Origin of the sequence: Burkholderia sp. LK4 (assembly GCF_001043615.1) — a bacterium.
Classification (GTDB): Bacteria; Pseudomonadota; Gammaproteobacteria; order Burkholderiales; family Burkholderiaceae; genus Burkholderia; species Burkholderia cepacia.
Genome location: NZ_LDUL01000010.1, coordinates 285,143 through 340,425 on the forward strand (window position 1 = coordinate 285,143; position 55,283 = coordinate 340,425).

Genomic DNA, 55,283 nt, shown 5'->3' on the forward strand with positions numbered 1-55,283 from the left:
CCGGGGCGGCCGTGACGCGTCGGACATGCCTCCTACGAGTGTAGTGCGCGAAACCGCCCAACCGGCCCCGGCAACGGGTTCGCCCTCATATCGGAAACACGCGGGCGAGCGCGACCGGCTCCCACTGCTACTCGCCCCAATATCCGGGCCGCTCGTAAGTGTGCTTCAGGTAGTCGAGAAACAGCCGCACACGCAGCGGCAGGTGCCGGCGTTGCGGGAACACCGCGTGGATGCCGATCGGCGGGGCGGCAAATGCGTCGAGCACGCTGACGAGCCGGCCGGCCGCGATGTCCTCGCCGACCTCCCACCACGAGCGCCACGCCAGGCCATGTCCGGCGAGGCACCATTCGTGCAGCACCGCGCCGTCCGAGCATTCCATCGTGCCGTTCACGCGGATCGACACGACCTTGCCGTCCTCCTGGAACGCCCAGCCGCGCTGCTGGTTCGCGTTTGCCGCAAGCGCGAGGCAGTTGTGCCGCGCAAGTTCCGCGAGCGTCGCGGGCGTGCCGCGCCGTACGAGGTACGCGGGAGCCGCGACGCACACGCGGCGGTTCTCGCCGAGCTTCAGCGACACGAGCGACGAATCGGGCAGCTCGCCGAGGCGCACCGCGCAATCGAACCCCTCGTTGACGAGGTCGACCATGCGGTCGGACAGGTCGAGCGTGACCGAGACGTCGGGATGCCCGACGCTGAATTCGGGCACGAGCGGTGCGACGTGCCGCCGGCCGAAGCCGGCCGGCGCGGAAATACGCAGGTGGCCGCTCGCCTTGACGCCGCCGGCGGACACGCTCGCCTCCGCGTTCTGCATGTCGTTGATGATCCGCTGGCAATCCTCGAGAAACGCCGAGCCCTCGAACGTCAGCGTGAGCTTGCGCGTCGTGCGCACCAGCAGCTTGACGCCGAGCCGCTCCTCGAGCGCGTCGAGGCGTCGGCCGATGATCGCCGGGGCGACGCCTTCCGCATGCGCAGCCGCCGACAGGCTGCCCTTCGCCGCGACCGCAGCGAACGTTTCGATCTGCTTGAACCGGTCCATGACTCGCCGGGGCGGTGCCGCCGCCCTTCAAATAGCTTAAACGGCTCAAGATTAGGTATATGAAAGTAAAAGATCAAGTGATGAATAGCGTCTTTTTTAGCGCATACGATCACGAATAGAATTCACTCGACCTCTGAAACCGGAGCGCAAGGCTATGTCGGCCACAACGACACTCTCCTCTCCCGACGCAATCCTCTTCGACGCATTCGGCACGTTGTTCGACGTGCGTGCGGTGCTGGCCGCGGCAGAGCAGATGTTTCCGGGTCACGGGGAACGGTTGTCGCAGCTGTGGCGACGCAAGCAAATCGAATACTCGCAACTGCGCACGCTCGCCGATCCGGCCGGCGCCCGCTATCGCCCGTTCCGGGACATCACGCTCGATGCGCTGCGGTTCGCCGCGCGCCGGCTCGGGCTCGCGCTGAACAGCGCGGCCGAGAAGCGACTGATGGACGAATACGCGTGCCTGTCCACCTATCCCGATACGGTGCCCGCGCTGCGCAAGCTGCGCGCGCTCGACCCGCGTCCGCCGCTCGCGATCCTGTCGAACGGCACGCCGCAGATGCTCGACATCGCGATCAAGAGCGCCGGCATGTCCGGGCTGTTCGATCGCGTGCTGTCGGCCGACACCGTGCGCGCGTACAAGCCGAGTCCGGCGGCCTATGCGCTCGGCACCGCCGCGTTCGGACCGAACCGGCGCGGCATCGTGTTCGTGTCGTCGAACGCGTGGGACGTCGCCGGCGCCGTCTGGTTCGGCTACACCACGTTCTGGCTCAACCGCACGGGCGCGCCCGCCGAGGAACTCGGCGCGCCGCCGGACGGTACGGGCACCGGCATGGCCGACCTGCTCGCATTCCTCGCCACCCCGGCTCCGTCCGGCAGACCCGCAAACCGCACGCGCCCCGGCCCGGGTGCATGACGATTGCAGCTGCCGCCTCCCCCCTTTACCGAAACCGCAACTGACCGACCAAGGAGATGAGACTCATGAGCACCCCGATCACGCTGCCGCAAGGCATGGCGATCACCGGCGAAATCAAGCCGGGTTACGAAGCAATCCTGACGCCCGACGCGCTCGCACTCGTCGCGGCGCTGCACCGCACGTTCGAACCGCGCCGCCAGGCGCTGCTGCAGGCGCGCGTCGAGCGCACGAAACGCCTCGACGCGGGCGAGCGCCCCGACTTCCTGGCCGAAACGAAGGCGATCCGCGAAGGCGACTGGAAGGTCGCGCCGCTGCCGGCCGACCTGCAATGCCGCCGCGTCGAGATCACGGGCCCCGTCGAGCGCAAGATGATCATCAACGCGCTGAACTCGGGCGCCGATTCGTACATGACGGACTTCGAGGATTCGAACGCGCCGAGCTGGACGAACCAGATCGACGGCCAGATCAACCTGAAGGACGCGGTGCGCCGGACGATCTCGCTCGAGCAGAACGGCAAGTCCTACCAGTTGAACGACAAGGTCGCGACGCTGATCGTGCGTCCGCGCGGCTGGCACCTCGACGAGAAGCACGTGACGGTCGACGGCCAGCGCGTGTCCGGCGGCATCTTCGATTTCGCGCTGTTCCTGTTCCACAACGCGAAGGAACTGCTTGCGCGCGGCTCGGGCCCGTACTTCTACCTGCCGAAGATGGAAAGCCATCTCGAGGCACGGCTGTGGAACGACATCTTCGTCGCGGCGCAGGAAGCCGTCGGCGTGCCGCGCGGCACGATCCGCGCGACGGTGCTGATCGAGACGATCCTCGCCGCGTTCGAGATGGACGAGATCCTGTACGAACTGCGCGAACACAGCTCGGGCCTGAACGCGGGCCGCTGGGACTACATCTTCTCCGCGATCAAGAAGTTCAAGAACGACCGCGACTTCTGCCTGGCCGAGCGTTCGAAGATCACGATGACGGTGCCGTTCATGCGCGCGTACGCGCTGCTGCTGCTGAAGACCTGCCACAAGCGCAACGCGCCGGCGATCGGCGGGATGAGCGCGCTGATCCCGATCAAGAACGATCCGGAAGCGAACGACAAGGCCATGAGCGGCGTGCGTTCGGACAAGCAGCGCGACGCGACCGACGGCTACGACGGCGGCTGGGTCGCGCACCCGGGCCTCGTGCCGATCGCGATGGAAGAGTTCGTCAAGGTGCTCGGCGACAAGCCGAACCAGATCGCGAAGCAGCGCGACGACGTACAGGTCGAAGGCAGGAACCTGCTCGACTTCCAGCCTGAAGCGCCGATCACCGAAGCCGGCCTGCGCAACAACATCAACGTCGGCATCCATTACCTCGGCGCCTGGCTCGACGGCAACGGCTGCGTACCGATCCACAACCTGATGGAAGATGCAGCCACGGCCGAGATTTCCCGTTCGCAGGTGTGGCAATGGATCCGCTCGCCGAAGGGCGTGCTCGACGACGGCCGCAAGGTCACGGCCGAACTCGTGCGGGAATTCTCGAAGGCCGAACTCGACAACGTGAAGCGCTCGGTCGGCGGCAACACGCAGCCGTACGAGCGCGCCGCCGCGATCTTCGAGCAGATGTCGACGTCGGAAGGCTTCACCGAATTCCTGACGCTGCCGCTGTACGAGGAAATCTGACGAAGCCGCCCGTCCTGATCGGGGCCGCCCCAGCGTCGGCGCCGGTCGCATGCGAATGACGGCACAAACGAAAGCGCCCCTCGGGGCGCTTTTTCCTTTGCGGCTGAAGCGGCTGAAGCGCGGCCGGTCAGACGGCTTCCCGCTCGCGCCGGTGCTGAACCCAGTCGCCCGACGCAATGCGCGGACGTCCGGCGGTCGCGTGCGCGGCGACCGGATAGTAAAGGCACGCGTACTGCCGGCCGCCGAGTTCGACGGTCACGTCGTCCGGCTTGAACAGCGAGTCGACACCCGGATAGACGCGCTCGATCTCGTCGAGCACGGGAACAAGCAGGTCGTCGATTTCGTAGACGTCGCCCCAGACCAGCGACTTGCCGGCCGACCCGGCAACCATCCCCGGATACGTGCCGAAATCGTAAAGCTCTCCCGGCAGCGCGGCGGCGCCGAGCAGCGTCGGCGCGGCAATTCCGTGCCTGGCGGCCGCGTGGCCGATGTCGTTGGCCTCCCCGTTTCTCAAGGTGCCGTAGACGAATACGTAACGCATCGTGGTTCTCCTCTTTGATTCGTGTGTTGCCCTGTTCACGGGCGATCCGTGCGCAATTCATGCGCAATCCCCCGCGCATCGATAGACCACGATACCGGCCCGATGGTTCGAACGCGCAAGCGCCTCTCGTCGCGGGCGGCCCTGAAATCGCCGGGCCACACACAACATTCATTTGAGCGCGGCATGATCGCCCGACAAACCGTCACATGCGCTTTCGCGGCGCCTTCTACAATAACGGCATCGCCGCAGCGTTGCCCGAATCGTTCATGAATCCGCCCGCCCAAGCCGACGTACCGAACCTGTACGTCATCGACATTCCGCCCGAATTCGCGCCGACCGCCGTCCATCCGATGCGCGTGCGCGCACGGCAGCTCGACGCCGGACGCCGCATCCCGCTGCATACGCATGCATGGGCACAGCTCGCGTACGCATCGCGCGGCGTGCTGCGCGTCGCGACGACCGGCACGACATGGATGGTGCCGCCGTCCCGTGCGATCTGGGTACCGCCGCACGTGACGCACGAGGTCGTGATCGTCGAAGAGGCGTTCTTGCGCACGCTGTACATCGACGAGTCGATCGTGCCGGAAGGGCTTGACGCGTGCCGTGTCGTCGAAGTGACGGGGCTCCTGCGCGAACTGATCGTCGCGCTCGACGCGCGCGACCTGAGCACCGCGCGCGAGCGCCTGCTGTGCGGGCTCGTGCTCGACGAGCTGAGTCGCGCCGAACCGCTGCCGCTCGCGGTACCGATGCCCGACGAAAAACGGCTGCGCATGCTGTGCGAATCGGTACTCGCGCATCCGGCGCATGCGGAGTCGCTCGAGCACTGGGCAAGCGAGGTCGGCGCGAGCACGCGCACGATTTCGCGGCTCTTCAAGCAGGAACTGGGCGTGAGTTTTTCGCAGTGGCGTCAGCAGGCACTGCTGGCACGGGCCATTCCGCTGCTGAACCAGGGGCGCCCGCTGTCGCATATCGCGCGCGAGCTCGGCTACCAGAGCCAGAGCGCCTTTTCGGCGATGTTCCGGCGCGCATTCGGCGAAAGCCCGCGCGCATTCATGCTGCGCGGCTACGAACACCGCGGCCCGGAAGGCAGCCTCGCGGACGACGAAACCCCGGACGACGACGCTGTCGGCGCTGTCCGCTGAACGCGTCGTTCGGAGCCATCAGCGCGTCAGACCGGCCGCACCATGTGACGGATCGAGCCAAGTTGCGCGAGCCGCGACCCGGCAACCCGATAGCCCATGCGCAAATAAAGACGCGCGGCAGGATTGTCGACGAACACGCGCAATTGCAGTTCGTGCAGCCCGCGCGCACGCGCCCAGCGGTGCGACATGTCGAGCATGTAGGTGCCGGCGCCCTGCCCGCGATGACCGGCCGCGATCTGTACGTCGCGGATGTGCAGCGAATCGCCCTCCTCGGTCACGCGCAGCACGCCGATGCGCTCGCCGTCGGCCTCGAGGATGAAGTTCTCGGATTCGCGCCAGCTCGCGTAGAACAGGTCGCTGCGCCAGACGAGCCCATGGCGCTTGTAATAGCCGCCCATGTTGCCGTGCGTCAGCGCTTCGGCAAACGGAAAATCGCCGGCCTCCGCGGGCCGGAGCTGATACAGGAGTCGCAGGTCGGTCGGATCGAGCATCGCGCAGGGGTCAAGAACGCATCCCGCCACGATAGCGCAGTCGCGTGCGGATGCAATCGCGGATTTCTCGTAGCGGCTCGACGCGTGATGACCGGTGGTTACGTGCCGCCTGCAGACGCAACGGGAAACGCAAAATGAAAAAGCCCGCACAAGGCGGGCTTCTTCATTTTTTGGCGGAGCGGACGGGACTCGCCTACATCCTGCAGGCCGCGGATGCGCGTGCACGCGCATCCCTTCGCGTCCCGCCGGAAGCCGCGCAGGCGGCTTCCTCCGCTCCGCGGTCACGCGCCCGCCAGCGGGCGCAACCGACGATACAAATGAAAAAGCCCGCACAAGGCGGGCTTCTTCATTTTTTGGCGGAGCGGACGGGACTCGAACCCGCGACCCCCGGCGTGACAGGCCGGTATTCTAACCGACTGAACTACCGCTCCAGTCTTGCTGCTTGCCTGGCAGGCGTCGGTTGCTTCCTGCCGGCGCATCGTTTGTTCGAACGACGCCGAAATCTGGCGTCCCCTAGGGGATTCGAACCCCTGTACTCACCGTGAAAGGGTGATGTCCTAGGCCTCTAGACGAAGGGGACAACGTACTGCTTACATCCTTAATGCAAAAGCCCGTTCAAAAAACGTTCTTTGAACGGGCTTCGTTCTGGCGGAGCGGACGGGGCTCGAACCCGCGACCCCCGGCGTGACAGGCCGGTATTCTAACCAACTGAACTACCGCTCCAGCTTTTCTTACCCTCGCCCGCAGGATCTTGTCACGTCCTGCAAGCGATGCGGCACTTCTACGAAACGCCGCTGAATCCTGGCGTCCCCTAGGGGATTCGAACCCCTGTACTCACCGTGAAAGGGTGATGTCCTAGGCCTCTAGACGAAGGGGACAACGTACTGCTTACATCTTTAATACAAAAGCCCGCTCAAAAACGTCTTGAACGGGCTTCGTTCTGGCGGAGCGGACGGGACTCGAACCCGCGACCCCCGGCGTGACAGGCCGGTATTCTAACCGACTGAACTACCGCTCCAGCTTTCTTACCCAACCCGCAGGACGTCGGTTACGTTCCTGCGAGCCTTGCGACACTTCTACGAAACGCCGCTGAATCCTGGCGTCCCCTAGGGGATTCGAACCCCTGTACTCACCGTGAAAGGGTGATGTCCTAGGCCTCTAGACGAAGGGGACAAAATCTTTTCAGATCTGTCTGACTTTCGCTATTCACTTTTCAATCAACAGCGAAGGCCGAAATTCTAACTGCTTTGAATCATTTTGTGAAGCATTTATTACTACCCTACTTGCTTCGCAAATCAACTCAGCTTGTTCTGATGGTGGAGGTAAGCGGGATCGAACCGCTGACCTCTTGCATGCCATGCAAGCGCTCTCCCAGCTGAGCTATACCCCCTTGCAGAACAGAAATGAGATTATATGGAGCTACTTTGAACTTGTAAATACCCTTTTTGCGATTGGAGCGAAATTTTTTGCGAAGCCGCCGCGATGTCACGCACGGGCAGCTTCGCTCGCCCCCGAATCTCAGGCCAGCACGGCCTCGATGCGCGACACCACGACATCGCGACCGAACAGGACGAGCACCGCGTCGATCGACGGCGTGTGCGTCGTCCCCGCCACCAGCAGGCGCACCGGCATCGCGAGTTGCGGCATCTTCAGCTTGTGCGTGCCGAGCGTCGCCTTCAGCGCGGCGGATACGGCCTCCTTCGTCCAGTCGGCCGCCTTCAGCGCAGCGACGAGATCGGCCAGCGCCGGACGCACCGCATCGGTCACGTGCTGCGCAAGCGCATCGGCCTCCGGTGCCGGCACGCGGTAGAACATCGCAGCGCCTTCCGCGATCTCCTTGACCGTCGTCGCGCGATCCTTCATCAGCCCGACCACGGCATCGAGCGCCGGGCCCGTGGCGATCGCCGCATCGTCGACGCCGAGTGCGGCGAGGAACGGTTTGGCCAGCTCGGCGAGGCGCGCGTTGTCCGCTTCCTTGATGTAATGCGCGTTCAGCCAGCTCAGCTTGCTGTGGTCGTATTGCGCGGGCGACTTGCCGAGATGCTCGAGATCGAACCATTCGACGAACTGCTCACGCGAGAAGATCTCGGCATCGCCGTGCGACCAGCCGAGGCGCGCGAGATAGTTGACGACCGCTTCGGGCAGGAAACCCGCGTCGCGATACGCCATCACGCTCATCGCGCCATGCCGCTTGCTCATCTTCTCGCCCTGCTCGTTCAGCACGGTCGGCAGGTGCGCGTAGACCGGCGCCTCGCCGCCGAGCGCATTCAGGATGTTGATCTGGCGCGGCGTGTTGTTCACGTGGTCGTCGCCACGGATCACGTGCGTGATGCCCATGTCCATGTCGTCCACCACCACGCAGAAGTTGTAGATCGGCGTGCCGTCCGGGCGCGCGATCACGAGGTCGTCGAGTTCCTCGTTCGAAATCTCGACACGCCCCTTCACCGCGTCATCCCACACGACCGTGCCCGTCAGCGGATTGCGGAAACGCAGCACCGGCTTCACGCCGGCCGGCGGCTCCGGCAGCACCTTGCCGGGCTCCGGACGCCACGTGCCGTCGTAGCGCGGCTTCAGGCCGGCCTCGCGCTGGCGTTCGCGCAGCGCGTCGAGCTCCTCGGCCGACATGTAGCACGGGTAGGCAAGCCCCTTCTCCAGCATCTGCGCGAGCACCTCGCGATAGCGGTCCATCCGCTGCATCTGGTAGATCGGGCCTTCGTCGAAATCCAGGCCGAGCCATTGCATCCCTTCGAGGATCGCGTCGACCGCTTCCTGCGACGAGCGCTCGACGTCGGTGTCCTCGATGCGCAGCACGAACGTGCCCTTCATCTTGCGGGCGAACGCCCACGGATAGAGCGCGGAGCGGATGTTGCCGAGGTGGATGAAGCCGGTGGGACTCGGCGCGAAGCGGGTACGGACAGGACGGGTCATAAACGGTAACTCGAACGCCTGGGGCGCATGAATGATTCGACGCGGGATCGACGGCGGCAGCCCGGACAGCAACGGGGCCGGCCGCGCCCGGAACGGGAAAGAAGCCGGAATTATACTCGCGCCGGACATCGCGCCAAGCGCGCCGCTTGCTTTATGATGTGCGCGCCGCGGCCGCCAGCCGGCGCGGCGCCGGCCGCACGGAACCTGCCGCGCGGCCGCTCGGAACCTATCGCCGCCGCGGGCCGTGTGACCCGCCGCCAAGCCGCCGGAGAACCATTCGATGTCGTCCCCTCGCCTGTCGCGCCGCCACTTCACGATCGCCGCCGCGTCCGCCAGCCTCGCCGCCTGCACGTCGTTCGGCGACAAATCCCGTTCGGACAATACGTCCGGCGCCACGCAGCCGCGCGAGAAGCCGGTGAAGATCGGCATCGCGCTCGGCGGCGGCGCCGCGCGCGGCTTCTCGCACATCGGCGTGCTGAAGGCGCTCGAGGCGCGCGGCATCCCGGTCGAAATCGTCGCGGGCACGAGCGCGGGCTCGGTGGTCGGCGCACTGTATGCGTCGGGCATGAGCGCACTGCAGATCAACAAGATCGCGCTCGACATGGACCAGGCGGCGATCAGCGACTGGGCGCTGCCGTTCCGTTCGCGCGGGCTGCTGCAGGGCGTGGCGCTGCAGAACTTCCTGAACAAGACGCTCAACAACCGGCCGATCGAGAAGATGGCGAAGCCGCTCGGTATTGTCGCGACCGATCTGCAGAGCGGTCAGCCGATCCTGTTCCAGCAGGGCAACACGGGGCTCGCGGTGCGTGCGTCGTGCAGCGTGCCGTCGGTGTTCGAACCGGTGAAGATCGGCAACCGCGAATATGTCGACGGCGGCCTCGTGAGCCCCGTGCCGGCGTCGTACGCGCGCAAGATGGGCGCGAGCTTCGTGATCGCGGTCGACATCTCGGCCCGGCCGGACGGCGCGGCAACCAACAACCCGATCGAGATGCTGCTGCAGACCTTCACGATCATGGGCCAGACGATCAAGACCTACGAGCTCGAAAAGTACGCCGACGTCGTGATCCGCCCGAACCTCGCGGCCATGGGCGGCAGCGACTTCAACCAGCGCAACGCGGCCATTCTTGCAGGCGAGGAAGCCGTCGCGCGCATCATGCCGGAACTGCAGCGCAAGCTCGCGGCAGCGCGCGGCGTAGCCGCCGCGTAAGCACGCGACGCGCAGGCCGGCGCGCGCCGCCGGCCGGCAAACGACGGCGCGACCGTCATTCACCGTTTGCACCGCCCCAAAACAAAAAACCCTGCCGCCTTTCGGTGACAGGGTTTTTTTGATCCGGCCGGACCGGCCGTCGAACGTCAGTTGTTGCCGTTCGCCGAATCGTCGCCAATCGTCGCGCGCACGCGCTGACGCAGATCTTCCGGCTTCATCGGGAACTCCGACTCAAGCCGGCGCGCGCCGGTGAAACGCTTTTCCCAGTAGCCGCTATCGAGATCGTCGACGCGGATGGTGCTGCCCGTCGACGGCGAGTGCACGAACTTGTTGTCGCCGATGTAGATGCCGACGTGCGAGAACGTGCGGCGCATCGTGTTGAAGAACACGAGATCGCCCGGCTTGAGGTTGCTCATGCTCACCTTCTCGCCGACGCGGCTCATCTCTTCCGCTCGACGCGGCAGCGACATGCCGAGGGTGTCCTGGAACACGTAGCGCACGAAGCCGCTGCAGTCGAGGCCCGAATCAGGCGAGTTGCCGCCCCAGCGATAGCGCACGCCGATCATGTTCAGCGCGCCGACGACCACGTCGCCCGCCTTGCCGGCCATGCCGGCGAGGAACGACTTCGCGCCGCCGCTCGACGGCTGCGCGCTGGTCTGCTGGAGGGAGGAATTCGACGCGTTCTGCGTCGAATTGGTGACATTCTGGTTAAAACTGCTGACTTCGTCGGCGAACGCGCCGGGTGCTGCTGCGAACAGGGCGCCGATGAATAGCCCGGCGATGGTGCGCGCGCATGCCTGGGTCAGGGATCGATGCTGCATTGGTCGATGGAATGTGCTTAAAAATCAGCTGATTGGCGGAAAATTTCGGTCGATACTAGCCAGCGCGTAATCGTTTGTCAAAACAAATTAATAAATACAATCGAGATGGTCAGACCATTGGCGGCCTATCACGCTTTCCAGACCGCTTTCAACAGCTTTTGTGTGTAAGGATGTGACGGTCTGCTGAAGATGTCGGCCACCTCTCCCGACTCGACGACGGCCCCGCCCTGCATCACCGCGACGCGGTGCGCCATCGCCCCGATCACCTCCAGGTCATGGCTGATGAATACATAGCCGAGGTTGTATTTCTGTTGCAAATTCGCGAGCAGCTTGAGCACCTGCTGCTGGATCGACACGTCGAGCGCGGACGTCGGCTCGTCGAGGATCAGGATGCGCGGTTCCAGCACCAGCGCGCGCGCGATCGCGATCCGCTGGCGCTGCCCGCCCGAGAATTCATGCGGATAACGGTGCAGCACCGTGCGGTCGAGGCCGACTTCGCGCAGCACCGCGAGCGACTTCGCGCGACGCGCATCGGGCGTCATGTCCGGGCGATGCAGTTCGAGCCCCTCGCCGACGATCCGCTCGATCGTGTGACGCGGAGAAAGCGAACTGAACGGGTCCTGAAAGACCACCTGCATGTTCGAGCGCAGGGCGGTCTGTTCGCGGCCTCGATAGGTCGACAGCGCGCGCCCCTGGAATTCGATCGTGCCGCCGGCCGTCTTTTGCAGGCCGAGCAGCGCCATCGCGAGCGTCGACTTTCCCGATCCCGATTCACCGACGATGCCGAGCGTCTCGCCCTGCCGCACCGACACCGACACATCCGCGACGGCCGTCACGGGCACCGAGCCGAACCAGCCCGCGATGCCCGGCCGCTTGCGCGCGAACTGCACGCTCACGTGGCGGGCATCGAGCACGACGGGCGCGATCGGCATCACCGGCGCGACCGCGCGTTGCGGCCGGCTGTTCAGCAGCCGCTGCGTATACGGATGCTCGGGTTCCGCGAAGATCCGCTCGACCGGCCCGCTCTCGACGAGCCGGCCGTGCTCCATCACCGCGACGCGATCCGCGAAGTGCCGCACGAGATTCAGGTCGTGCGTGATCAGCAGGATCGCCATCCCGCGCTTTTCCGCTTCCTCGCGCTGCAGCTCCAGCAGCAGGTCGACGATCTGCGCGCGGATCGTCACGTCGAGCGCGGTGGTCGGCTCGTCGGCCAGCAGCAGGCGCGGCCGGCAGGCGAGCGCCATCGCGATCATCGCGCGCTGCCGCTGACCGCCCGACAACTGGTGCGGATAGCTGTCGACACGCTTCTCCGGCTCCGCGATGCCCGTGCGCGCAAGCAGAGCGATCGCACGCTTGCGCGCCTCGACCGCCGATACGCCGTCGTGCAGCACGATCGTCTCGCCGATCTGCACGCCGATCGTATACAGCGGGTTGAGCGCCGTCATCGGTTCCTGGAAGATCATTGCGATGTCCGAGCCGCGCAGCCCGCGCATCTCGCGCTCGCTCTTGCCAGCCAGGTCCTGCCCCGCGAAGCGGATCGCCCCGCTCACGTCGGCGTCGCGCAGCAGCCGCAGGATCGACAGCGCGGTCACGCTCTTGCCGGAACCCGATTCGCCGACCAGCGCGACGCGCTCGCCGCGACCGATCTCGAGCGTCACGTCGTCCACCGCGACCGTGTCGCCGAAGCGCACATGCAGATGCTCGAGCGCCAGCAGCGGCTCATGCTGCGTCGATACGACCGCCTCGCTCATCGCTGGCCTCCCGCCGCGCGCACCGAATCGGCGATCCGCGTATCGAGTGCGTTGCGCAGCGCGTCGCCCATGAAGGTCAGCAACAGCAGCGTCGTGACCAGCACGCCGAAGGTCGACAACGAGATCCACCATGCGTCGAGGTTGCCCTTGCCCTGCGCGAGCAGTTCGCCGAGGCTCGGGGTCGGCGGCGGCACGCCGAGCCCGAGGAAATCGAGGCTCGTGAGCGCGAGGATCGAGCCGCTCATCCGGAACGGCAGGAACGTGATCACCGGCGTGAGGCTGTTCGGCAGCACATGGCGCCAGATGATCTGCCAGTTCGTGAGCCCCATCGCGCGCGCCGCGCGCACGTAGTCCTGCGTGCGGTTGCGCAGGAATTCCGCGCGCACGTAGTCGGCGAGCCCGATCCAGCCGAACAGCGACAGCAGCACGATCAGCAGCAGGAAACTCGGCTCGAAGATCGACGCGAAGATGATCAGCAGGTACAGCTCGGGCAGCGAACTCCAGATCTCGATCAGGCGCTGCCCGACGATGTCGATGCGCCCGCCGAAGAAGCCCTGCACGGCGCCCGCGGCGATCCCGAGCAGCGTGCCGATCACGGTCAGGATCAGCCCGAACTCGACCGACACGCGGAACCCGTACACCAGCCGGGCGAGCAGGTCGCGCCCCTGCGCGTCGGTGCCGAGCCAGTTCGCGCGCGACGGCGGCGCGGGGTTCGGCACGTTCGAGAAGTAGTTCAGCGTGTCGTAGTAGTAATGGTTCGGCGGGTAGACGACGAAGTTGCCGGGCGCCTCGAGCCGCTTGCGCACATACGGATCGAGATAGTCGGCCGGCGTCGGGAAATCGCCGCCGAAGGTCGTCTCCGGATACGCATGGAACATCGGGAAATAGGTCTGGCCGTCGTAACGCACGACGAGCGGCTTGTCGTTCGACCACAGCGGCGCCGCGAGGCTCGCGGCGAACGCGACGACGAAGATCACGAAGCTCCAGTAGCCGAGGCGCTGCTGCCTGAAGCGCTGCCATACGCGGCGCGCGGGAGACGGCGACACGCGGGCACGCGCCGCGTCGATGCGGGACGACACGACGGCCCGGTTCATCGCGCACCTCGCCCGGTGACGCCGGGCATGCAGACGGACGGTTTCATGTCAGCGCTCCAGGGTGTCGAATTGAATGCGCGGATCGACCCACACATAGCAGAGATCGGAAATCAGCTTGGTCGCAAGGCCGATCAGCGTGAACAGGTACAGCGTGCCGAGCACGACCGGATAGTCGCGCCGCACGACCGATTCGTACGACAGCAGCCCGAGGCCGTCGAGCGAGAACAGCGTCTCGATCAGCAGGCTGCCCGTGAAGAACGCGCCGATGAACGCGGCCGGGAAACCGACGATCAGCGGCAGCATCGCGTTGCGGAACACGTGCTTCCACAGCACGCTGCGCTCGGAGAGCCCTTTCGCGCGCGCGGTCAGCACGTATTGCCGGCGGATCTGGTCGAGGAACGCATTCTTCGTGAGCATCGTGACGACCGCGAAGCTGCCGACGACCGACGCCGTGATCGGCAGCGCGATGTGCCACAGGTAGTCGAGCACCTTGCCGACGAGCGACAGCTGGGCGAAGTTGTCCGACGTGAGCCCGCGCAGCGGGAAAAGCTGCCAGAACGAGCCGCCGCCGAACAGCACGAGCAGCAGCACGCCGAGCACGAAGCCCGGAATCGCATAACCGACGAGCACGACGAGGCTCGTCGCGACGTCGAACGGCGAACCGTTGCGCACGGCCTTCGCGATGCCCAGCGGCACCGAGATCAGGTACGTGAGGAAGAACGTCCACAGCCCGATGCTGATCGACACGGGCAGCTTCTGCACGACCAGCGACCACACGCTCTGGTGGCGGAAGTAACTTTCGCCGAGATCGAAGCGCGCGAAGCGCTTCAGCATCAGCCAGTAGCGTTCGAGCGGCGGTTTGTCGAAACCGTACAGCGCCTTCAGCTGCGCGAGCTGCTGTGCGTCGACGCCGGTGTGCGCGCGCATCCCGAACGGCACCGCACCCTGCTCCGTCGCGCCCTTGCGCAATTCCTGCACGGCCTGTTCGACGGGGCCGCCCGGTACGAACTGGATCACCGCGAACGTGAGCGTCAGCACGCCGATGAGCGTCGGGATCATCAGCAGCAGGCGTTTGAGGATGTAGCTCCACATGGGCGTCGACTCGCGATCGGTAGGCAGGGTTGGACGTAGGGGCGGCGTGGCTCAGTGATCGGGCTTCGCCCACCAGGTCGACACGACCCAGCCCTCGGCCGAATAGTACAGCGGCAGCGTCTGCGGGTAGCCGAGCGTGCGCTTGTACGCGATCCGGTGCGTCGTGCTGTACCACTGCGGGACCGCGTAGTAGCCATGCATCAGCACGCGGTCGAGCGCGTGTGTCGCATCGAGCAATTCGTCGCGCGACTGCGCGGTGCCGAGTGCGTGCAGCAGCGCATCGACGGCCGGTGACTTCAGCCCGATGAAGTTGTCGGAGCCCGGCTCGTCGGCGAACTTGCTGGCGTAACGCGAGTATTGCTCGGCCCCCGGCACCTGCACGCCCGGCAGGCGGATCGTCGTCATGTCGTAGTCGAACGCGTCGAGGCGCTTTTGCAGCAGCGCGAAATCGGCCGTTCGAAAGCGTGCATCGATGCCGAGCTTCGCCAGATTGCGCTGATAGGCCGTCACGACACCTTCCATCGCGGCGCCCGAATCGTCGAGGATCTCGAACGTGAACGGCTCGCCTTTCGCATTGCGCAGCGCGCCGTCGCGATAGGTCCAGCCGGCCTGCGCGAGCAGCGTGCGCGCCTTCAGCAGGTTCGCGCGCAGCGAGCCCGGCGGATTCGTGTCCGGCTGAGTGACCATCGGCCCGAACACGGCCGGGTCGAGCTGCGCGCGCAGCGGCTCCAGCAACTTCAGCTCGCCGGGGCCGGGCGTGCCGGTCGCCTGCAGGTCGGTGTCGGCGAAGTAGCTGTCCAGACGCGTGTAGGCGCTGTAGAACAGCTGGCGGTTCAGCCATTCGAAGTCGAACGCAAGGTCGAGCGCCTGGCGCACGCGCACGTCGCGAAACAGCGGCCGGCGCAGGTTCATGAAGAAGCCCTGCATGCCGGCGCCGTTGTGCTGGCGGAATTCGCGCTTGACGAGCTCGCCGCTGTCGAAACGCTTGCCGACGTCGCGGCGCGTCCAGTTGCGCGCGATGTACTCGACGAGCACATCGTATTCGCCCGCCTTGAACGCTTCGAGCCGCGCAACGCCATCGCCGTACAGCTTGTAGACGATCCGTTCGAAGTTGTTGGTACCCACCCGCACCGGCAGGTCGGCACCCCAGTACGCCGGGTTGCGCCGGTAAGTGATCGTCCGGCCGTTGTCGTAGCGCTCGATCAGGTACGGGCCGCTGCCGATCGGCTGCTCGAACGCGAGCTGGTCGAACGGGATGCGCGAGCCGTCCGCGCGCAATCCCCACTTGCGCGAAAACACCGGCACGCCGCCGGCGATCAGCGGCAGTTCACGATTCGCGCTGCGGAACTCGAAACGCACGGTGGCAGGATCAACCACCACGGCCTTCGTGATTTCCGCGAAATACGCGCCGAACTGCGGCGCGGCCAGCTTGCTCTTCAGTGTGTCGAACGAGAACTTGACGTCGTCGGCCGTGACCGGGTCGCCATTGGAAAAGCGCGCGCGCGGATTCAGGTGGAACGTGACCGAACGGCGATCCGGTGCGATGTCGATGTCGTCGGCGAGCAGCCCGTACGCCGACGCCGGCTCGTCCGAGCTGCCGGTCGCGAGGCTCTCGAACAGCATGTCGATGCCCGGCGCGGGATTGCCGCGCATCGTAAACGGGTTGAACTTGTCGAACGAGGTCAGCCGGTTGGGGTTCGCGAGCACGAGCGTGCCGCCCTTCGGCGCGTCGGGGTTGACGTAGTCGAAATGCCTGAAGCCCGGCGGATACTTCGGCTCGCCGTACTGCGCAATGGCGTAGGCCGCGTGCGCGGCGGTCGCGGCCAGCGCCGCCTGCAACACGAATACCGCGGCCGTGCGGCCGGCAACCCGTACGGCACGGCGGACACGCCCGGCTGCCCGGGGCGAACCCTTCGTCATAGAGGCCCTGTCGGTCGAATGAGGGTAGTAACGAGGGACGATTCTACCCATTCAATCCGTCGGGCCAAAAGAAAACCGCCATGCAGGCGGTTTCTTCATCGGCGGACGTTGCGCGCACATCACGCGTGCGCCCTGTCGATCAACGCCAGCCGTTGTGGCGACCGTTGTCCCAATGGCCGTGACCGCGATCCCAGCCGGGGCGGCCGCCGTGACGGCGGTACCACTCGTCGCGGCCCCAGTAGCGACGGCCGTCCCAGTAGCGGTCGCCATGCCAGCCGATCACGATAGTCGGCGCCGGTGCGTAGACGGGTGCCGGCGCATAGACCGGCGCAGGCTGATAGACGACCGGCGGCGGAGGCGGCGGCGCATACACAGGTGCGGGCGCGACGTAGACCGGTGCCGGAACGCCGAGATTGATCCCGACATTGACTCCCGCCATTGCTGCGCCCGACACGAGCAAGGCCGTCATACCGGTCAAGAGCGAGGCAATACGCAAGGTCTTCATGGATTCCTCTTTGGGGGTTGTTCGATGTGTGATTCGACTATAACGGCAAGCGTTGCCCCCGCATATTTCAAGTTTGTAAGAACTGATGCGCGGCATCGCAACGGCAAGCTTGCGCTAACGTCTTGTAACAATCGACGGCCCGACGGAGGCGTCCAGGCGCCCTTCCGCCTTCGCCGGTCGGCGTTCGCACCGGCCATGCGCGCGCGCCGAATCACACAGTCGACGCCCCCCCGAGACCGCCCTGGCGGGCCGCGGCGCCCTTCTCGCGGACGAAAAAAAAGCGGCACCTTCGTGCCGCTTCTCCGGTCGACTCATCGCGCCGCGATGCCGCTCAGCGCGACATCATGTTCATGCTGACGTTGTGCATCACCCACAGCGTGCCGACGATCAGGATCGCCGCGGTCAGCACCGTGTAGCTGAACGCCATCACGTTCCAGCGCTGGCCCGACGAGCCGTTCATGTGCAGGAAGTACACGAGGTGCACGACGATCTGCACGAACGCGAGCACGGCAAGCGCGATCAGCGACGCGTGCGGCGACAGCACGCCGCCCATCACGAGGCCGAACGACGCGGCCGTGAGCAGCACCGACAGGATGAAACCGGCGACATAACCGCCGACACTGCCGTGCCCTTCTTCGAGTTGAGACGAATGCGAATGGGCCATTTAGATCACGCTCGCGAGATAGACAAAGGAAAACACGCAGATCCACACGATGTCGAGGAAGTGCCAGAAGAGGCTCAGGCACGTCAGGCGTCGCAGGTCGCGATCGGTCAGGTCGCCGCCGCGAAACACGATCTGCCCGGCGAGCACGATCATCCACAGCAGCCCGGCAGTCACGTGCAGCCCGTGCGTGCCGACCAGCGTGAAGAACGCCGACAGGAACGCGCTACGCTGCGGGCCCGCGCCTTCCGCGATCAGGTGCGAGAACTCGCGCAGCTCCATCACGAGAAACGCCGCGCCGAGCACGAACGTCACCGCGAGCCACGCGAGCAGCGCGCCACGCCGCTGCTTGTACGCGGCGAGCATCGCGAAACCGTACGTGATGCTCGACAGCAGCAGCGCGGCGGTTTCCACCGCGACGCCCGGAATGTCGAACAGGTCTTTCGCGGTCGGCCCGCCCGCATACTGCTGGCCGAGCACCGCGAACGTCGCGAACAGCGCGGCAAAGATCACGCAGTCGGTCATCAGGTACAGCCAGAACCCGAACACCGAATGCGACGGCGGATGGTCGTCGTGCTCGAGCAGGGTCGCGCTCAAGGTTTTCTGCAACATCAGTTGGCCTCCAGTTCCACGTCGTCGACGCGCGCGGCCACGCGCTGCGTCGGCTGCTTGTCTTCGGTCTTGCGCACCGTCGACGCAGGGATGTAATAACCGTCGTTATCGCGCGAGCTGTAGATCACGAGCGTCGCGACGATCCCGACGAGCCCGCCGATCGCCATCCACCAGATGTGCCACACCAGCGCGAAGCCGAGCACCAGGCTGAAGATCGCCACCACGAGGCCCGCGCAGGTATTCGACGGCATGTGGATGTCGCGGAACGACGCCGGGTTCGGCCGGCCTTCGCCGCGCGCCTTCATGTCGGCGTACGCGTCGAGCGTGCGCACCTGCGGGATCACCGCGAAGTTGTAGTCGGCTGGCGGCGACGAAGTCGCCCACTCCAGCGTGCGGCCGCCCCACGGATCGCCCGTCGTGTCGCGGTATGCCGGCAGGTTGCGGTTGCGGATGCTGACCACCAGCTGCAGCAACTGGCACGCAATGCCGACCGCGATCAGCACGGCGCCGAATGCGGCGACCAGCAGCCACGGATGCCAGGCCGGGTTGTCGTAGTGGTTGAGCCGGCGCGTCATGCCCATGAAGCCGAGCACGTAGAGCGGCACGAACGCAACGTAGAAGCCGACCTGCCAGAACCAGAACGCAGCCTTGCCGAGCTTCTCGTTCAGCTTGAAGCCGAACGCCTTCGGGAACCAGTAGTTGAAGCCCGCGAGATAACCGAACAGCACGCCGCCGATGATCACGTTGTGGAAGTGCGCGATCAGGAACAGGCTGTTGTGCAGCACGAAGTCCGCACCCGGAATCGCCATCATCACGCCGGTCATGCCGCCGATCGTGAACGTGACCATGAAGCCGATCGTCCACAGTACGGGCGTCGTGAATTCGATCCGGCCGCGATACATCGTGAACAGCCAGTTGAACACCTTCACGCCGGTCGGAATCGCGATGATCATCGTCATGATGCCGAAGAACGCGTTCACGTTCGCACCCGAGCCCATCGTGAAGAAGTGGTGCAGCCACACGAGGAACGACAGCACCATGATCGCGCAGGTCGCGTACACCATCGTCTTGTAGCCGAACAGCGGCTTCTTCGCGAACGTCGCGATGACTTCCGAGAAGATCCCGAACGCCGGCAGGATCAGGATGTACACCTCCGGATGGCCCCACGCCCAGATCAGGTTCAGGTACAGCATCGCGTTGCCGCCGGCTTCGTTCGTGAAGAAGTGCATGCCGAGGTAACGGTCGAGGCCGAGCAGCGCGAGCGTCGCGGTCAGGATCGGGAACGACGCCATGATCAGCACGTTCGTGCAGAGCGCGGTCCACGTGAACACCGGCATCTTCATCAGCGTCATGCCCGGCGCGCGCATCTTGATGATCGTCACGAAGAAGTTCACGCCGGTCAGCAGCGTGCCGACGCCCGATATCTGCAGCGCCCACAGGTAGTAGTCGACCCCTACCCCCGGACTGAACTGCAGCTCCGACAGCGGCGGATACGCGAGCCAGCCCGTCTGCGCGAATTCGCCGATCACGAGCGACACGTTGATCAGGATCGCACTGACGGCCGTCATCCAGAAGGAGAGCGAGTTGATGAACGGGAATGCGACGTCGCGCGCGCCGATCTGCAGCGGCACGACCAGGTTCATCAGGCCGACCATGAACACCATCGCCATGAAGAAGATCATGATCACGCCGTGTGCCGTGAAGACCTGGTCATAGTGGTGCGGCGGCAGGTAGCCGGGCCCGTTGTACGAGAGCGCGAGCTGCATGCGCATCATGATCGCGTCGGCGAAGCCGCGCAGCAGCATGATCAGCGCGACGATGATGTACATCACGCCGAGTCTCTTGTGGTCGACCGTGGTCAGCCATTCCGTCCACAGCCATTTCCACCGGCCGGTGATCGTCAGCGCGGCGAGAATGCCCAGCACGACCAGCCCCATGAAGGCGCCTGCCCCCATGATGATGGGCTGATCGAACGGGATCGCCGAGAGTGTGAGTTTGCCGAACATGCGTTACCCCTTCGTGCCGCAGGCGGCGTCCTTCAGGTCGAGGACGTGGCCATCGTTGTATTTCGCGATGATGTTGTGGAAGAGCCGCGGATCGACCGACGAGAAGTAGCGCACCAGCGCCTTCTCGCTCGGCTGGGCGACCGTACCGTACACGGTCGCGTCGAGACGGTCGGGCGAGGCCTTCACCTTCTGCACCCATGCATCGAACTGTTCGCGCGGCTCGGCGAGCGTGCGGAACTTCATGTCGGAGAAGCCGCGGCCGCTGAAGTTGGCGGACGTGCCCGCGTAGTTGCCGGGCTCGTCGGCGATCAGGTGCAGGCGCGTCTGCATGCCGGCCATCGCATAGACCTGGCCGCCGAGCTGCGGGATGAAGAACGAGTTCATCACCGAATCCGACGTGATGCGGAAGTTCACCGGCGTGCCGACCGGAATCGCGAGCTGGTTCACCGACGCGATGCCGAGTTCCGGATAGATGAACAGCCACTTCCAGTCGAGCGCGACGACCTCGACGTCGATCGGCTTCACCGACGACTCGAGCGGCTTGTACGGGTCGAGCTCGTGCGTGGTCTTCCACGTGAGCACGCCGAGGAACAGGATGATCAGCGTCGGCACCGTCCAGATCACGACCTCGATCGCGGTCGAGTGCGACCAGTTCGGCGCGTAGGTGGCGCTGCGGTTCGATGCGCGGTAACGCCACGCGAACCACAGCGTGAGCAGGATCACCGGCACGACGACGACCAGCATCGCCCAGGTGGACGTCGCGATCAGCGCCTTTTCGGCTGCACCCACGCTTCCTTTCGGATTTAGTACATCTAAATTACATCCTGACAGGCTCAGGGCCGCGCCGATCGACATCAGCGCCACCCCGCCTTTTGAAGCTCTTCTTTTCATCACACCGCCCGAGGGTCATTGAATCCGTTTGCGTATGCCCGATGCGCATTCGATCCACGAAAGTGGCCGAATCATACGTCGCGCGAGTGCGATGAAGAACCAGCTAATGCGGAAAATCATCATTGCAGAATCTGTTGTGAGACACATTGTCGCGGGGCAATTTCACGCAGCCGCAAGCGGGCCCGGCGCTACCTGCGCCGGACCGAGATCGATGTGTACGCAACGGCTGTACCGCCGTGCGATGAGCCCCGCTCGCGCGACGTGCCGCGATCAGCCGCGCGTCGATGCCATGTACGCCGGCTGCGGCTGCGCAGGGCTGTCCCCTGCCGGCAGCTTCGAATGGCTCGCGTCTTGGATCAGCCTTCCGACAGTCGGATCGATCGCGTCGGTGAACGGCTTCGGATCGATGCCGACCGCCAGCACGACCAGTGCGAGCGACGCGAACATCACGATCTCGCGACGGTTCAGGTCGGCGAGCTTCGCGATCCGCTGGCTCGCGACCTTGCCGAACACGACGCGCTTGAGCATCCACAGCGTGTACGACGCGCTGAGGATCAGCGTCAGAGCCGCGATCGCACCGATCCAGAAGTTGAAGCGGATCGCGCCCATGATGACCATGAACTCGCCGACGAAGCCCGACGTGCCCGGCAAGCCGACGTTGGCCATCGCGAACAGCACCGTGAAGGTCGCGAAACGCGGCATCACGCCCGCGACGCCGCCGTACGCGGCAATCTCGCGCTGCTTCGTGCGGTCGACGAGCACGTTCACGCACAACAGCATCGCGCCCGCGACGAAGCCGTACGACACGAGCTGCACGATCGCGCCTTCGACGCCGATCCGGTTGAACAGGAACAGCCCGAGCGTGACGATCCCCATGTGCGCGACCGTCGAATACGCGAGCAGCTTGCCGAGATCGGTCTGGGCGAGCGCGATCAGGCTCGCATAGACGATCGCGAACAGCGACAGCGCGATCACGGCCGGCGCGAAGAAGTGGCTCGCGTCGGGTGTCACCGGCAGCGCGAAGCGCAGGAACCCGTAGCCGCCGAGCTTGAGCATCGCGAGCATCAGCGCGGCGCCGGTCGGGCCGTCGGTATAGACGTCGCTCAGCCACGTGTGGACCGGCCACATCGGCACCTTGACCGCGAACGCGGCGAAGAAGCCGAGGAACACCAGCAACTGCGGCGCGAAGCCGAGCTGCAGCGTGCGCCACACGGCCATGTCGAACGTGTGCGACTGCGCGTACAGGTACAGCATCGCCATCAGCAGCAACAGCGAGCCGGCGAACGAGATGAAGAAGAACTTCACGGCCGCGTACACGCGGCGCTCGCGTCCCCATGTGCCGATCAGCAGGTAAAGCGGGATCAGCGTCGCCTCGAAGAAGATGAAGAACAGCAGGCCGTCCTGTGCGACGAACACGCCGACCATCAGCCCCGACAGGATCAGGAACGATGCGTAGTACTGCGCGACGCGCACCGTGACCGACTCCCACGACGCCACGACCACCACGAGCGTCGTGAACGCGGTCAGCACGACGAGCCACAGCGACGCGCCGTCGATGCCGACCCGCCATCCGGAATTGAATGCCGCCAGCCAGTTGCGGCTCTCGACGAACTGCATCGCGGCCGAGTGCGCATCGAAACCGGCGACCAGCGGAACGACGGCCGCAAACCCCACCAGCGCGCCGAAGAGCGCGATCAGCCTCGTTCGACGTGGATGATGGTCGGAACCGGCACGCAGCAGGCACGCGCCGAACAGGATCGGAGCCCAGATGGCCAGGCTCAGGAAGGGAAAATCATGCATGTCAACAGGGCCTTGATGAAGTCGCGCACTGCATCGGGGACAGGCGAGACGAAAGGAACGAAATCAAATCGACAGAAAGATTTCGTGAATCGCCAATGTTGGCAAAATGTAAAGCGGCATCACGGGAAAGCTTGATGCCGCTCAAACGCGATCGGGTTAACCAGCATAAGGCGATTGATTATTTTCTGCAGCGCAGCAGAGCATTGATTTCCACAACACACTTTATCTTTATGATTTTTATAAGTAATTTTTTGTATTGCTTGATCAGGAAGAGCGCAGAAATCGACGCAGCGCCGCATTTTTGATATCCGCCTGCCATTTCGGAGGGTCGGAACGAGCCGATTGGCACCGGACAAGACGGGGAAAACGCAGCCCTGATTTCTTACAAGACGCCTTTCATTTTTATTTCACATCGTCTTGCTCGACGCGGATCGAGCGAAGGGTCGCGCCGCCCCCTCTCCACACTCTCGCGGCCATGCACGACATCCCGCAACGCAGGCGGGTCACGCGCTACGGAGAACGGATCGATCACGAGCAGCAATGCCGCCCTGCTTCATCGCGACGAGAGACGCGATGATTGCGTGGACTCGTGCAGGATCTGCGGGCGCTCGCAATACACGCATATGCCGCCGAGCGCAACACGCGTGGTCGTCGACGAAACGATGAATCGATGAGAGAAGACATCCGGAACAGAACGCTGGCTCGCCAGGAGCATCACCTCGAGTCGCGCCGGACGATACGCGCCCTATCGCGCACGATCACCGCTCGACTCGAGCACTCATTGGACATTGAGCACCACGCCCACATCGGCCGGCGGACGAGATCCAGCCGCATCGCGCGTCGGGCGCCCGACGGACCGGAAAAGAAAAAGCCCCGCAAGTCCGAGAACTTGCGGGGCTTTGTCACCGCTTTTGGCGGAGACGGAGGGATTCGAACCCTCGATCCAGGTTTTGGCCCAGATGCTCCCTTAGCAGGGGAGTGCCTTCGACCTCTCGGCCACGTCTCCCAAACTTTCGCTCGCACCAGGGAGGCAGTGCGACGAGAACGAAATAATATAGGGTTTCGAACCGCTCGTCAATTTCCGTGATGCATTTTCTTCAATGCATCACGAAAAATTCACGATGCCTGGTCCAGTTCGAATGCCTTGTGCAGCGCGCGGACGGCCAGCTCCATGTATTTCTCGTCGATCAGCACCGAAATCTTGATTTCGGACGTCGAGATCATCTGGATGTTGATGCCCTCTTCCGACAGCGTGCGGAACATCTTGCTCGCGACGCCCACGTGCGAACGCATGCCGACGCCGACCACCGACACCTTCGACACCTTCGGATCGCCCTGCACCTGCTCGGCGTTCACGTGGCCCTTCACCTGGTTGGTGAGGATGTCCATCGCCTTCTGGTAGTCGCCACGGCCGACCGTGAACGTGAAGTCGGTCTTGCCCTGGACGCTCTGGTTCTGGATGATCATGTCGACGTCGACGTTCGCATCCGCGACCGGGCCGAGGATCTGATACGCGATGCCCGGCTTGTCGGGCACGCCCATCACCGCAATGCGTGCTTCGTCGCGCTGGAACGCGATGCCGGAAATGACTGCCTTTTCCATGGTCTCGTCTTCTTCAAAAGTAATCAGGGTGCCCGAGCGCATTTCTTCGTCGAGCGCAATCAGCGGATCGGTCAGGCTCGACAGCACACGCGTCTTCACCTGGTATTTGCCGGCGAATTCGACCGAGCGGATCTGCAGGACCTTCGAGCCGAGGCTGGCCATTTCCAGCATTTCCTCGAACGTCACGCGATCGAGGCGTCGCGCCTCTTCGACGACGCGCGGGTCGGTCGTGTAGACGCCGTCGACGTCCGTGTAAATCAGGCACTCTTCGGCACCCAGTGCAGCCGCGACCGCCACCGCCGACGTATCCGAGCCGCCACGGCCCAGCGTCGTGATGTGGCCGTCCGGATCGACGCCCTGGAAGCCCGTGATGATCACGACCTTGCCTGCATTCAGGTCGGCCTTCACGCGCTCGTCATCGATCGAGTGAATGCGCGCTTTCGTGAACGCGCTGTCCGTCTTGATCGGCACTTGCCAACCCGCGTAACTCACGGCCTCGACGCCGATTTCCTGCAGCGCGATCGACAGCAGGCCGACGCTGACCTGCTCGCCGGTCGACGCGATCATGTCGAGCTCGCGCGGGCTCGGCTGGCTCGAAATCTCTTTCGCAAGACCGAGCAGACGGTTGGTTTCGCCGGACATCGCCGAAGGCACGACCACCATCTGGTGCCCGGCCTGATGCCATTTTGCGACGCGTTTCGCGACGTTCTTGATGCGCTCGACCGAGCCCATCGAAGTGCCGCCGTATTTGTGTACGATGAGTGCCATTGTCGTTCTGAACTGGAGGAGAAACCGCACGGGCGCGCTGGGCAGGCCGCGTAGCCGTTCGGTCACGCGGCTTGTGGCTGTGGACGGACGACGAGGGGGACGGCTGGGACGCAACACGCAAGCGTGACGGATTTTGCCCGGAAGGCCGATCAGGCCGCGCAAACCGGGTACGTCACGCGGAAAACCTGCACAAATCGCTCAAAAATCGAGCCGAGCAAACGACCGAGCGTACCCGATAGAGGCCCGCTTGACAAGCCGCTCGCCGCGTCCGGAGCCGTTCCGGCGCTGTTTACCAAATGGTGAAAATGCGCGCGCCATCGCGCCGCCGGAAGCCTGCCCGCCGTTACGCGATCAGCAGGTCGGGACGCCATTCGATCCGGCGCCAGGCGCCGTCGCCGGCCGCCTCGCTGCCGGACGCGCCGACATCGCGATTGACGCCGAGCCGCGGCACGTAGATCAGCCGCTCGCCCACGAACAAGAGCGGCACGTCGCGCTGCCAGGCCGGCACGCCGCGCTCCTGGAACAGGTTCTTCAGCGTGCGGCCCGACCCGCCCGGCGACGTGCGCATCCGCTCGCCGCCCGCTCGGGCGCGCGCCACGAGCCGCGCGCCGCGCAGCAGCGCCTCCGGCACCGCATCGGGGCTTGCCGCGTCGGCCGGCGCGAACACGAACGTGCCGCGCCACCCCGGCAGGTGCCAGACCTCCTGCCCGTCCCACGCGAGCGATGCGTCCGGATGGGGCGTGCCGGTGCCGTCGTCGGCCGGCTCGCTGCTGTCGCCCGCTTCCCAGTAGACGACATCGCGATAAAGCCGCAAGCATTGCCCCGCGTGATCGACGCGCAATGCATGGGCATCGTGTGCGGCACGCAACTGCCGCATCATGTTGGCGAGCCGGGCGGCCGACGCGCCCGGCAAACCGAGCCGGCGCATCCAGAAGCGCAGCAGGTTCGCGCCACGCGTATCGTCGAACGCAACCAGTGCATCGCGTGACAGCGCCTGCCCGTCATCGCGCGCGGCAACGGCGAAGTCGAGTTCAGCCAGATCGTCGAGCAACCGCTGGGCGGCCGCCGCATGCTGGGCCGCGCGGCCCAGCGCGTCGCGAAAGCCCGGAAAATGCACGGCCAGCGCCGGCAGCACGTCGATGCGCAGCGCATTGCGCGCGTAACGCGTGTCGTTGTTCGATTCGTCGTCGATCCATTCGAGCGCGCGCTGCGCCGCATAACGCTCGAGTTGCGCGCGCAGCAATCGCAGCAGCGGGCGCACGCGCTCGACGCTCACGCCGTCGGGGCGGTAACGCGGCGCCATCGCGGCAAGCCCCGCGATCCCCGCGCCGCGCAACAACTGCAGCAACACGGTCTCGGCCTGGTCGTCCGCATGCTGCGCGAGCCACAGCGCGGCCGCGCCGTGGCGTTCGCACATCTCGTCGAGCGCCGCATAGCGCCGCTCGCGCGCCGTCGCCTCGACACCGAGGCCGCTGTCGCGCGGCACGTCGACGCACATCGATTCGAACGCGACGCCGAGCCCGGCCGCGCTCGCCTCGGCATGCGCAACCCAGGCGTCGGCGTTCGCACTCAGCCCGTGATGCACGTGCAGCGCGACGCAGCGCGACGCGCCCGCGACGCGCACTGCCGCATCGAGCAACACCGTCGAGTCGAGGCCGCCGCTGTACGCGATCGCGATGCGCGCATCGGGCGGCATGCCGGAAAGCGCAACGCCGACCGCGTCGAGGACGACGCGGTCGGCGGAGAATTCGGTCGGTGGGATCACGAGAGGAACGCGCGCGCAGCGGCGCGCGTATTGAACACGCGGGCGGTCATGCGCCCGGCGTGGTTTCCTTGAACTTGCCGTAGGCCATCAGGCGCTCGAAGCGGCGCTCGCGCAGCGCATCGATGCTCATGCCCTGGAACTGGCGCAGCGAATCGGCGAGCGCGCGGCGCAGCAGCGCAGCCATGCCCTTCGGATCGCGATGCGCGCCGCCGAGCGGTTCGTTGATGATCTTGTCGATCAGGCCGAGCGCCTTCAGGCGGTGCGCGGTCAGGCCGAGCGCTTCCGCGGCTTCCGGCGCCTTCGCTGCGCTCTTCCACAGGATCGACGCGCAGCCTTCCGGCGAGATCACCGAGTAGGTCGAGAACTGCAGCATCATCACGGTGTCGGCCACTGCGATCGCGAGCGCGCCGCCCGAACCGCCCTCGCCGATCACGGTCGTGATGATCGGCGTCTTCAGCTCGGCCATCACGTACAGGTTGCGGCCGATCGCCTCCGACTGGCCGCGCTCTTCCGCGCCGATGCCCGGGTACGCGCCCGGCGTGTCGACGAACGTGAAGATCGGCAGCCCGAACTTCTCGGCGAGACGCATCAGGCGCTCGGCCTTGCGATAGCCTTCCGGACGCGGCATCCCGAAGTTGCGCGCGGCGCGTTCCTTCGTGTCGCGGCCCTTCTGGTGACCGATCACCATGCACGGATGGCCGCCGAAGCGCGCGAGACCGCCGACGATCGACAGGTCGTCCGCGAATGCGCGGTCGCCGTGCAGCTCGTGAAAATCGGTAAACAGTTCCGCAACGTAATCGAGCGTGTACGGGCGCTGCGGATGCCGCGCGATCTGCGAAACCTGCCACGGCGACAGGTTCGCGTAGAGGTCTTTCGTCAGTTGCTGGCTTTTCTTCGACAGCCGCTCGATTTCTTCCGAAATGTCGACAGCCGAGTCGTCCTGCACGAATCGCAGCTCTTCGATCTTGGCCTCGAGTTCGGCGATCGGCTGTTCGAAATCCAGAAACGTGGTCTTCATGTGTTCGAATCCTTGGGTCTTGCGGCAGCGCGTATTCTACCCGCGCGGGCGACGCTCAAAACCGGCTCTCAACTATTGATGTTTAAAACCCGATAGCCGCCGCTCAGGCGTCGGCGTCGGGCGCATCGAGGCTGCGCCACATGTACCAGGTCGCGACGGTGCGCCACGGTTCCCAGTTGGCCGCGACTTCACGCGCCTCGCTGCGCGTGACGGGTTCCCCGCTGAAGTAATTGACGCTGATCGCGCGGATCAGGCCCGGGTCGTCGAGCGGCAGGACATCCGGCCGCGACAGGTTGAAGATCAGGAACATCTCGGCCGTCCAGCGACTGATGCCGCGGATCTGCGTGAGTTCCGCGATCACGTCCTCGTCGTCCATCGACGTCCATTTGTCGACGTGCAGCGCGCCCGACACGAAATGCTGCGCGAGATCGAGGATGTATTCCGTCTTGCGCTTCGACAATCCGCACGCGATCAGCTTGTCCGCGCCGAGCCGGATCACCGGTTGCGGCGCGAGTTTCGGACAGGCGTCCCCGATGCGCGCCCACAGCGACTGCGCCGACGGTACCGAAATCTGCTGGCCGACGACCGAGCGCGCAAGCGTGACGAACGGGTCGCCGCGCTTCACGAGATGCGCGGGACCGAACTTCGGAATCAGTTTCTTCATGATCCGGTCGCGCTTGACGAGGTCGGCGCATGCCTTGTCCCAGTAAGCAGGACGCACGACGACCTCCTCGCCGTCCGCTTCGGACGCACGGGCCTTGCGGGCCGCGTCGGCGGCCGGCTGCGCGGCGGCGGGCTGCGCATGACCGTTGAGCGCGCCGTTGGGCACGGCGCGCGTTGCGTCCGTCTTCACTGGCGGCACGCGCTTGGCTGCCGGACGCGCGGCGACCGGGGTCGCGCGCCTGACCGGCGCTTTTCTGGCCGTTGCCATCTTGCCTCCTACCTGACGGATCGGTCAGTGGAACGCACCGCGCTCATACGCGACGCCATTCGGTCGATCCGCCCGGTTTGTCTTCAAGTGCGATACCGGTCTCGAGCAGTTCCGCCCGGATCCGGTCCGCTTCGGCATAGTCCTTCGCTTGCTTCGCCGCGACGCGCGCGGCGATCTTCGCTTCGATCTCGTCGGCGGCGAGCCCGCCCGCCTGCGCGGCACCCGACGCCTGCTGCAGGAACGCGCGCGGTTCGCGGCCCAGCAGGCCGAGCAGCCCCGCCAGCTGTTTCAGTTGCCGCGCGAGCGATGCGTCGCGCGTGCGATTCACCTCGCCCGCCAGCTCGAACAACGTCGCCACCGCGACCGGCGTGTTGAAGTCGTCGTTCATCGCGGCCGCGAAACGCTGCGCGTGCGGCTCGCTCCAGTCGAGCGCGAGCGTGTCGGCATCGACGTCCTTCAGCGCGGTGTAGAGGCGCGTGAGCGACGCGCGCGCATCGTCGAGATGCACGTCGCTGTAATTGAGAGGCGAACGGTAGTGCGTGCGCACGATGAAGAAGCGCATGACTTCCGCGTCGTAGCGCTCGAGCACTTCGCGGATCGTGAAGAAGTTGCCGAGCGATTTCGACATCTTCTCGTTGTCGACCTGCACGAAGCCGTTGTGCATCCAGTAATTGACGAACGTCTGGCCGGTCGCGCCTTCGCTCTGCGCGATCTCGTTCTCGTGGTGCGGGAATTGCAGGTCCTGCCCGCCGCCATGGATGTCGAAATGTTCGCCGAGCAGCGTGCAGCCCATCGCCGAGCACTCGATGTGCCAGCCCGGGCGGCCCATCCCGTACTTCGACGCCCACGACGCGCCTTCCGGATCTTCCGGCTTCGCCCGCTTCCACAGCACGAAGTCGAGCGGGTCTTCCTTCGCGTCGTTCGCGGCGACGCGCTCGCCCGCGCGGAGATCGTCGAGCGACTTGCCCGACAGCTTTCCGTAGTTCGCGAACTTGCGCACCGAGTAGTTGACGTCGCCGTCGGTCGCCTGATACGCGTAACCGTTCGTCTCGAGCGTCTCGATCATGCCGAGCATCTGCGGAATGAACGCCGTCGCACGCGGCTCGATGTCGGGCCGCTGGATGCCGAGCGCGCTTTCGTCGTCGTGCATCGCGCCGATGAACCGGTCGGTCAGCGACTTGATCGTCTCGCCGTTCTCGACCGCGCGGCGGATGATCTTGTCGTCGATGTCGGTGATGTTGCGCACATACGTGACCCGGTAACCGATCGCACGCAACCAGCGCTGGACGAGGTCGAACACGACCAGCATGCGCGCGTGGCCCACGTGACAATAGTCGTATACGGTGATTCCGCATACGTACATCCGCACCTCGCCGGGCTGGCGCGGCACGAAAACTTGCTTGTCACGCGCGAGCGTGTTGTAGATGCGCAGTGATTCCATAGAGATGAACCGTGAGCCGAAGGAAACCGCCCTGGCGAAGCTCGCCCAGCGTGTGAAACGGACGGACCATCTGCTGCGGCACCGGGCCGAGCGTCCTCGTATCACACGGGGCGGTCAGGCTGCAAGCACAGCGGTGACGGCCACGAGAGGCTAAGAAAGACTGTCTGCCGCTCGCCGGAACGCGCAGACGTTTTGTTAGAATGGCTCGGAGTATAACATTCCGATTTACGCCTATGAAACCTCATCGCGGCCGCGCGCAGAGCGCTGCGACCCTCGTTGCGACCACCGTCATGGGCGTCGCGCTGACGCTTTTCGCGGCCCCGGCGGCGCATGCGCAGAAGGCCCCGGCCACCGCCGACGGCACGCCCGAAATCGACGCGTCGATCGCCGGCAAGCAGTGGAAGCAGGCGCTCGCGCAGCTCGACGCGCGCATCGCTTCGAACCCGCACGACCTGCAGGCACAGTTCAAGCGCGGCACCGTGCTGGCCCGCCTGAACCGCGACGACGACGCGATCCAGCAGTTCGTCGCGATCACGCAGGCGTACCCCGAACTGCCCGAGCCGTACAACAACCTTGCGGCGCTTTACGCGAAGCATGGCCGATACGACGAAGCGCGCACCGCGCTCGTCACGGCAACGCAAGCGAACCCGAGCTACTCGCTCGCATACGAAAACCTCGGCGATCTTTACCTGCGCCTCGCGGCCGAGTCGTACAAGCGCGCGCAATCGCTCGACCGCACGAGCGGCGCGACCGCGCAGCGCCTCGCCGATCTCCAGAAGATCGTGTCGCCGCCGAAGGCCGCGCCGAACGCCCGCGCGGCCTCACCGAGCACGCGCGACTACTCCGACCGCGCCGCCGCGAACGTGAGCACCACCACGCTGCCGATGTCGCCGACGTTCCAGTTCAGCGGTCCGTCGGGCGCACTGGCGGCGCCGTACGTCGCGCCGTCGCAATAAGCGGCGCGGCCTTTTTTCCCTCCCAACCTGAGGATCGCAATGAAACGTCTGTTGCTGGCGCTTGGCGGCGCCGCCCTTCTCGCGACCGCGACCGCACCTGCGTTCGCGCAATCGGCTACCGCGCACCCCGTCGTGCAGCTGAAGACCTCGCAGGGCGACATCCGCGTCGAGCTCTACCCGGAGAAGGCGCCGAAATCGGTCGCCAACTTCCTCGATTACGTGAAGGCCGGCCAGTACAACGGCACGATCTTCCATCGCGTGATCAAGGGCTTCATGATCCAGGGCGGCGGCTACAAGACCAACTTCGAGGAGAAGCCGACCCGCGCGCCGATCCCGCTGGAAAGCCGCAATGGTCTGAAGAACCTGACGGGCACGATCGCGATGGCGCGCACGAGCGATCCGAACTCGGCCACCGCGCAGTTCTTCATCAACACGGTCGACAACAGCGGCCTCGACTACCCGAACCCGGACGGCAACGGTTATGCGGTGTTCGGCAAGGTCGTGTCGGGTCTCGACGTCGTGAAGAAGATCGAAGGCGTCGCGACGACCTCGCGCGGCCCGATGCAGGACGTGCCCGCACAACCGATCGTGATCGAATCGGCGAGCGTCGTCTCGAAGTAAGAACCTGCCGGCACGTCCGGCGCCTCACGCGGCCGCGTCGCACGACCGGCCGCGTGCCATTTAAACCGCCTCACCGAAGGAATTCATCATGGTTGAACTGCATACGAACCACGGCGTGATCAAGCTCGAGCTCGACGCCGCGAAGGCACCGAAGACGGTCGAAAACTTCCTGAACTACGTGAAGAAGGGCCACTACGACGGCACCGTGTTCCATCGCGTGATCAACGGCTTCATGATCCAGGGCGGCGGCTTCGAGCCGGGCCTGAAGCAGAAGCCGACCGATGCGCCGATCGACAACGAAGCGAACAACGGCCTGAAGAACGACAACTATACGATCGCGATGGCGCGCACGAACGATCCGCACTCGGCGACCGCCCAGTTCTTCATCAACGTGAACGACAACGACTTCCTGAACCACTCGTCGCCGACGCCGCAAGGCTGGGGCTACGCCGTGTTCGGCAAGGTTGTCGAAGGCCAGGACGTGGTCGACAAGATCAAGGGCGTCAAGACGGGCAACGCCGGTTTCCATCAGGACGTGCCGGCCGACGACGTCGTGATCGAAAAGGCCGTCGTGGTCTGACGCACAGCACGTAACGGAGGCACTTCGATGTTGCAGGAGAGTCCGCCACGAAGCGTCTCCGCGGGCGTGCCAGGCGAGCGCGAATACGCGCAAGCCGCACGCCCGTTCCTGTTTCTCTCCGATCTGCACCTGAGCGAAGCGATTCCGAAGACGGTCGCCGCGTTCGAGCATTTCGTGAAATACACCGCCGACAGCGCCGACTCGGTGTTCATCCTCGGTGATCTGTTCGAATACTGGATCGGCGACGACATCCTCGACGACGATCCGTTCGCGGCCCGCATGGCCGCGCTGATGCACACGTTCTCGGAACGCGGAATTGCGCTCTACGTGATGCACGGCAACCGCGATTTCCTGCTCGGCCGTCGCTTCATGAAGGCAGCCGGTGCGATGCTGCTGCCCGACCCGTCGCTGATCATGGCGTTCGGCCAGCGCATCGTGCTCGCGCACGGCGACGCGCAATGCACGGCCGATCGCGGCTACCAGCTGTTCCGCCGCTTCGCACGCAACCGCGTCGCGCAATGGCTGTTTCTCGCGTGGCCGTTCCGCTGGCGCCGCGCGCTCGCGCAGCGCATGCGCTCGAACAGCGAAGCGGGCCGGATCCGCCCTGCTTCGGCGATTTACGATGTCACGCGTGAAGGGGTAGCCGCCCTGTTCCGGAAAAGCCGCGCGAGCGTGATCATTCACGGCCACACGCACCGCCCCGCGCGCCACAGCGAGCCGGGCGGCATTCGCTGGGTATTGCCCGACTGGGATCTCGACCACGGCAAGCCGCGCGGCGGTTACCTGCGTGTCGACGCGGAAGGTATCCACGCGATGCCGCTCGACTGACGCGGCGGCCGCGGCCGAACCGACCTGTTGCGACCGGCAGCGACCCGCATCGATCACATTACGCCTGGCGCTCGACCGTCTTGCCTTCCAGCACCGCCGACAGCCGGCGCAGGTCGAGGCGCGCTGCGTCGGCGCCCTGCAGCGTTTCCAGATGCGTGCCGAGCCGCTCGAGCGCCGCGACGATCTCGTCGACACGGCGGCTTTCCTTCGCAGCGTGATCGATCAGCCCGTGAATGGCGAGCGACATCGGATCGTCGGCATTCGGCGTGATCCCGTACGCGGAGAACGCCGCGCGTTCGGGCTGCGGCTTCGGCTGTGCCGGCATCACGACGCGCGCCGGATTGCCGACTGCCGTGCCGCCTGCCGGCACCGGCTTCACGACGACCGCGTTCGAACCGATCTTCGCGCCCGCACCGACCGTGAAACCGCCGAGCACCTTCGCACCCGCGCCGACGATCACGCCGGCCTCGAGCGTCGGGTGGCGCTTCGCGCCGCGCGTGAGCGACGTGCCGCCCAGCGTCACGCCCTGATAGATCGTGCAGTCGTCGCCGATGATCGCCGTCTCGCCGATCACGACACCCATGCCGTGGTCGATGAACACGCGCCGGCCGATCGTCGCGCCCGGGTGGATTTCAATGCCGGTCAGGAACCGGCCGGCCTGTGACGCGAAACGCGCGAGCCAGTAGCGCTTCGCGCGCCAGCATGCGTGCGCGAAGCGATGCAGTACGAGCGCATGCAGCCCCGGATAACAGGTCAGCACTTCCCATGCACTGCGAGCGGCGGGATCCCGCTCGCGAATCGTTGCAACGTCTTCGCGCAGTCTCGTGAACATGATGTGGTCTGGGAAAAGGCCGGCGCGCATCGCCGGCAATGACCGGCCGTTATCGCGCCGGGTAATTTAGTTATGACGTTCGGCGATTGTAGGGCGAGTCGCGCACGGCCGCACGAGCCCGCGCGTTCACCCCGCCGACGGCGCGGGTATTCGGCCGGAACGCTTGCTGGCGTTGAGTTTGCGGGATGGCCGAACAGGCCGGACGATTCGGCCGGGCGCTTCCGGCGGCCGACGCAGCACCTGCCCGACAGGGAAACGGCCCCGCGCGCCGAGCCGTCCAGCGGCCCCTGCACTGCGCACCGGCCGCTTACGCGTCGCCGCCCGGTTTGCCCGATTTCAGCAGGATGTGCTTCGCGATACCGCGCAGGATATTGACCTCCTCACGCTCGAGGCCCGTGCGCGCGAACAGGCGCCGCAGCCGCGGCATCAGCTTCTTCGGGTTGCGCGGATCGAGGAAATCGAGTGCGATCAGCGCGTTCTCGAGGTGCACGTACATCCGCTCGATCTCGTCGCTCTGCGCGAGCGTGCCGGCTTCGGCCGGCGCTTGCGCGGATGGCTCGCTCGCCTGCTCGAGAAACGCGACGCGCAACTCGTACGCGAGCACCTGCACGGCCTGTGCGAGATTCAGCGAACTGTAGGCCGGGTTCGCCGGGATGTGCGCGAGCGCGCTGCACTGCTCGACGTGCTCGTTCGCGAGGCCCGTGCGCTCGTTGCCGAACACGAGCGCAATGTCGCCCGTACCGACCTGTGCGCACGCCTGCGTAGCGGCCGCGCGCGGCGCGAGACGCGGCGGCCCGTATTCGCGCGTACGCGCGGTGAGTGCGATCGACCAGTGCACGCCGGACAGCGCGTCGCCAAGCGTCGGCACGACATGCGCGGAGGCGAGGACGTCGTCCGCGCCGCTGGCCATCGCGATCGCCTCGGGATCGCTCTGCACGTGCGGCACACGCGGCGCGACCAGCACCAGACGCGAAAAACCCATCGTCTTCAGCGCGCGGGCGGCCGCCCCGACGTTGCCGGGATGGCTCGGCTCGACGAGCACGAAACGGGTGGACGTGAAGCCGCCGGACGGCGGCCGGGACGAGGCCGCGCCCGGCTCGGACGGCGCGGCGGTGATCTGCGGGGTTTCCACTACGATACGACTCGGTTCATCAGAATGGCAGTATGGTATCGCCATCGCCGCGGCAAACCCACTCGTCCGGACGGATAGTGGGGGTTTCCCCGTATTCCGGTCGCCTGAAACCGCCAAAAATCGGGTAAAATCATGCCTTTACGCGTCGCGCTCCGTGCGGCGCGGGTCGTACCCCGTTCTTTGTCAATTCGCGTCTCACCTCGCCTGCCACGCTTGCGCCGTGCCGGGCGGTTGTTCCACTTCGTGGCGGCCCGTGCCGCCGGCTACAGGATCCAGGCTCATGCATCCCATGCTCAACATTGCTGTCAAGGCTGCGCGCCGCGCCGGACAGATCATCAACCGCGCGTCCCTCGATCTCGACCTGATCGAGATCCGCAAGAAGCAGCAGAACGACTTCGTCACCGAAGTGGACAAGGCCGCCGAAGACGCGATCATCGAGACGCTGAAGACCGCCTACCCCGACCACGCGATCCTCGCCGAGGAATCGGGCGAATCGGAGAACGAATCCGAATTCAAGTGGATCATCGATCCGCTCGACGGCACGACCAACTTCATCCACGGCTTCCCGTACTACTGCGTGTCGATTGCGCTCGAGCACAAGGGCGTCGTCACGCAGGCCGTCGTCTACGACCCGAACAAGAACGACCTGTTCACGGCCACGCGCGGCCGCGGTGCGTACCTGAACGACCGCCGCATCCGCGTCGGCCGCCGCGACCGCCTGTCGGACGCACTGGTCGGCACGGGCTTCCCGTTCCGCGAAAAGGACGGCCTCGATGCATACGCACGCCTCTTCACCGAAATGACGCAAGCCTGTACCGGCCTGCGTCGTCCGGGCGCAGCAGCACTCGATCTCGCGAACGTCGCGGCCGGCCGCCTCGACGCGTTCTTCGAGCAAGGCATCAACGTGTGGGACATGGCAGCGGGCAGCCTGCTGATCACCGAGGCCGGCGGCCTCGTCGGCAACTACACGGGCGACGCCGATTTCCTGCATCGCCATGAAATCGTCGCGGCGAACCCGAAGATCTACGCGCAGATGATCCCGATCCTGAACCGTTACACGCGCGTGCATCCGGCGGCGGAGTAAGCCCCGGCCGCGCCCGCGCGGCGCGGCTTTCGCGCACACCGCTCGCGGGCATCGTCACGACGGCGCACCGTTCGCCTCCCGGTTGCCGGGAGGCGGGAACATCTTCCCGCACAAGGGTTGCTTCGTGCGCCTATCCTGAAGTTGCTTGAGTTTGTCGGGGCCGGTCAGCGTACTGCCGGCCACACCGCCGTTCCCGCAATGACAATAAATGGTTTGCGTGCGGGTTTGCATGCGGCACGCCCGCGCGGCGGACAACCCCGCCGGCCTGCCGGCCCCCGACCGTATCAACACCGCCACGACGCCGTGGCAATCGCATCCGAGTCCCCATGTTACGGCTAAGCGAAATTAAACTCCCCCTCGACCACCCCGAAAGCGCGCTCGAGGCCGCGATTCGCGCGCGCCTCGCGGAGCTTGGCGTGGCCGCGGACGAGCTCCTCCGTTACACCGTGTTCCGTCGTGCGCACGATGCGCGCAAGCGCGCCGACATCAAGCTCACGTATATCGTCGACGTCGAAGTCGCGGACGAAGCCACCGCGATCAAGCGCCTCGCCGGCAAGCCGCATTGCAGCGTGACACCCGACATGGCGTACCACTTCGTCACGAAGGCGCCCGAGCACGGCAATTTCCTGCGCCCGGTCGTGATCGGCATGGGGCCGTGCGGCCTGTTCGCGGGGCTGATCCTCGCGCAGATGGGTTTCCGTCCCATCATCCTCGAACGCGGCAAGGCCGTGCGCGAGCGCACCAAGGACACCTTCGGCCTGTGGCGCAAGAGCGTGCTCAACCCCGAATCCAACGTGCAGTTCGGCGAAGGCGGGGCCGGCACGTTTTCCGACGGCAAGCTGTACAGCCAGATCAAGGATCCCAACCACTATGGCCGCAAGGTGCTGGACGAATTCGTCAAGGCAGGCGCACCGGAAGACATCCTGTATCTGAGCCGGCCGCATATCGGCACGTTCCGCCTCGTCAGCATGGTGGAAAAAATGCGTGCGTCCATCCACGAACTGGGTGGTGAAGTGCGTTTCGAAACGCGGGTCGACGACGTCGAGATCGATCAGGGCAAGGTGCGCTCGCTGAAGCTCTCGAACGGAGAAACGCTGCGGTGCGACCACGTGGTGCTGGCCGTGGGCCACAGCGCGCGCGACACCTTCCAGATGCTGCACGATCGCGGCGTCTACATCGAAGCCAAGCCGTTCTCGCTGGGTTTTCGCATCGAGCATCCGCAGGGGCTGATCGATCGCAGCCGCTTCGGCAAGTTCGCGGGCCACAAGCAGCTCGGCGCCGCCGACTACAAGGTGGTCCACCACTGCAGCAACGGCCGCGCCGTCTACAGCTTCTGCATGTGCCCTGGGGGCACCGTGGTCGCAGCGACCTCCGAGCCGGGCCGCGTGGTCACCAACGGCATGAGCCAGTATTCGCGGGCCGAGCGCAACGCGAATGCGGGCATCGTGGTCGGCATCACGCCGGACGATTATCCCGGCGGCCCGCTGGCGGGCATCGCGTTCCAGCGCAAATGGGAAGAGCGTGCGTTCGAACTCGGCGGCGGCGATTATCGCGCGCCGGGGCAACTGGTCGGCGATTTCATCGCTGGCCGACCGTCGACGTCGCTGGGCTCCGTGGCGCCGTCGTACAAGCCGGGCGTGAACCCGACCGATCTCAGCACCGCGCTGCCGGACTATGTGATCGAAGCGATCCGTGAAGCCCTGCCCCAGATCGACAAGAAGATCGCCGGCTTTGCGATGCACGATGCCGTGCTCACCGGTGTGGAAACGCGCACGTCGTCACCGATCCGGATTCGACGCAAGGACGATTACCAGAGCATGAACGTCGAAGGCCTGTATCCGGCCGGCGAAGGCGCCGGGTATGCGGGCGGCATTTATTCGGCGGCGATCGACGGCATCGAAGTTGCGCAGGCGGTAGCCCTCAGCCTGACGTCGGGACACACGTCCTGACACGCAGGACAGAGTCGGCGTACGAAGGTCCGTGACCCGAGTACGCCGACTTTTGCACGTTCGCCGCGCCAATCTGTTTCATCGGCGCACCACCGCGGCGCGCTTTGGGCACGCCCGTCAAAACACCCCGGGAATCAGCCGGTACCGGACCTTCGTCTTGTACGCACGATAATCGGCGTCTTCCGACAGCACCCGCTCTTCCAAACTGATTCGCCCGATCTGCAACAGCATCCAGATGCCGATCGCGAGCAGGTTTCGCGTACTGAAGTTTGCAAGCAGGAAACCGATTTCGGACAACAGATAACCGGCATAGATCGGGTGGCGCATGAACCGGTACGCTCCGGTCGAAACGACGCCGCGATTCGCCGGCAGCAAGCCGAACGAGCGCCCGAGCGACAGTTTCGCGAACAGTTGCCACGCAATCCCGCATATTTGCCAGGCGCCCCCTGCCCACTCCGGGATCAGTTGGGTACTGGCCGTCAGCTGATAGGTCAGGCAGTAGAACGAACCGCCCAGGGACAAGCACACTGCAACGGGATGCCAGTCGCGCCGTTTCGGCAATTTGGCAAACGCCGACATGCCGACGGTCAGTACCGCGGATACCAGCAGCAGGATCAGCGTGATCCGGCTCGGATCCAATCGCCACGGCGCATAAATCAGATAGGCAAATACGCCCAGCACGGTCACTGACGACACGCGAGCACCAAGCTCGATCAGATTGATCCGCTCCGACTCATCCGCGACCGTTGTAACGTGCGGCACCAGGGTACTTTGCGCGCACGCGCCCCCCGCATCCTGTATGGCCTGCTTCATGTTTGTGCCCCGAACTTACTGCGTTTTTATATATTGCCGTTTCAGACTAGCACGCTCCATTCATTGAAACCTGCCTAAGTTTCAGTCTTACGAGGTTGATTGGTGTAAGTCCCGAGAGCGTGGGCAAATATAAAGACCGAGTAACCGGATTACGCGGTCTGCCAAACGTTTCACAGTTCGTAGCGTTGCCCGGACGGACGAAATCGTCTGCAGTCGATGGTAACGAGTGGCTAGTCTCCCAGGCGAAAAAGGGGCCGAATGAGAGCCGCGGATCGGGTCGCCATGCTCGAAACCGACCGGCGTCGCCACGCAGCCGGGTTCGAAGCCGCCGCACGCCGCCTGACGTCCAACCACACGCTGATATGCGGGGCGGCGTCAGCACGCAAGGGTTCGCGCGATCGTCCGCACCTGGCCAAACGGCGAACTTCGCGCGTGCACATGGAAGCGACTGGTAAACTCGGGCAACCCAAGCAACAACTTCATGCCTGACCTATGACCACGCTGTCGCCCGAAGCCTTCGCCGGCCATACCCCAATGATGCAGCAGTACCTGCGCATCAAGGCCGACCATCCCGACACGCTTGTCTTCTACCGGATGGGCGACTTCTACGAGCTGTTCTTCGAAGACGCGGAAAAGGCCGCACGCCTGCTCGACCTGACCCTCACGCAACGCGGCGCATCCGCCGGCACGCCGATCAAGATGGCCGGCGTGCCGCATCATGCGGTCGAACAGTATCTCGCCAAGCTCGTGAAGATGGGCGAATCGGTCGCGATCTGCGAACAGATCGGCGATCCCGCCACGTCGAAGGGCCCCGTCGAGCGCAAGGTCGTGCGCGTCGTCACGCCCGGCACGCTGACCGATGCGGCACTGCTGTCCGACAAGAACGATGTCTACCTGCTCGCGATGTGCACGGGCCACAACAAGCGTGGCGTCGCGGTCAATGTCGGCCTCGCGTGGCTGAACCTCGCAAGCGGCGCGCTGCGGCTCGCAGAAATCGAACCCGAGCAGCTCGCTGCCGCGCTCGAACGCATCCGGCCGGCCGAGATCCTGACGCCGGACGGCGCAACCGACGCCGTGCCGGCAGGCGCAGGCGCAAGCAAGCGCGTGCCGGCGTGGCATTTCGACATCGCGTCGGGCACGCAGCGCCTGTGCGACCAGCTCGATGTCGCGAGCCTCGACGGCTTCGGCGCACATTCGCTGACGAGCGCGTGCGGCGCGGCCGGCGCGCTGCTGCTCTACGCAGCGGCCACGCAAGGCCAGCAGTTGCGGCACGTGCGCAGCCTCAAGGTCGAAAACGAAACCGAGTACATCGGGCTCGATCCGGCCACGCGCCGCAACCTCGAACTGACCGAGACGCTGCGCGGCACCGAGTCGCCGACGCTGTATTCGCTGCTCGACACCTGCTGCACGACGATGGGCAGCCGCCTGCTGCGTCACTGGCTGCATCACCCGCCGCGCGCGTCGGTCGCCGCACAGTCGCGCCAGCAGGCGATCGGCGCGCTGCTCGATGCACCGGCAAACGCAAGCCTCGATGCGCTGCGCAGCGCGCTGCGCCAGATCGCCGACGTCGAACGGATCACCGGGCGCCTCGCACTGCTGTCCGCGCGCCCGCGTGACTTGTCGAGCCTGCGCGACACGTTCGCCGCCCTCCCGGCGCTGCGTGAGCGCATCAGCGCGATCGTCGCGAATGCGGACGCCCTCACCCGCGTCGACGCGGCACTCGCACCGCCCGCCGAATGCCTCGACCTGCTGACGAGCGCGATCGCGCCCGAACCGGCCGCGATGGTGCGCGACGGCGGCGTGATCGCGCGCGGTTACGACGCCGAGCTCGACGAGCTGCGCGACATCTCGGAGAACTGCGGGCAGTTCCTGATCGATCTCGAAGCGCGCGAGCGCACGCGCACCGGCATCGCGAACCTGCGCGTCGAATACAACAAGGTGCACGGCTTCTACATCGAGGTCACGCGCGGCCAGACCGACAAGGTGCCCGACGACTATCGCCGGCGCCAGACGTTGAAGAATGCCGAGCGCTACATCACGCCCGAACTGAAGACTTTCGAGGACAAGGCGCTGTCCGCGCAGGAACGCGCCCTGGCGCGCGAGCGAGCGCTGTACGACGCAGTGCTGCAGGCACTGCTGCCGTTCATCCCCGAGTGCCAGCGCGTCGCATCGGCGCTCGCCGAACTCGACCTGCTCGCCGCATTCGCCGAACGCGCCCGTGCGCTCGACTGGGTCGCGCCGACCTTCACCGACGAGATCGGCATCGAAATCGAACAGGGCCGCCACCCGGTCGTCGAGGCGCAGGTCGAACAGTTCATTGCGAACGACTGCCGGTTCGGCACCGAGCGCAAGCTGCTGCTGATCACCGGCCCGAACATGGGCGGCAAGTCGACGTTCATGCGGCAGACAGCGTTGATCGCGCTGATGGCTTACGTCGGCAGCTACGTGCCGGCCAGGTCGGCATGCTTCGGCCCGATCGACCGGATCTTCACGCGCATCGGCGCGGCAGACGATCTCGCAGGCGGTCGCTCGACGTTCATGGTCGAGATGACCGAAGCCGCGGCGATCCTCAACGACGCGACACCGCAAAGCCTCGTGCTGATGGACGAGATCGGCCGCGGCACGTCGACGTTCGACGGCCTCGCGCTCGCGTGGGCCATCGCGCGCCACCTGCTGGCGCACAACGCGTGCTACACGCTGTTCGCGACGCACTACTTCGAGCTGACGCAACTGCCGGCGGAATTTCCGCAAGCGGCCAACGTCCACCTGTCGGCCGTCGAGCACGGCCACGGCATCGTGTTCCTGCACGCGGTCAACGAAGGGCCGGCCAACCAGAGCTACGGCCTGCAGGTCGCCCAGCTCGCAGGCGTTCCGGCGCCCGTGATCCGCGCCGCGCGCAAGCACCTCGCGTACCTCGAACAGCAATCGGCTTCGCAGCACACGCCGCAGCTCGACCTGTTCAGCGCGCCGCCGGTGGCCGCCGACGATCTCGAATGCGCGGACGCGCCGGCGCTGCCCGACACACCGCATCCGGCGCTCGAAAAGCTGCGCGACATCGATCCCGACGATCTCAAGCCGCGCGAGGCACTCGACCTGCTGTACGAACTGCGCACGCTGGTCCGGTCGCACGATGCAGACGGACACGCATAAGCGCGTCTCGCCGGGCCTGCCGGCCCGTGCGGCCGCCGCGCTCGTCGCGGCGTTGATCGCGTTCGCCCCGGCCGGTGCGCAGGCGGCACCGCCGAAGCGCAGCACCGCGCCCTACTCGTTCGCGGTCGTGTCGGGCGTGATCAACACCCCAGCGGACGAACCGGCTGCACAGCGGCTGCTCGACGCGATCGCGCGCGAGCGCAATCTCGCGTTCGTGGTGTATGCGGGCGATCTCAAGGGTTCGAAGGAAGCGTGCCGCGATGCACTGTATTCGCAGCGCGGCGCGATCCTGGATGCGGCACGCGTGCCGCTCGTATTCATTCCCGGTCACGACGACTGGGCAACGTGCAACACCGTGGCCGGCGGTAGCTACGATCCGGTCGAGCGGCTCGACTTCCTGCGGCAGACACTGCTCGCCGATTCGGCACTGCCCGACCCCGGCGCGCTGCCGATCACGCGGGAAAGCGAAGTCGCACGGTTCCGGCCGTATCGCGAGAATGCCCGCTGGATGCGCGACGACATCGTCTACGTCGCGCTCAACGCGCCGGCGCCGAACAACCATTACCTGACGGCCGGCGGCCGCAATGGCGAATTCGAGGACCGCATCATCGCGAACGGTTTCTGGATCGACCACGCGGCCGAATACGCGAAGCGGCGCGAGGCGCGTGCGATGGTGGTGATGTTCGAAGGCGATCCGCAGTTCGAACGCTACGAACGCGCGGAACGCTTCGCATGGCTGCGTTTCAACCGGCCGCGCGTACGCGACGGCTTCCGCGAGTTGAAACGAACGCTGGTGAAGGCGGCGGCGACGTTCCGCGGCCCGATCCTGGTGATGCACGCGAGCGGCGAACCGCTGGCGAACGGCTTCCTGATCGACCGGCCGCTGCGTGCCGACGATGGTGAGCTGATAGGAAACGTGACGCGCGTCGCGATCGGACCGCGCCATCCGGCGAATCAGTGGGTCAAGGTGAGCGTGTCGCCGTCACGGCAGACAATCTTCAACGTCAGCCTGCAGGAGGTGCCGAAGAACCTGCCGGTGCCACCCGCGCTGCCGCTCGTGCCGCACGACGACGTGCCGCTGCCACAGATGCCGGAAATCCCCGCGTTGCCGGCGCTGCCCGACTCGTCGTCGGTCGCGCCGCCGCTGCAGGGTGACGGCGCCGCCCCGGGCGGCGCGTCGTGGCCTGCGCCGCCCCCTGCATCGGGGCCGACGCCCGGCCTGCCTGCAAGCTCAGTGCAGAGTACGCCCTGACGGCGCTTCGCCGTCTTCGTCTTCGTCATCGTCCTCGTCGACGATCTCGAGCCCTTCCGCGCCATGTGCGTGCTCATGCTCGATTTCGTCTTCGGTGGCTTCGCGAACGTCCTTCACGGTCAGCGCGAAACGCAGCGCCATGCCTGCCAGCGGGTGATTGCCGTCGAGCACGACCTTGTCTTCGGCGACGTCGGTGACCGTGTAGATCAGCGAATCGACTTCCTCGTCGCCGTCTTCCGGCGTGCCCTCGAACTGCATGCCCACTTCGAGCGGCTCGGGAAAACGATCGCGCGGCTCGATCTTCACGAGTTCGGGATCGTAGTCGCCGAACGCGTCCTGCGGCTCGAGCTGGACCTGCGCCTCGTAGCCCGGCTCGTGGCCGTCGAGCTGTTCCTCGATCTTGGGGAACGTGCCATCATAGCCGCCGTGCAGATAAACCATCGGCTCGTCGCTTTCCTCGATCAGATTGCCCTGTGCATCCGACAGCTTGTAAGTGACCGACACGACGGTGTTTTTTGCGATTTTCATCCAATTCTCCCAAATACAAGTCTCATTATACGATGCGCAACCGGTCTCAAGCCGAACCGCGGGATGCCGCTGCCGCCCCGTTCGGCGCGCCGCCCTCCGATCTTCCCACACCGCTGCTTGGCGGTCTTACGCCGACGCAATTCATGCGCGGCTACTGGCAGAAGAAGCCGCTCCTGATCCGCCAGGCGATCCCCGGCGTCGCGTCGCCGGTCTCGCGCGACGCGCTGTTCGAGCTCGCCACCGACTATGACGCGGAATCGCGACTGATCACCCATTTTCGTAACAAGTGGCAACTGGCTCACGGCCCGTTCGAACCGGGCTCGCTGCCGGCCGTCACGCGCAAGGCCTGGACCCTGCTCGTACAAGGGCTCGACCTGCACGTCGACGCGGCGCGCGCGCTGCTCGACCGCTTCCGCTTCATCCCCGACGCGCGGCTGGACGACCTGATGATCTCGTACGCGACGGACGGCGGCGGAGTCGGCCCGCATTTCGATTCATACGACGTCTTCCTGCTGCAGGTCGAGGGCCGGCGCCGCTGGCGCGTCGGCGCGCAGAAGGACCTGTCGCTGCAGCCGGACGTGCCGCTGAAGATCCTCGAAAACTTCGAGCCCAGCGACGAATGGGTGCTGGAACCCGGCGACATGCTGTACCTGCCGCCGCACATCGCGCACGACGGCGTGGCCGAAGGCGAATGCATGACCTGCTCGATCGGCTTCCGGGCGCCGTCCGCAGGCGAACTGGGCGCCCAGTTCCTGTACTATCTCGCGGAGCGTGGCGGCCTGCGGGACGGGTGCGGCGACGACCTCTACCGCGACCCGAAGCAGCCGGCCGTCGACACGCCCGCGCAACTGCCTCCGGCGATGGTGGAGCGCGTCGCGGAGATCGTCGACGCGATTCGCTGGCGCAAGCGCGACGTCGCGGAGTTTCTCGGCTGCTACCTGAGCGAGCCCAAACCGAACGTCGTTTTCGACCCGCCCGCGCGCCCGCTGTCCGAGGCCGCGTTCGTCACGCAAGCGTCACGTCGTGGCGTGTGTCTCGACAGAAGGGCCGCATTGATGTATAACGCGCGCTCGTACTTCATTAATGGCGAGGAAGGACCGCTCGAGCAGGCCAGCGAATGGCTGCCCGAACTGGCCAATCAACGCCAGATGGAGGCGAAACGGTTTGTAACACTATCCCGGGCTCCCTCAATGACAGCTTTATTGCACGAGTGGTATCGTGCGGGCTGGATACGGGTCGGAAACCGGAATTAGTGTGAGTCGCCCCGTATGCCCGTACAGATCAAATTCTGTATGGGAAAGACAACGTATTGACCCCGCATTTGTCGACGGTCGATAGGAAAGTGCATATAATTTCCGCCCAAGCCGTAGGGAAGATTCACGCTCTAGAAGTGCATCTCCACCAGCGGCCCAGGTCGGTGTTGGAGCACATTACCGGTATTGTTTCGCGCTGTTGCTTACCTTTAACCATAAAAGGACGTGATCATGAAGAAATCCCTCCTCGTAGCTTCCCTGTTGGCTGCTGTTGCACTGGCTGCTTGCAACAAGAGCGCTGATCAAGCTGCTTCGTCGGCTGCAAGCGACGCGGCTGCTGCTGCTTCGTCGGCTGCTTCGGCAGTTGCTGGTGCTGCGAGCGACGCTTCGGCTGCTGCTTCGTCGGCAACGGCTGCTGCGAGCGACGCTGCTGCTGCAGTGGCGTCGGCTGCTTCGGCAGCGACGGCTGCTCCGGCTTCGGGCGCAAGCCAGTAAGCCTCAGCGTCAGCTGAAAAAAAACCGGCCCGAGGGCCGGTTTTTTTACGTCTGCCGTTTTCGCGCCTGTCGCCCGGCAGTCATACGGGGCCGCCGCAGCGGCCCTGCCCCGCTCACCCGAGCGCCAGCCAGTCGAAGCCCGCGTCCTGCGTGGCCACGATCACGTCCTCCCCGTTCGTCCCCAGTACGCCGCCAAACGCCTGGCGGACCAGTTCCGGCAGGTTGTTCTGCTGGCTCAGGTGCGCCCCGACCAGGTGCCGAAGGCGGCTGCGCTCAAGCGATGCGAGGATGGCCGCCGCTGCGTCGTTGCTCAGGTGGCCGTGGTTGCCGCCGATACGCGCCTTCAGCGACTGCGGATAGCGGCTCGCGGCCAGCATTGCGGTGTCGTGGTTGGATTCGAGCACCAGCGCGTCACAGCCGCTCAGTACCGTCGTGATGTGCGGCGTGGCCATGCCGACGTCCGTCAGCACGCCGAGCCGGCTGCAGCCATCCATAAAGACGAACTGGAGCGGCTCGCGCGCGTCGTGAGGGACCGTATAGGGCATCACGGCCAGATCGCGTATCGCGGCCGTCTCGTCGCCCCACAGCACGTGGAGGTCGACATCGGCCTCGTCCGCGCCGACCGCGCGCGCGGTACCCCAGCTCATGTAGAGCGGCAGCGATGCCCGGCGGGCGAGCGTCAGCGCACTGCCGACGTGGTCGCTGTGTTCGTGGGTAATCAGGATCGCATCGAGATCACCGATGCAGAGATTCAGACGGCCGAGCCGACGCTCGACCTCCTTGGCGGAAAAGCCGCAGTCGAGCAGCACGCGGGTGGTCGTCGTGCCGCTCGAGGCCTCGACGACCAGCGCGTTGCCTTCGCTGCCGCTTCCGAGGCTGGCGAATCGCACGCGCTCAGTTCAGCTGCGCGTGGAGCAGCGAAATGATCCGCTGCGCGTCCGACGAGTTGTCGACCTGGCCGTTTGCGCCGATCACCGCGACCTGCGTGCCGCCGTTGCCTTGCGCGCGTACGTTGACGAGGAATTCCTTGCCCGGCTTCGCGGCCGCCGGGCCGCCGTAGAACAGCTTGCCGAACAGGCCGTCACGCTTCAGCTCTTCCATCGAATTCGCATAGCGCACGGTGTAGACGCCCTTCTCGCGGTCGCGATTGTCGACCGTGAAGTTGGTCCGGTCGAGCGCCAGGCCCACCCGCAGCCATGCGCGGTCGAACGACTCGGCCAGCTGCAGCGTTGCCGCGCCGTTGCTCGTGTCGCTGACCTGCGCCGGCGCCGTCGCGGGGCGTGCATCGGTCAGCAGCTGCTTCGCCTGCGCATCGGTCAGGCCGAACTTCTGCATCAACTTCGACAGGAACACAGCTTCCAGCACCGGGTTGCGCGGACGCTCCTCCCAGCGCGACGACGTGCCGCCCTGCGGGCCGACCATCATTTCTTCCATCGCGCTGTGCGTGATCGAGATGTCGGTGTTGCCGTCCGACGTGCGGTTCACGAGCGTACGGAAGCGGTCGCGCGTACCGGACGAGTAAGCGAAATCGATGACCTTGCCGATCGTGCGGCGGAACCAGTCATCGGGAATGTTCGCGCGGTTTTCGGCCCAGTCGGTGGCCATGATGCCCGTCGACGGCGCGTCGGTCTTCAGCGAGAAACCGTTCTCCTGCCAGAACTCCTTCAGGATCGGCCACAGCTGCTCGGGCGTCCGGCCGTCGACGACGAGCCAGCGGCGGTCGCCGTCGCGCTCGATGTGCATGCCGAACGGATCCTGCGCGCTCGGGATGCCGTCGGTCGCGTTGCCGGCCTGGGTCGTGGCCCGCGGCGGCAGCGTGCCGAGGCCGGCGTTGCTCGGCGGCGCGACGAACTGCTGCGTCGTCGGTACCGGCTTCAGGTCGCTCGGCACCGCGAGCGGCGGTGCCGAACCGGTGTTCTTGTAGTTGACCCGGTCGGGGGCCAGATAGTCGTTCAGCGTATCGCAGCCGGCGAGCGCGCCCAGCGCCAGCGCCACCACCGACATCTGGATGGCGCGAGAAGAAAAGGCGAAACGTTTCATGAAATCCTTCGTCTTGCTAGAACGCTCGTCAGGAGCGGCGCCGGACGGAGCCGGCCGGTGCGGGTTGATCAGGGTACGAGCCGGCGGCCGCAGGACGCGGCCGCCTCGGCATCAGGCGAGGACGCCGGCCTCGACGAGGGCCGAACGCACGGCATCGTGGCAGCGCTCGTCGAGCGCCGTGAGCGGCAGCCGGATGCCGCCCTGCATCTTGCCCATCGCCTGCAGCGCCCACTTCACCGGAATCGGGTTCGCCTCGATGAACAGGTTCTTGTGCAGCGACAGCAGCTTCATGTGCAGTTCGCGGGCCGTCTGGACGTCGCCGGCCAGCGCTGCACGGCACAGTTCGCTCATCGCGCGCGGTGCGACGTTCGCCGTGACCGAGATGTTGCCGTGGCCGCCGAGCAGCATCAGCGCGATAGCCGTCGGATCGTCGCCGCTATAGATCGCGAAATGCTTCGGTGCAGCCTTGATCAGGTGCGCGGCGCGATCGATGTTGCCGGTCGCTTCCTTCACGCCGATGATGCCCGGGACTTCCGCGAGGCGCAGCATCGTCTCGTTCGCCATGTCCGCGACCGTGCGGCCCGGCACGTTGTACAGGATCACCGGCAGGTCGACCGCTTCGGCGATCGTCTTGAAGTGCCGGTACATGCCTTCCTGCGTCGGCTTGTTGTAGTACGGCACGACCTGCAGCGTCGCGTCCGCGCCGACGGCTTTCGCGTGCTTCGTCAGCTCGATCGCCTCGGCGGTCGAGTTGCCGCCCGCGCCCGCGATGATCGGGATGCGTTTCGCCGCATGCTCGACCGCCGTGCGGATCATCAGGATGTGCTCTTCGACGTTGAGCGTTGCCGACTCGCCGCTCGTACCGACCACGACGAGCGCATCGGTGCCTTCCGCGATATGCCAGTCGATCAGTTTGCGAAACGCCGGCAGGTCGAGACTGCCGTCTTCGAGCATCGGGGTGACGATCGCGGGGATGCTGCCGCGGATTTGAATGCCGTCTTGGGTGCCGTTAGCCATGAAACGCGATTGAGATTATGTACCGGTAAACGTTGAGATTGTAGCGGATTAGCCGGGCAGTTCGTAACGTGGAATTCCCGCCCCCGCCTTCGGGGTCGCGCCCTCGCGCACTGCGCAGAGACGCTGGACGAACGCCTCGCGCGGCGCGGCAACGAACCCGTCCTCGTACGCAACCACCCGCAGGCGGCCGTGCACGGCGTCCAGCAGCTCGCCCGGGGCGAGCAGGAACGCGGGGTTGGACGGTTTACCGACCGATTCGTTTCCTTGCGCGAAGGTTTCGTAGATGAGCACGCCGCCCGGCGCCACCGCATCGAGCAGATGGGGCCAGAGCGGACGATGCAGATAATGGGTGACGATCACCGCCGAAAACTGCTTGCCGGCCGGCAATGGCCACGGCGCGCCTTCGAGATCGGCGTCACGGGCGTCGACGCCCGGAATCGCGCGCAACGCGGCCAGCGCGACCGGGTCGCGGTCGAGTGCGACGACCGGATGCCCGCGCGACGCGAACCAGCGCGCATGGCGGCCGCCGCCCGCGGCGACATCCAGCACCGCGCCGCCTGCCGGCACGAACCGCGACCATTGCGCGACCCAGCGCGACGGTTCGGCCTGGGCGACGTGGCCGCCCGCGGCGGCGATGACGGATGCGCTCATGCGGTCGATCAGTTGTACGACAGGCCCATCGCGTCGCGCACGTCGCGCATCGTTTCCGTCGCGTACTTGCGCGCCTTGTCGCAACCGTCCGCGACGATCGCGCGCAGCAGCGACGGATCGTCCATGTACTTCTGCGCACGCTCGAGCATCGGCTGCTGCTCGCGCAGGATGCCTTCGACGACCGGCTGCTTGCAATCGAGACAGCCGATGCCCGCCGAACGACAACCTTTCTGCACCCAGTCGTGCGTCGCTTCGTCCGTATAGACCTGGTGCAGCTGCCACACCGGGCACTTGTCGGGATCGCCCGGATCGGTGCGGCGTACGCGCGCGGGATCGGTCGGCATCGTGCGGACCTTCTTCGTGATCGTCTCGGCGTCTTCACGCAGCCCGATCGTGTTGCCGTACGACTTGGACATCTTCTGCCCGTCGAGACCCGGCATCCGCGATGCTTCGGTGAGGAGCGCCTGCGGCTCGACGAGGATGATCTTGCGCGCGCCTTCGAGATAGCCGAACAGGCGCTCGCGGTCGCTCATCGACAGACTCTGCGATTCCTGCAGCATCGCGCGCGCCTGTTCGAGCGCCTCGTCGTCGCCCTCCTGCTGGTATGCATTGCGCAGCTCGTGATAGAGCTTCGCGCGCTTGCCGCCGAGTTTCTTCGCGGCATCGAGCGCCTTCTCCTCGAAGCCCGGCTCGCGACCGTACAGGTAGTTGAAGCGGCGCGCGATCTCGCGCGTCATCTCGACGTGCGGCACCTGGTCTTCACCGACCGGCACGAGCGAGCCGCGATACAGCAGGATGTCGGCCGCCATCAGCACCGGGTAGCCGAGGAAACCGTAGGTCGACAGGTCCTTGTCCTTCAGCTTCTCCATCTGCTCCTTGTAGGTCGGCACGCGTTCGAGCCAGCCGAGCGGCGTGCTCATGCCGAGCAGCAGCGCGAGTTCGGCATGTTCGGGCACCTTGCTCTGGATGAACAGCGTCGCCTGGGCCGGATCGATGCCGGACGCCAGCCAGTCGATCAGCACGTCCCACACGTTCTTCTCGATGACCTCGGGAGTCTCGTAGTGCGTCGTCAGCGCATGCCAGTCGACGACGCAGAAGAAGCACGGGTACTCGGACTGCAGCTTCACCCAGTTTTTCAGCACGCCGTGGTAATGACCGAGGTGCAGCGACCCGGTGGGTCGCATGCCGGAGAAAATACGTTCAGGGAACATGGTTGTCGTTAGAAAAGCGAGGCGAATGGGGACAGGATGGCGCTCAGGACGGCGTAGCCGACGTTGACGAGCGGGCGCAGCCAGAAGTTCGTCAGCACGCCCGTCGCGACCAGCACGAGGACGATGATGAAACCGTACGGCTCGATGCGCGACAGCGCGATCGATTGTTTCGTGGGCAGCAGCGCCGCCAGGATGCGGCCGCCGTCGAGCGGCGGCAGCGGAAACAGGTTCAGCACGCCCAGCACGAGGTTCGCGCTGACGCCGGCAAACGCCATCCGCGTGAAGAACGGCTCGTCGATGCCGACGGCCGGCAGCACAAGCGTCAGCACGCCCCAGATCAGCGCCTGCACGAAGTTGCAGGCCGGCCCCGCGAGCGACACCCACAGGCTGCCCCAGCGCGGATCGCGCAGGTTGCCGAACGACACCGGCACCGGCTTCGCATAGCCGAACAGGAACGCGCCGCCCGTCAGGAAATACATCGCGAGCGGGATCGCGATCGTGCCGAGCGGATCGATGTGGCGCATCGGGTTGAACGATACGCGCCCCATCATGTAGGCGGTGTTGTCGCCGAGCAGGCGGGCGGCGTAGCCATGCGCGGCCTCGTGCAGCGTGATCGCGAAGATCACGGGCAGCGCGTAGACGGCGATGGTCTGTATCAGGGAAGCATCCATATCGCGTTATTGTAACAAGCGCACTCGCGCAAAAAATGGAACGGCGCGCTTACGGCGCCGAGAGGCCGAACGGCTCGAGCGCGCCGCGCCCCGCACGCACGAGCTCGGGCTCGTCGCCGGTGAGGTCGATCACCGTCGACGGCTCGCGCGGGCACGCGCCACCGTCGATCACGAGATCGACCTGTTTCTCGAGCCGCGCGCGAATGTCTTCGGGATCGTTGAGCGGCTCGTCGTCCGGCGGCAGGATCAGCGTCGTGCCGAGCAGCGGCTGGCCGAGCGACTCCAGCAACGCGAGCGTGATCGCGTGATCGGGCACGCGCAACCCGATCGTCTTGCGCGACGGATGCGACAGCCGGCGCGGCACTTCCTTGGTCGCCTGCAGGATGAACACGTACGGGCCGGGCGTCACCGACTTGATCTGGCGGTACTGGCGGTTGTCGACCATCGCGAAGTTGGCGAGCTCCGACAGGTCGCGCACGAGCAGCGACAGGTGCTGCTTCTCGTCGAGGCCGCGAATCCGGCGCACCCGCTCGACCGCGTCCTTGTCGTCGAGATGGCACGCGAGCGCATAGCTCGAATCGGTCGGCATCGCGATCACGCCGCCCTTGCTGACGATCTCCACGGCCTGCTTGATCAGGCGCGGCTGCGGATTATCCGGATGAATCCTGAAGAACTGGGACATGGGGGTACGTAAAGAGGGAAGAATCGGCAACGCATGATGGCGGCACGGGCGGCGGTCAGCCGCCCGGCGTCAGAGCCAGCGTTCCCAGACCGGCGTGAGATCGGACGGCAACGGCGGCAGGCTGCCGAGCTCGACGCGGCCCTCGCCCGGCGCGTGGAAATCCGAGCCGCGCGACACTTCGAAGCCGAAGCGGCGCGCAACATCCGCGTATTCGCGGTACTGGTCGGGCGTATGACTGCCCGTGATGACTTCGATCGCACGGCCGCCCAGATCGATGAATTCACCGAAGATTGCGTCGAATTCGACCGGCGTGTAGCGGTAGCGGCCCGGATGCGCGACCACGGCCTCGCCGCCCGCCGTACGGATCCAGCCGACCGCGTCGGACAGCGATGCCCAGCGATGCGGGACGAAACCGGGCTTGCCGTCGCCGAGCAGCCGGTCGAACACGTCGGACGTCGATTCGGCATGGCCGTTCTCGACGAGAAAGCGTGCGAAATGCGTGCGCGAGATCAGGTCCGGATTCGAGACGTACTTCAGCGCGCCTTCGTACGCGCCGGGAATGCCGAGCGTGGCGAGCTGCTCGCCGATCGCCACTGCGCGCGCCGCGCGGCCGTGGCGCGTGCGGTACAGGCCGTCGACCAGCGCCGGGTTCGCGGGATCGATGTTCAGGCCGACGATGTGCACGGTGCGCGACGCCCACGTGACCGAAATCTCGACGCCACTCAGGTAGCGCATGCCGAGCGCTTCCGCCTCGCTGCGCGCCGCCGCCTGGCCGCCGATTTCATCGTGGTCGGTCAGCGCCCACAGGGTCACGCCGCCCGCATGGGCGCGGCGCGCGACGTCGGCAGGCGACAGCAACCCGTCGGAAACATTGGAATGGCAGTGGAGATCGGCGTTCATTGTCGGCATGGCAGGTAAGGCTTCATTCTACTGCAACGCGGCAATTGCGCCGCCCGCCTGCCCCGCCGCTGCCGCTGCACGGCTTACGCGCAGAACGCCTCGATCAGCGCCGCGATCTGCTCGGGCTGGTCGTGATGCACCATGTGGCCGGCATCCTCGACGAGCTTCTCGCGCCAGTCGGGAAACGCGTCGAAGCGCGCCTTGAATTCCGGCAGCGGGATGTCGCCGGCGATGTGTGCGAGCGTCGGCGAGTTGACGGCCTCGACATGCAGCACCTTCGCACGCACCTGCGCCCAGGTAGCCATCACTTCGTCGAGCCGGTACAGCAGCGGACCCGGCATCTTGTGAGCGGGGTCGGCCAGCAGGTGGTAGAGGCCGTCGTCGCCGCGCTTCGACCAGTGCTTGGCGAGGAACGCGGCACGGCGCGGGGCGAGCCGCGGATTGGTCTTGATCAGGCGCGCCGCCACGTCGTCGAGTGACGCATAAGGGCGCAGCGCGGGCGGTTCGCGCAACTCGTCGAGCCAGCCGCGCAGCCGGCGCGGCGCCTGCTCGGCCCGCGCGGGCGCGAGCCCGAAACCCTCGAGATCGACCACGCGCCGCACGCGCTCCGGCCGTGCGCCGGCATACAGGCACACGACGTTCGCGCCCATGCTGTGCCCGACCAGGTTGACTTCGCCGGCCGGCGCATAGTGGTCGATGAGCGCATCGAGGTCGCCCAGGTATTCGTGGAACCAGTAGTGGCCGCCACCCTGCCGCGCGACCGGCCAGTCTGACAGCCCGAAGCCGCGCGCATCGGGCGCGATCACCTGCCAGTCGCCCGCGAGCGCATCGACGACGAACTGGAACGACGCCGCGACGTCCATCCAGCCATGCAGCATGAACAGCGTCGGCGCATCGGGCCGGCCCCAGCGCCGGACATGCAGCTGGACGCCGCGCACCATGACGAAATCGGAAACAGAACTCGAGGCACTCATCGCAGCCGCTCAAAAAAAGAATGGTCGTTCGATTATAGCGGCGGCGCCTTCTTTCCGGCGCCCGGCAGTCGAGGCGCCGCTCTAGCTGTGCCGGCGCGCGCGGGCCACCGGGGTGCGCCATCTGCCGGGTGCCCTGAACAGCCGGCGGTGGTCGAAACGCAGCCGAACCCGAGCGGGTCAGCGCGGCGCGCTTCCGTCCGCCCCGTCCTGCGCGGCCAGTTCGTCGAGTTCGGCCTGCTCGAATCCGGCATCGCGGCGTGCGTCGAAATTGAACGGGCCGCGCAGCCGCGGGGCATGGTATTGCTCGGCGAGCTGCCGATAGGTCGGCACGGGATCGCGGCCGGCTTCGTCGCACAGATGCCGGAACCAGCGGTTGCCGATCGCGACATGGCCGATTTCGTCGCGCAGGATCACGTCGAGGATCGCGGCCGACGCCTCGTCGCCCGCCTGTACGAGCCGCGCGCGGATCGGCGGCGATGCGTCGAGCCCGCGGGCCTCGAGCGTACGCGGCACGAGCGCCATGCGCGCCAGCACGTCGCCCTTGGTTCGCTCGCACATCTCCCACAGGCCGTTGTGCGCGGGAAAATCGCCGTACGCATGCCCGAATGCCGCCAGGCGCTCGGACAGCAGCGTGAAGTGGTACGCCTCCTCGGCCGCCACCTTCAGCCAGTCCGAGTAGAACGCGTTCGGCAGGCCCGCGAAGCGCCAGACGGCGTCGAGCGCCAGGTTGACCGCGTTGAACTCGATATGGGCGAGCGCGTGCAGCAGCACGGCGCGCCCTTCGGGCGAACGCATGCTGCGTCGCTCGAGCTGGCGCGGCTCGACGAGCGGCGGGCGCGCCGGGCGCCCCGGCAGGTCGGCCGGCTCGGGCAATTCGAGCGATGGGGCGATCGTCGCCCGCCCGGCCAGCAGCGCATCGTGGAGCGAACGCACCTGTGCGGCCTTGGCCGCGGGTTCTGCGTCACGCAGTGCGACAAGCGCGGCGCGGCGCACGCAGGCACGCGCCTCGCCGAAAGAAGAAGACTCCATGCTCATAAACGGGGACACCCTGCGCGCGCATCGCGGGAGCG

51 protein-coding genes and 9 tRNA genes are annotated in these 55,283 nt (G+C 65.9%); 18 read left to right on the plus strand and 42 right to left on the minus strand.

Features of this window, described 5'->3' with window-relative positions; all coding sequences use genetic code 11:
• Window positions 1-127: 127 nt before the first annotated feature.
• On the minus strand, window positions 128-1,033 hold the full coding sequence (locus VK92_RS06870; RefSeq protein ID WP_021159074.1) for a LysR family transcriptional regulator: 906 nt from the start codon (window positions 1,031-1,033) through the stop codon (window positions 128-130).
• 154 nt (window positions 1,034-1,187) lie between these two features.
• On the opposite strand from VK92_RS06870, the gene VK92_RS06875 reads away from it, so the two are divergent.
• Both VK92_RS06875 and aceB read left to right on the plus strand, forming a co-directional pair.
• Entirely contained in the window at window positions 1,188-1,949 is a 762-nt protein-coding gene (locus VK92_RS06875) for a haloacid dehalogenase type II (protein WP_021159073.1), read from the plus strand.
• Window positions 1,950-2,014: 65 nt separating this feature from the next.
• Window positions 2,015-3,607, plus strand: coding sequence for a malate synthase A (gene aceB, locus VK92_RS06880; RefSeq protein WP_048021132.1), 1,593 nt, complete (start codon window positions 2,015-2,017; stop codon window positions 3,605-3,607).
• 127 nt (window positions 3,608-3,734) lie between these two features.
• Here the strand turns inward: aceB and VK92_RS06885 are convergent, their stop codons facing one another.
• Window positions 3,735-4,148, minus strand: a complete 414-nt coding sequence (locus VK92_RS06885; protein ID WP_021159071.1) for a gamma-glutamylcyclotransferase family protein — start codon at window positions 4,146-4,148, stop codon at window positions 3,735-3,737.
• A gap of 266 nt (window positions 4,149-4,414) precedes the next feature.
• Between VK92_RS06885 and VK92_RS06890 the strand changes: the two genes are divergently transcribed.
• Window positions 4,415-5,290 carry an AraC family transcriptional regulator gene (locus VK92_RS06890; RefSeq protein WP_048021130.1) on the plus strand — a complete coding sequence of 292 codons (876 nt, stop codon included), beginning with the start codon at window positions 4,415-4,417 and terminating at the stop codon, window positions 5,288-5,290.
• 26 nt (window positions 5,291-5,316) lie between these two features.
• Here the strand turns inward: VK92_RS06890 and VK92_RS06895 are convergent, their stop codons facing one another.
• The 9 genes from VK92_RS06895 to gltX all read right to left on the minus strand — a co-directional run bounded on the left by VK92_RS06895 (window position 5,317) and on the right by gltX (window position 8,709).
• On the minus strand, window positions 5,317-5,781 hold the full coding sequence (locus tag VK92_RS06895) for a GNAT family N-acetyltransferase (RefSeq protein ID WP_021159069.1): 465 nt from the start codon (window positions 5,779-5,781) through the stop codon (window positions 5,317-5,319).
• A 354-nt stretch (window positions 5,782-6,135) separates the two neighbouring features.
• Window positions 6,136-6,212, minus strand: a tRNA-Asp gene (locus VK92_RS06900).
• Between the two features lie 73 nt (window positions 6,213-6,285).
• A tRNA-Glu gene (locus VK92_RS06905) sits at window positions 6,286-6,361 on the minus strand.
• Window positions 6,362-6,427: 66 nt separating this feature from the next.
• Window positions 6,428-6,504 (minus strand) — tRNA-Asp (locus VK92_RS06910).
• 79 nt (window positions 6,505-6,583) lie between these two features.
• Window positions 6,584-6,659 (minus strand) — tRNA-Glu (locus tag VK92_RS06915).
• A gap of 63 nt (window positions 6,660-6,722) precedes the next feature.
• Window positions 6,723-6,799, minus strand: a tRNA-Asp gene (locus tag VK92_RS06920).
• A gap of 79 nt (window positions 6,800-6,878) precedes the next feature.
• A tRNA-Glu gene (locus VK92_RS06925) sits at window positions 6,879-6,954 on the minus strand.
• 141 nt (window positions 6,955-7,095) lie between these two features.
• Window positions 7,096-7,171, minus strand: a tRNA-Ala gene (locus tag VK92_RS06930).
• A 128-nt stretch (window positions 7,172-7,299) separates the two neighbouring features.
• On the minus strand, window positions 7,300-8,709 hold the full coding sequence (gene gltX / locus VK92_RS06935; protein WP_048020872.1) for a glutamate--tRNA ligase: 1,410 nt from the start codon (window positions 8,707-8,709) through the stop codon (window positions 7,300-7,302).
• Window positions 8,710-8,989: 280 nt separating this feature from the next.
• Here gltX and VK92_RS06940 point away from each other — a divergent pair, with 280 nt between their 5' ends.
• Window positions 8,990-9,916, plus strand: a complete 927-nt coding sequence (locus VK92_RS06940; RefSeq protein ID WP_021162487.1) for a patatin-like phospholipase family protein — start codon at window positions 8,990-8,992, stop codon at window positions 9,914-9,916.
• Window positions 9,917-10,062: 146 nt separating this feature from the next.
• Here the strand turns inward: VK92_RS06940 and VK92_RS06945 are convergent, their stop codons facing one another.
• The 5 genes from VK92_RS06945 to VK92_RS41525 form a co-directional block, all read right to left on the minus strand.
• A complete protein-coding gene (locus tag VK92_RS06945; protein ID WP_011352498.1) occupies window positions 10,063-10,737 on the minus strand; it encodes a C40 family peptidase in 675 nt (224 codons plus the stop codon).
• A gap of 128 nt (window positions 10,738-10,865) precedes the next feature.
• The gene (locus VK92_RS06950; protein ID WP_021162485.1) at window positions 10,866-12,488 is read right to left on the minus strand and encodes an ABC transporter ATP-binding protein; all 1,623 of its coding nucleotides are present in this window, start codon (window positions 12,486-12,488) and stop codon (window positions 10,866-10,868) included.
• Entirely contained in the window at window positions 12,485-13,582 is a 1,098-nt protein-coding gene (locus VK92_RS06955) for an ABC transporter permease (protein ID WP_048020867.1), read from the minus strand. The genes VK92_RS06950 and VK92_RS06955 overlap by 4 nt, the downstream gene beginning before the upstream one ends.
• 48 nt (window positions 13,583-13,630) lie before the next feature.
• Window positions 13,631-14,674, minus strand: coding sequence for a microcin C ABC transporter permease YejB (locus VK92_RS06960; protein ID WP_048020865.1), 1,044 nt, complete (start codon window positions 14,672-14,674; stop codon window positions 13,631-13,633).
• A gap of 51 nt (window positions 14,675-14,725) precedes the next feature.
• Window positions 14,726-15,409, minus strand: coding sequence for an ABC transporter substrate-binding protein (locus VK92_RS41525; RefSeq protein WP_148712287.1), 684 nt, complete (start codon window positions 15,407-15,409; stop codon window positions 14,726-14,728).
• A gap of 75 nt (window positions 15,410-15,484) precedes the next feature.
• Between VK92_RS41525 and VK92_RS41530 the strand changes: the two genes are divergently transcribed.
• Together VK92_RS41530 and VK92_RS41535 are read left to right on the plus strand one after the other, a co-directional pair.
• A tRNA-Arg gene (locus tag VK92_RS41530) sits at window positions 15,485-15,611 on the plus strand.
• 318 nt (window positions 15,612-15,929) lie between these two features.
• Window positions 15,930-16,418 carry a hypothetical protein gene (locus tag VK92_RS41535; RefSeq protein WP_155629119.1) on the plus strand — a complete coding sequence of 163 codons (489 nt, stop codon included), beginning with the start codon at window positions 15,930-15,932 and terminating at the stop codon, window positions 16,416-16,418.
• 315 nt (window positions 16,419-16,733) lie between these two features.
• On the opposite strand, the gene VK92_RS06970 is transcribed toward VK92_RS41535, so the two are convergent.
• The 12 genes from VK92_RS06970 to cysS form a co-directional block, all read right to left on the minus strand.
• Window positions 16,734-17,099 carry a hypothetical protein gene (locus VK92_RS06970; RefSeq protein ID WP_021162483.1) on the minus strand — a complete coding sequence of 122 codons (366 nt, stop codon included), beginning with the start codon at window positions 17,097-17,099 and terminating at the stop codon, window positions 16,734-16,736.
• 331 nt (window positions 17,100-17,430) lie between these two features.
• Window positions 17,431-17,763: a cytochrome o ubiquinol oxidase subunit IV gene (gene cyoD / locus VK92_RS06975; RefSeq protein WP_011352504.1), complete on the minus strand. Its 333-nt coding sequence runs from the start codon at window positions 17,761-17,763 to the stop codon at window positions 17,431-17,433.
• On the minus strand, window positions 17,764-18,372 hold the full coding sequence (gene cyoC / locus VK92_RS06980; protein WP_021162482.1) for a cytochrome o ubiquinol oxidase subunit III: 609 nt from the start codon (window positions 18,370-18,372) through the stop codon (window positions 17,764-17,766).
• On the minus strand, window positions 18,372-20,378 hold the full coding sequence (gene cyoB, locus VK92_RS06985; RefSeq protein WP_021162481.1) for a cytochrome o ubiquinol oxidase subunit I: 2,007 nt from the start codon (window positions 20,376-20,378) through the stop codon (window positions 18,372-18,374). Before cyoB ends, cyoC begins: the two co-directional genes overlap by 1 nt.
• Window positions 20,379-20,381: 3 nt before the next feature.
• Complete coding sequence (cyoA, locus tag VK92_RS06990) at window positions 20,382-21,269, minus strand: ubiquinol oxidase subunit II (RefSeq protein WP_048020862.1); 888 nt, start codon at window positions 21,267-21,269, stop codon at window positions 20,382-20,384.
• A gap of 270 nt (window positions 21,270-21,539) precedes the next feature.
• The gene (locus VK92_RS06995) at window positions 21,540-23,069 is read right to left on the minus strand and encodes a complex I subunit 4 family protein (RefSeq protein ID WP_048020860.1); all 1,530 of its coding nucleotides are present in this window, start codon (window positions 23,067-23,069) and stop codon (window positions 21,540-21,542) included.
• A 912-nt stretch (window positions 23,070-23,981) separates the two neighbouring features.
• Window positions 23,982-24,075, minus strand: a tRNA-Ser gene (locus tag VK92_RS07000).
• Window positions 24,076-24,185: 110 nt separating this feature from the next.
• Window positions 24,186-25,439, minus strand: a complete 1,254-nt coding sequence (locus VK92_RS07005; RefSeq protein WP_027787050.1) for an aspartate kinase — start codon at window positions 25,437-25,439, stop codon at window positions 24,186-24,188.
• A gap of 343 nt (window positions 25,440-25,782) precedes the next feature.
• Window positions 25,783-27,204: a tRNA lysidine(34) synthetase TilS gene (tilS, locus tag VK92_RS07010; protein ID WP_048020858.1), complete on the minus strand. Its 1,422-nt coding sequence runs from the start codon at window positions 27,202-27,204 to the stop codon at window positions 25,783-25,785.
• A 46-nt stretch (window positions 27,205-27,250) separates the two neighbouring features.
• The gene (locus VK92_RS07015) at window positions 27,251-28,222 is read right to left on the minus strand and encodes an acetyl-CoA carboxylase carboxyltransferase subunit alpha (protein ID WP_006478433.1); all 972 of its coding nucleotides are present in this window, start codon (window positions 28,220-28,222) and stop codon (window positions 27,251-27,253) included.
• Window positions 28,223-28,325: 103 nt separating this feature from the next.
• Window positions 28,326-29,153, minus strand: coding sequence for a DNA-3-methyladenine glycosylase family protein (locus VK92_RS07020; protein ID WP_021162657.1), 828 nt, complete (start codon window positions 29,151-29,153; stop codon window positions 28,326-28,328).
• 43 nt (window positions 29,154-29,196) lie between these two features.
• On the minus strand, window positions 29,197-30,594 hold the full coding sequence (gene cysS / locus VK92_RS07025) for a cysteine--tRNA ligase (RefSeq protein ID WP_048020855.1): 1,398 nt from the start codon (window positions 30,592-30,594) through the stop codon (window positions 29,197-29,199).
• Between the two features lie 233 nt (window positions 30,595-30,827).
• On the opposite strand from cysS, the gene VK92_RS07030 reads away from it, so the two are divergent.
• The 4 genes from VK92_RS07030 to VK92_RS07045 all read left to right on the plus strand — a co-directional run bounded on the left by VK92_RS07030 (window position 30,828) and on the right by VK92_RS07045 (window position 33,579).
• Window positions 30,828-31,550: a tetratricopeptide repeat protein gene (locus VK92_RS07030; protein ID WP_048020853.1), complete on the plus strand. Its 723-nt coding sequence runs from the start codon at window positions 30,828-30,830 to the stop codon at window positions 31,548-31,550.
• A gap of 39 nt (window positions 31,551-31,589) precedes the next feature.
• A complete protein-coding gene (locus tag VK92_RS07035; RefSeq protein ID WP_021162660.1) occupies window positions 31,590-32,171 on the plus strand; it encodes a peptidylprolyl isomerase in 582 nt (193 codons plus the stop codon).
• 88 nt (window positions 32,172-32,259) lie between these two features.
• Window positions 32,260-32,751, plus strand: coding sequence for a peptidylprolyl isomerase (locus tag VK92_RS07040; protein ID WP_006751616.1), 492 nt, complete (start codon window positions 32,260-32,262; stop codon window positions 32,749-32,751).
• A 27-nt stretch (window positions 32,752-32,778) separates the two neighbouring features.
• Window positions 32,779-33,579 carry a UDP-2,3-diacylglucosamine diphosphatase gene (locus tag VK92_RS07045; RefSeq protein ID WP_021162661.1) on the plus strand — a complete coding sequence of 267 codons (801 nt, stop codon included), beginning with the start codon at window positions 32,779-32,781 and terminating at the stop codon, window positions 33,577-33,579.
• 58 nt (window positions 33,580-33,637) lie between these two features.
• Here VK92_RS07045 and cysE read toward each other — a convergent pair whose 3' ends face one another.
• Window positions 33,638-34,411 carry a serine O-acetyltransferase gene (gene cysE / locus VK92_RS07050; RefSeq protein ID WP_048020851.1) on the minus strand — a complete coding sequence of 258 codons (774 nt, stop codon included), beginning with the start codon at window positions 34,409-34,411 and terminating at the stop codon, window positions 33,638-33,640.
• A gap of 307 nt (window positions 34,412-34,718) precedes the next feature.
• Window positions 34,719-35,543, minus strand: coding sequence for an RNA methyltransferase (locus VK92_RS07055; protein ID WP_021162663.1), 825 nt, complete (start codon window positions 35,541-35,543; stop codon window positions 34,719-34,721).
• Window positions 35,544-35,823: 280 nt separating this feature from the next.
• Between VK92_RS07055 and VK92_RS07060 the strand changes: the two genes are divergently transcribed.
• Window positions 35,824-36,627 (plus strand): inositol monophosphatase family protein, encoded by an 804-nt coding sequence (locus VK92_RS07060; protein WP_021162664.1) that lies wholly within the window; start codon window positions 35,824-35,826, stop codon window positions 36,625-36,627.
• A 326-nt stretch (window positions 36,628-36,953) separates the two neighbouring features.
• Window positions 36,954-38,576: an NAD(P)/FAD-dependent oxidoreductase gene (locus VK92_RS07065; RefSeq protein WP_048020848.1), complete on the plus strand. Its 1,623-nt coding sequence runs from the start codon at window positions 36,954-36,956 to the stop codon at window positions 38,574-38,576.
• A 117-nt stretch (window positions 38,577-38,693) separates the two neighbouring features.
• Here VK92_RS07065 and VK92_RS07070 read toward each other — a convergent pair whose 3' ends face one another.
• Entirely contained in the window at window positions 38,694-39,389 is a 696-nt protein-coding gene (locus VK92_RS07070; RefSeq protein WP_053076235.1) for a methyltransferase family protein, read from the minus strand.
• 282 nt (window positions 39,390-39,671) lie between these two features.
• Between VK92_RS07070 and VK92_RS41540 the strand changes: the two genes are divergently transcribed.
• The 3 genes from VK92_RS41540 to VK92_RS07080 are packed head-to-tail and all read left to right on the plus strand — an operon-like array spanning window position 39,672 to window position 43,791.
• Window positions 39,672-39,878 carry a hypothetical protein gene (locus VK92_RS41540; protein WP_131723305.1) on the plus strand — a complete coding sequence of 69 codons (207 nt, stop codon included), beginning with the start codon at window positions 39,672-39,674 and terminating at the stop codon, window positions 39,876-39,878.
• A 3-nt stretch (window positions 39,879-39,881) separates the two neighbouring features.
• On the plus strand, window positions 39,882-42,539 hold the full coding sequence (gene mutS / locus VK92_RS07075; protein ID WP_048020846.1) for a DNA mismatch repair protein MutS: 2,658 nt from the start codon (window positions 39,882-39,884) through the stop codon (window positions 42,537-42,539).
• Window positions 42,520-43,791 carry a membrane protein gene (locus VK92_RS07080; protein WP_048020844.1) on the plus strand — a complete coding sequence of 424 codons (1,272 nt, stop codon included), beginning with the start codon at window positions 42,520-42,522 and terminating at the stop codon, window positions 43,789-43,791. The genes mutS and VK92_RS07080 overlap by 20 nt, the downstream gene beginning before the upstream one ends.
• On the opposite strand, the gene VK92_RS07085 is transcribed toward VK92_RS07080, so the two are convergent.
• A complete protein-coding gene (locus VK92_RS07085) occupies window positions 43,771-44,319 on the minus strand; it encodes an FKBP-type peptidyl-prolyl cis-trans isomerase (RefSeq protein WP_042977234.1) in 549 nt (182 codons plus the stop codon). The two genes, VK92_RS07080 and VK92_RS07085, sit on opposite strands and share 21 nt — an antisense overlap.
• A gap of 32 nt (window positions 44,320-44,351) precedes the next feature.
• On the opposite strand from VK92_RS07085, the gene VK92_RS07090 reads away from it, so the two are divergent.
• Genes VK92_RS07090 through VK92_RS41545 form a run of 3 tightly spaced genes read left to right on the plus strand, consistent with a single transcriptional unit; the run spans window position 44,352 to window position 46,067 of the window.
• The gene (locus tag VK92_RS07090; RefSeq protein ID WP_048020842.1) at window positions 44,352-45,572 is read left to right on the plus strand and encodes a cupin domain-containing protein; all 1,221 of its coding nucleotides are present in this window, start codon (window positions 44,352-44,354) and stop codon (window positions 45,570-45,572) included.
• 56 nt (window positions 45,573-45,628) lie between these two features.
• Complete coding sequence (locus VK92_RS43395) at window positions 45,629-45,874, plus strand: hypothetical protein (protein ID WP_075122947.1); 246 nt, start codon at window positions 45,629-45,631, stop codon at window positions 45,872-45,874.
• A complete protein-coding gene (locus VK92_RS41545; RefSeq protein ID WP_021162672.1) occupies window positions 45,804-46,067 on the plus strand; it encodes a hypothetical protein in 264 nt (87 codons plus the stop codon). Before VK92_RS43395 ends, VK92_RS41545 begins: the two co-directional genes overlap by 71 nt.
• A gap of 113 nt (window positions 46,068-46,180) precedes the next feature.
• Here VK92_RS41545 and VK92_RS07095 read toward each other — a convergent pair whose 3' ends face one another.
• The 10 genes from VK92_RS07095 to VK92_RS07140 all read right to left on the minus strand — a co-directional run bounded on the left by VK92_RS07095 (window position 46,181) and on the right by VK92_RS07140 (window position 55,248).
• Window positions 46,181-46,957, minus strand: coding sequence for an MBL fold metallo-hydrolase (locus VK92_RS07095; protein ID WP_027786988.1), 777 nt, complete (start codon window positions 46,955-46,957; stop codon window positions 46,181-46,183).
• Window positions 46,958-46,961: 4 nt separating this feature from the next.
• A complete protein-coding gene (gene bamC / locus VK92_RS07100; RefSeq protein WP_021162673.1) occupies window positions 46,962-48,107 on the minus strand; it encodes an outer membrane protein assembly factor BamC in 1,146 nt (381 codons plus the stop codon).
• 111 nt (window positions 48,108-48,218) lie between these two features.
• Window positions 48,219-49,124, minus strand: a complete 906-nt coding sequence (gene dapA, locus VK92_RS07105; protein ID WP_021162674.1) for a 4-hydroxy-tetrahydrodipicolinate synthase — start codon at window positions 49,122-49,124, stop codon at window positions 48,219-48,221.
• 48 nt (window positions 49,125-49,172) lie between these two features.
• Window positions 49,173-49,775 carry a class I SAM-dependent methyltransferase gene (locus tag VK92_RS07110; protein ID WP_048020839.1) on the minus strand — a complete coding sequence of 201 codons (603 nt, stop codon included), beginning with the start codon at window positions 49,773-49,775 and terminating at the stop codon, window positions 49,173-49,175.
• Window positions 49,776-49,783: 8 nt separating this feature from the next.
• Window positions 49,784-50,986, minus strand: coding sequence for a tryptophan--tRNA ligase (locus tag VK92_RS07115; RefSeq protein WP_011352534.1), 1,203 nt, complete (start codon window positions 50,984-50,986; stop codon window positions 49,784-49,786).
• 8 nt (window positions 50,987-50,994) lie between these two features.
• On the minus strand, window positions 50,995-51,657 hold the full coding sequence (locus VK92_RS07120; protein WP_021157698.1) for a site-2 protease family protein: 663 nt from the start codon (window positions 51,655-51,657) through the stop codon (window positions 50,995-50,997).
• Window positions 51,658-51,706: 49 nt separating this feature from the next.
• Window positions 51,707-52,339: an L-threonylcarbamoyladenylate synthase gene (locus VK92_RS07125; protein WP_021157697.1), complete on the minus strand. Its 633-nt coding sequence runs from the start codon at window positions 52,337-52,339 to the stop codon at window positions 51,707-51,709.
• Between the two features lie 69 nt (window positions 52,340-52,408).
• The gene (locus tag VK92_RS07130; RefSeq protein ID WP_048021126.1) at window positions 52,409-53,239 is read right to left on the minus strand and encodes a 3',5'-nucleoside bisphosphate phosphatase; all 831 of its coding nucleotides are present in this window, start codon (window positions 53,237-53,239) and stop codon (window positions 52,409-52,411) included.
• Window positions 53,240-53,322: 83 nt separating this feature from the next.
• Entirely contained in the window at window positions 53,323-54,213 is an 891-nt protein-coding gene (locus VK92_RS07135) for an alpha/beta fold hydrolase (protein WP_048020838.1), read from the minus strand.
• A gap of 177 nt (window positions 54,214-54,390) precedes the next feature.
• Entirely contained in the window at window positions 54,391-55,248 is an 858-nt protein-coding gene (locus VK92_RS07140; protein WP_048020837.1) for a ferritin-like domain-containing protein, read from the minus strand.
• Window positions 55,249-55,283: the final 35 nt, after the last annotated feature.

What these genes read in the sequence shown, in the direction of transcription:
- VK92_RS06870 (WP_021159074.1), bottom strand. Translation starts at nt 1,033, where the DNA reads ATGGACCGGTTCAAGCAGATCGAAACGTTCGCTGCGGTCGCGGCGAAG.
- VK92_RS06875 (WP_021159073.1), top strand. Translation starts at nt 1,188, where the DNA reads ATGTCGGCCACAACGACACTCTCCTCTCCCGACGCAATCCTCTTCGAC.
- aceB (WP_048021132.1), top strand. Translation starts at nt 2,015, where the DNA reads ATGAGCACCCCGATCACGCTGCCGCAAGGCATGGCGATCACCGGCGAA.
- VK92_RS06885 (WP_021159071.1), bottom strand. Translation starts at nt 4,148, where the DNA reads ATGCGTTACGTATTCGTCTACGGCACCTTGAGAAACGGGGAGGCCAAC.
- VK92_RS06890 (WP_048021130.1), top strand. Translation starts at nt 4,415, where the DNA reads ATGAATCCGCCCGCCCAAGCCGACGTACCGAACCTGTACGTCATCGAC.
- VK92_RS06895 (WP_021159069.1), bottom strand. Translation starts at nt 5,781, where the DNA reads ATGCTCGATCCGACCGACCTGCGACTCCTGTATCAGCTCCGGCCCGCG.
- gltX (WP_048020872.1), bottom strand. Translation starts at nt 8,709, where the DNA reads ATGACCCGTCCTGTCCGTACCCGCTTCGCGCCGAGTCCCACCGGCTTC.
- VK92_RS06940 (WP_021162487.1), top strand. Translation starts at nt 8,990, where the DNA reads ATGTCGTCCCCTCGCCTGTCGCGCCGCCACTTCACGATCGCCGCCGCG.
- VK92_RS06945 (WP_011352498.1), bottom strand. Translation starts at nt 10,737, where the DNA reads ATGCAGCATCGATCCCTGACCCAGGCATGCGCGCGCACCATCGCCGGG.
- VK92_RS06950 (WP_021162485.1), bottom strand. Translation starts at nt 12,488, where the DNA reads ATGAGCGAGGCGGTCGTATCGACGCAGCATGAGCCGCTGCTGGCGCTC.
- VK92_RS06955 (WP_048020867.1), bottom strand. Translation starts at nt 13,582, where the DNA reads ATGAACCGGGCCGTCGTGTCGTCCCGCATCGACGCGGCGCGTGCCCGC.
- VK92_RS06960 (WP_048020865.1), bottom strand. Translation starts at nt 14,674, where the DNA reads ATGTGGAGCTACATCCTCAAACGCCTGCTGCTGATGATCCCGACGCTC.
- VK92_RS41535 (WP_155629119.1), top strand. Translation starts at nt 15,930, where the DNA reads ATGCGCGAGCCGTCCGCGCGCAATCCCCACTTGCGCGAAAACACCGGC.
- VK92_RS06970 (WP_021162483.1), bottom strand. Translation starts at nt 17,099, where the DNA reads ATGAAGACCTTGCGTATTGCCTCGCTCTTGACCGGTATGACGGCCTTG.
- cyoD (WP_011352504.1), bottom strand. Translation starts at nt 17,763, where the DNA reads ATGGCCCATTCGCATTCGTCTCAACTCGAAGAAGGGCACGGCAGTGTC.
- cyoC (WP_021162482.1), bottom strand. Translation starts at nt 18,372, where the DNA reads ATGTTGCAGAAAACCTTGAGCGCGACCCTGCTCGAGCACGACGACCAT.
- cyoB (WP_021162481.1), bottom strand. Translation starts at nt 20,378, where the DNA reads ATGTTCGGCAAACTCACACTCTCGGCGATCCCGTTCGATCAGCCCATC.
- cyoA (WP_048020862.1), bottom strand. Translation starts at nt 21,269, where the DNA reads ATGAAAAGAAGAGCTTCAAAAGGCGGGGTGGCGCTGATGTCGATCGGC.
- VK92_RS06995 (WP_048020860.1), bottom strand. Translation starts at nt 23,069, where the DNA reads ATGCATGATTTTCCCTTCCTGAGCCTGGCCATCTGGGCTCCGATCCTG.
- VK92_RS07005 (WP_027787050.1), bottom strand. Translation starts at nt 25,439, where the DNA reads ATGGCACTCATCGTACACAAATACGGCGGCACTTCGATGGGCTCGGTC.
- VK92_RS07015 (WP_006478433.1), bottom strand. Translation starts at nt 28,222, where the DNA reads ATGAAGACCACGTTTCTGGATTTCGAACAGCCGATCGCCGAACTCGAG.
- VK92_RS07020 (WP_021162657.1), bottom strand. Translation starts at nt 29,153, where the DNA reads ATGGCAACGGCCAGAAAAGCGCCGGTCAGGCGCGCGACCCCGGTCGCC.
- cysS (WP_048020855.1), bottom strand. Translation starts at nt 30,594, where the DNA reads ATGGAATCACTGCGCATCTACAACACGCTCGCGCGTGACAAGCAAGTT.
- VK92_RS07030 (WP_048020853.1), top strand. Translation starts at nt 30,828, where the DNA reads ATGAAACCTCATCGCGGCCGCGCGCAGAGCGCTGCGACCCTCGTTGCG.
- VK92_RS07035 (WP_021162660.1), top strand. Translation starts at nt 31,590, where the DNA reads ATGAAACGTCTGTTGCTGGCGCTTGGCGGCGCCGCCCTTCTCGCGACC.
- VK92_RS07040 (WP_006751616.1), top strand. Translation starts at nt 32,260, where the DNA reads ATGGTTGAACTGCATACGAACCACGGCGTGATCAAGCTCGAGCTCGAC.
- VK92_RS07045 (WP_021162661.1), top strand. Translation starts at nt 32,779, where the DNA reads ATGTTGCAGGAGAGTCCGCCACGAAGCGTCTCCGCGGGCGTGCCAGGC.
- cysE (WP_048020851.1), bottom strand. Translation starts at nt 34,411, where the DNA reads ATGTTCACGAGACTGCGCGAAGACGTTGCAACGATTCGCGAGCGGGAT.
- VK92_RS07060 (WP_021162664.1), top strand. Translation starts at nt 35,824, where the DNA reads ATGCATCCCATGCTCAACATTGCTGTCAAGGCTGCGCGCCGCGCCGGA.
- VK92_RS07065 (WP_048020848.1), top strand. Translation starts at nt 36,954, where the DNA reads ATGTTACGGCTAAGCGAAATTAAACTCCCCCTCGACCACCCCGAAAGC.
- VK92_RS07070 (WP_053076235.1), bottom strand. Translation starts at nt 39,389, where the DNA reads ATGAAGCAGGCCATACAGGATGCGGGGGGCGCGTGCGCGCAAAGTACC.
- VK92_RS41540 (WP_131723305.1), top strand. Translation starts at nt 39,672, where the DNA reads ATGCTCGAAACCGACCGGCGTCGCCACGCAGCCGGGTTCGAAGCCGCC.
- mutS (WP_048020846.1), top strand. Translation starts at nt 39,882, where the DNA reads ATGACCACGCTGTCGCCCGAAGCCTTCGCCGGCCATACCCCAATGATG.
- VK92_RS07080 (WP_048020844.1), top strand. Translation starts at nt 42,520, where the DNA reads ATGCAGACGGACACGCATAAGCGCGTCTCGCCGGGCCTGCCGGCCCGT.
- VK92_RS07085 (WP_042977234.1), bottom strand. Translation starts at nt 44,319, where the DNA reads ATGAAAATCGCAAAAAACACCGTCGTGTCGGTCACTTACAAGCTGTCG.
- VK92_RS07090 (WP_048020842.1), top strand. Translation starts at nt 44,352, where the DNA reads ATGCGCAACCGGTCTCAAGCCGAACCGCGGGATGCCGCTGCCGCCCCG.
- VK92_RS41545 (WP_021162672.1), top strand. Translation starts at nt 45,804, where the DNA reads ATGAAGAAATCCCTCCTCGTAGCTTCCCTGTTGGCTGCTGTTGCACTG.
- bamC (WP_021162673.1), bottom strand. Translation starts at nt 48,107, where the DNA reads ATGAAACGTTTCGCCTTTTCTTCTCGCGCCATCCAGATGTCGGTGGTG.
- dapA (WP_021162674.1), bottom strand. Translation starts at nt 49,124, where the DNA reads ATGGCTAACGGCACCCAAGACGGCATTCAAATCCGCGGCAGCATCCCC.
- VK92_RS07110 (WP_048020839.1), bottom strand. Translation starts at nt 49,775, where the DNA reads ATGAGCGCATCCGTCATCGCCGCCGCGGGCGGCCACGTCGCCCAGGCC.
- VK92_RS07115 (WP_011352534.1), bottom strand. Translation starts at nt 50,986, where the DNA reads ATGTTCCCTGAACGTATTTTCTCCGGCATGCGACCCACCGGGTCGCTG.
- VK92_RS07120 (WP_021157698.1), bottom strand. Translation starts at nt 51,657, where the DNA reads ATGGATGCTTCCCTGATACAGACCATCGCCGTCTACGCGCTGCCCGTG.
- VK92_RS07125 (WP_021157697.1), bottom strand. Translation starts at nt 52,339, where the DNA reads ATGTCCCAGTTCTTCAGGATTCATCCGGATAATCCGCAGCCGCGCCTG.
- VK92_RS07130 (WP_048021126.1), bottom strand. Translation starts at nt 53,239, where the DNA reads ATGAACGCCGATCTCCACTGCCATTCCAATGTTTCCGACGGGTTGCTG.
- VK92_RS07135 (WP_048020838.1), bottom strand. Translation starts at nt 54,213, where the DNA reads ATGAGTGCCTCGAGTTCTGTTTCCGATTTCGTCATGGTGCGCGGCGTC.
- VK92_RS07140 (WP_048020837.1), bottom strand. Translation starts at nt 55,248, where the DNA reads ATGAGCATGGAGTCTTCTTCTTTCGGCGAGGCGCGTGCCTGCGTGCGC.